Annotated in this window: 41 protein-coding genes (1 of these 41 cut by a window edge); 19 read left to right on the top strand and 22 right to left on the bottom strand. The window is 69.4% G+C overall.

What is annotated here, in order from left to right; all coding sequences use genetic code 11:
• Positions 1 to 294 precede the first annotated feature (294 nt).
• The 3 genes from CSC66_RS11290 (at position 295) to CSC66_RS11280 (ending at position 2,333) form a co-directional block, all read left to right on the top strand.
• A complete protein-coding gene (locus tag CSC66_RS11290; RefSeq protein ID WP_162377491.1) occupies positions 295 to 1,200 on the top strand; it encodes a hypothetical protein in 906 nt (301 codons plus the stop codon).
• Positions 1,201 to 1,314: 114 nt separating this feature from the next.
• Positions 1,315 to 1,704, top strand: a complete 390-nt coding sequence (locus tag CSC66_RS11285; RefSeq protein ID WP_162377490.1) for a hypothetical protein — start codon at positions 1,315 to 1,317, stop codon at positions 1,702 to 1,704.
• Positions 1,705 to 1,727: 23 nt separating this feature from the next.
• On the top strand, positions 1,728 to 2,333 hold the full coding sequence (locus CSC66_RS11280) for a hypothetical protein (protein WP_162377489.1): 606 nt from the start codon (positions 1,728 to 1,730) through the stop codon (positions 2,331 to 2,333).
• A 40-nt stretch (positions 2,334 to 2,373) separates the two neighbouring features.
• Here the strand turns inward: CSC66_RS11280 and CSC66_RS11275 are convergent, their stop codons facing one another.
• From CSC66_RS11275 to purB, 10 genes are all read right to left on the bottom strand, one after another.
• Positions 2,374 to 2,967, bottom strand: a complete 594-nt coding sequence (locus CSC66_RS11275) for an LOG family protein (RefSeq protein WP_162377488.1) — start codon at positions 2,965 to 2,967, stop codon at positions 2,374 to 2,376.
• Between the two features lie 86 nt (positions 2,968 to 3,053).
• Complete coding sequence (locus tag CSC66_RS11270) at positions 3,054 to 3,227, bottom strand: MFS transporter (RefSeq protein ID WP_162377487.1); 174 nt, start codon at positions 3,225 to 3,227, stop codon at positions 3,054 to 3,056.
• Positions 3,228 to 3,346: 119 nt separating this feature from the next.
• Positions 3,347 to 4,801, bottom strand: coding sequence for a dihydrolipoyl dehydrogenase (lpdA, locus tag CSC66_RS11265; RefSeq protein WP_162377486.1), 1,455 nt, complete (start codon positions 4,799 to 4,801; stop codon positions 3,347 to 3,349).
• A gap of 144 nt (positions 4,802 to 4,945) precedes the next feature.
• Positions 4,946 to 6,193, bottom strand: a complete 1,248-nt coding sequence (gene sucB, locus CSC66_RS11260; protein WP_162377485.1) for a dihydrolipoyllysine-residue succinyltransferase — start codon at positions 6,191 to 6,193, stop codon at positions 4,946 to 4,948.
• A 70-nt stretch (positions 6,194 to 6,263) separates the two neighbouring features.
• The gene (locus tag CSC66_RS11255) at positions 6,264 to 9,095 is read right to left on the bottom strand and encodes a 2-oxoglutarate dehydrogenase E1 component (RefSeq protein ID WP_162377484.1); all 2,832 of its coding nucleotides are present in this window, start codon (positions 9,093 to 9,095) and stop codon (positions 6,264 to 6,266) included.
• Between the two features lie 468 nt (positions 9,096 to 9,563).
• Complete coding sequence (locus CSC66_RS11250; RefSeq protein WP_162377483.1) at positions 9,564 to 10,463, bottom strand: GNAT family N-acetyltransferase; 900 nt, start codon at positions 10,461 to 10,463, stop codon at positions 9,564 to 9,566.
• Positions 10,460 to 11,713 (bottom strand): cupin domain-containing protein, encoded by a 1,254-nt coding sequence (locus tag CSC66_RS11245; RefSeq protein ID WP_162377482.1) that lies wholly within the window; start codon positions 11,711 to 11,713, stop codon positions 10,460 to 10,462. The genes CSC66_RS11250 and CSC66_RS11245 overlap by 4 nt, the downstream gene beginning before the upstream one ends.
• A complete protein-coding gene (locus CSC66_RS11240) occupies positions 11,710 to 12,108 on the bottom strand; it encodes a VOC family protein (protein ID WP_162377481.1) in 399 nt (132 codons plus the stop codon). Before CSC66_RS11240 ends, CSC66_RS11245 begins: the two co-directional genes overlap by 4 nt.
• A gap of 25 nt (positions 12,109 to 12,133) precedes the next feature.
• The gene (bla, locus tag CSC66_RS11235) at positions 12,134 to 13,039 is read right to left on the bottom strand and encodes a subclass B3 metallo-beta-lactamase (protein WP_162377480.1); all 906 of its coding nucleotides are present in this window, start codon (positions 13,037 to 13,039) and stop codon (positions 12,134 to 12,136) included.
• Positions 13,040 to 13,242: 203 nt separating this feature from the next.
• A complete protein-coding gene (gene purB, locus CSC66_RS11230) occupies positions 13,243 to 14,613 on the bottom strand; it encodes an adenylosuccinate lyase (RefSeq protein WP_162377479.1) in 1,371 nt (456 codons plus the stop codon).
• Positions 14,614 to 15,620: 1,007 nt separating this feature from the next.
• Here purB and CSC66_RS11225 point away from each other — a divergent pair.
• A complete protein-coding gene (locus CSC66_RS11225; protein ID WP_238394375.1) occupies positions 15,621 to 17,003 on the top strand; it encodes a class II fumarate hydratase in 1,383 nt (460 codons plus the stop codon).
• A gap of 759 nt (positions 17,004 to 17,762) precedes the next feature.
• On the opposite strand, the gene CSC66_RS11220 is transcribed toward CSC66_RS11225, so the two are convergent.
• Genes CSC66_RS11220 through CSC66_RS11190 form a run of 7 tightly spaced genes read right to left on the bottom strand, consistent with a single transcriptional unit; the run spans position 17,763 to position 22,574 of the window.
• Positions 17,763 to 18,485, bottom strand: coding sequence for a YggN family protein (locus tag CSC66_RS11220; RefSeq protein WP_162377477.1), 723 nt, complete (start codon positions 18,483 to 18,485; stop codon positions 17,763 to 17,765).
• Between the two features lie 11 nt (positions 18,486 to 18,496).
• Positions 18,497 to 19,165, bottom strand: coding sequence for a YggN family protein (locus CSC66_RS11215; RefSeq protein ID WP_162377476.1), 669 nt, complete (start codon positions 19,163 to 19,165; stop codon positions 18,497 to 18,499).
• 20 nt (positions 19,166 to 19,185) lie between these two features.
• On the bottom strand, positions 19,186 to 20,016 hold the full coding sequence (locus CSC66_RS11210; protein ID WP_162377475.1) for a DUF4097 family beta strand repeat-containing protein: 831 nt from the start codon (positions 20,014 to 20,016) through the stop codon (positions 19,186 to 19,188).
• A gap of 35 nt (positions 20,017 to 20,051) precedes the next feature.
• Complete coding sequence (locus tag CSC66_RS11205; protein WP_162377474.1) at positions 20,052 to 21,056, bottom strand: ABC transporter permease; 1,005 nt, start codon at positions 21,054 to 21,056, stop codon at positions 20,052 to 20,054.
• The gene (locus CSC66_RS11200) at positions 21,053 to 21,961 is read right to left on the bottom strand and encodes an ABC transporter ATP-binding protein (RefSeq protein ID WP_162377473.1); all 909 of its coding nucleotides are present in this window, start codon (positions 21,959 to 21,961) and stop codon (positions 21,053 to 21,055) included. Before CSC66_RS11200 ends, CSC66_RS11205 begins: the two co-directional genes overlap by 4 nt.
• Complete coding sequence (locus CSC66_RS11195) at positions 21,961 to 22,323, bottom strand: GntR family transcriptional regulator (protein WP_162377472.1); 363 nt, start codon at positions 22,321 to 22,323, stop codon at positions 21,961 to 21,963. The genes CSC66_RS11200 and CSC66_RS11195 overlap by 1 nt, the downstream gene beginning before the upstream one ends.
• A gap of 2 nt (positions 22,324 to 22,325) precedes the next feature.
• The gene (locus CSC66_RS11190; RefSeq protein WP_162377369.1) at positions 22,326 to 22,574 is read right to left on the bottom strand and encodes a hypothetical protein; all 249 of its coding nucleotides are present in this window, start codon (positions 22,572 to 22,574) and stop codon (positions 22,326 to 22,328) included.
• 144 nt (positions 22,575 to 22,718) lie between these two features.
• Between CSC66_RS11190 and CSC66_RS11185 the strand changes: the two genes are divergently transcribed.
• From CSC66_RS11185 to recJ, 12 genes are all read left to right on the top strand, one after another.
• Positions 22,719 to 23,261, top strand: a complete 543-nt coding sequence (locus tag CSC66_RS11185; RefSeq protein ID WP_162377471.1) for a glutathione peroxidase — start codon at positions 22,719 to 22,721, stop codon at positions 23,259 to 23,261.
• Positions 23,262 to 23,349: 88 nt separating this feature from the next.
• Complete coding sequence (locus CSC66_RS11180; RefSeq protein ID WP_162377470.1) at positions 23,350 to 24,282, top strand: FKBP-type peptidyl-prolyl cis-trans isomerase; 933 nt, start codon at positions 23,350 to 23,352, stop codon at positions 24,280 to 24,282.
• Positions 24,283 to 24,305: 23 nt separating this feature from the next.
• Positions 24,306 to 25,673, top strand: a complete 1,368-nt coding sequence (locus CSC66_RS11175; protein WP_162377469.1) for a UDP-glucose dehydrogenase family protein — start codon at positions 24,306 to 24,308, stop codon at positions 25,671 to 25,673.
• Entirely contained in the window at positions 25,670 to 25,921 is a 252-nt protein-coding gene (locus CSC66_RS11170) for a SlyX family protein (RefSeq protein ID WP_162377468.1), read from the top strand. Before CSC66_RS11175 ends, CSC66_RS11170 begins: the two co-directional genes overlap by 4 nt.
• Positions 25,922 to 25,981: 60 nt before the next feature.
• Positions 25,982 to 26,602, top strand: a complete 621-nt coding sequence (locus tag CSC66_RS11165; protein ID WP_162377467.1) for a DUF2058 family protein — start codon at positions 25,982 to 25,984, stop codon at positions 26,600 to 26,602.
• Between the two features lie 94 nt (positions 26,603 to 26,696).
• Positions 26,697 to 27,425, top strand: a complete 729-nt coding sequence (gene dapB / locus CSC66_RS11160; protein WP_162377466.1) for a 4-hydroxy-tetrahydrodipicolinate reductase — start codon at positions 26,697 to 26,699, stop codon at positions 27,423 to 27,425.
• Positions 27,426 to 27,610: 185 nt separating this feature from the next.
• Positions 27,611 to 28,780: a glutamine-hydrolyzing carbamoyl-phosphate synthase small subunit gene (gene carA, locus CSC66_RS11155; RefSeq protein ID WP_162377465.1), complete on the top strand. Its 1,170-nt coding sequence runs from the start codon at positions 27,611 to 27,613 to the stop codon at positions 28,778 to 28,780.
• A 51-nt stretch (positions 28,781 to 28,831) separates the two neighbouring features.
• Positions 28,832 to 30,739 (top strand): S9 family peptidase, encoded by a 1,908-nt coding sequence (locus tag CSC66_RS11150; protein WP_162377464.1) that lies wholly within the window; start codon positions 28,832 to 28,834, stop codon positions 30,737 to 30,739.
• Positions 30,740 to 30,767: 28 nt separating this feature from the next.
• Positions 30,768 to 34,010, top strand: a complete 3,243-nt coding sequence (gene carB, locus CSC66_RS11145; RefSeq protein ID WP_162377463.1) for a carbamoyl-phosphate synthase large subunit — start codon at positions 30,768 to 30,770, stop codon at positions 34,008 to 34,010.
• Positions 34,007 to 34,483, top strand: coding sequence for a transcription elongation factor GreA (gene greA / locus CSC66_RS11140; RefSeq protein WP_162377462.1), 477 nt, complete (start codon positions 34,007 to 34,009; stop codon positions 34,481 to 34,483). The genes carB and greA overlap by 4 nt, the downstream gene beginning before the upstream one ends.
• Positions 34,483 to 35,466 carry a phosphoglycerate mutase gene (locus CSC66_RS11135; protein ID WP_162377461.1) on the top strand — a complete coding sequence of 328 codons (984 nt, stop codon included), beginning with the start codon at positions 34,483 to 34,485 and terminating at the stop codon, positions 35,464 to 35,466. Before greA ends, CSC66_RS11135 begins: the two co-directional genes overlap by 1 nt.
• Before the next feature lies 1 nt (position 35,467).
• Positions 35,468 to 37,189, top strand: a complete 1,722-nt coding sequence (gene recJ / locus CSC66_RS11130) for a single-stranded-DNA-specific exonuclease RecJ (protein ID WP_162377460.1) — start codon at positions 35,468 to 35,470, stop codon at positions 37,187 to 37,189.
• Positions 37,190 to 37,208: 19 nt separating this feature from the next.
• Here recJ and CSC66_RS11125 read toward each other — a convergent pair whose 3' ends face one another.
• Entirely contained in the window at positions 37,209 to 38,405 is a 1,197-nt protein-coding gene (locus CSC66_RS11125) for an acyltransferase family protein (RefSeq protein ID WP_162377459.1), read from the bottom strand.
• 153 nt (positions 38,406 to 38,558) lie between these two features.
• Here CSC66_RS11125 and CSC66_RS11120 point away from each other — a divergent pair, with 153 nt between their 5' ends.
• Positions 38,559 to 39,443 carry a LytTR family DNA-binding domain-containing protein gene (locus CSC66_RS11120; protein ID WP_162377458.1) on the top strand — a complete coding sequence of 295 codons (885 nt, stop codon included), beginning with the start codon at positions 38,559 to 38,561 and terminating at the stop codon, positions 39,441 to 39,443.
• A gap of 18 nt (positions 39,444 to 39,461) precedes the next feature.
• On the opposite strand, the gene CSC66_RS11115 is transcribed toward CSC66_RS11120, so the two are convergent.
• Both CSC66_RS11115 and CSC66_RS11110 read right to left on the bottom strand, forming a co-directional pair.
• Positions 39,462 to 39,902 carry a carboxymuconolactone decarboxylase family protein gene (locus tag CSC66_RS11115; protein WP_162377457.1) on the bottom strand — a complete coding sequence of 147 codons (441 nt, stop codon included), beginning with the start codon at positions 39,900 to 39,902 and terminating at the stop codon, positions 39,462 to 39,464.
• Positions 39,903 to 39,937: 35 nt separating this feature from the next.
• Complete coding sequence (locus tag CSC66_RS11110) at positions 39,938 to 40,852, bottom strand: RNA polymerase sigma-70 factor (RefSeq protein ID WP_162377456.1); 915 nt, start codon at positions 40,850 to 40,852, stop codon at positions 39,938 to 39,940.
• Positions 40,853 to 40,948: 96 nt separating this feature from the next.
• On the opposite strand from CSC66_RS11110, the gene CSC66_RS11105 reads away from it, so the two are divergent.
• Positions 40,949 to 42,505, top strand: a complete 1,557-nt coding sequence (locus CSC66_RS11105; protein ID WP_162377455.1) for a fumarate hydratase — start codon at positions 40,949 to 40,951, stop codon at positions 42,503 to 42,505.
• A gap of 73 nt (positions 42,506 to 42,578) precedes the next feature.
• Positions 42,579 to 43,214 carry a glutathione S-transferase family protein gene (locus CSC66_RS11100; protein WP_162377454.1) on the top strand — a complete coding sequence of 212 codons (636 nt, stop codon included), beginning with the start codon at positions 42,579 to 42,581 and terminating at the stop codon, positions 43,212 to 43,214.
• Between the two features lie 128 nt (positions 43,215 to 43,342).
• On the opposite strand, the gene arsC is transcribed toward CSC66_RS11100, so the two are convergent.
• Together arsC and CSC66_RS11090 are read right to left on the bottom strand one after the other, a co-directional pair.
• The gene (gene arsC, locus CSC66_RS11095; protein WP_162377453.1) at positions 43,343 to 43,696 is read right to left on the bottom strand and encodes an arsenate reductase (glutaredoxin); all 354 of its coding nucleotides are present in this window, start codon (positions 43,694 to 43,696) and stop codon (positions 43,343 to 43,345) included.
• Positions 43,696 to 44,674: the 3' portion of a phospholipase A gene (locus CSC66_RS11090; protein WP_425501058.1), read on the bottom strand. Its footprint extends 215 nt past the window's final position; only the last 979 of its 1,194 coding nucleotides appear in the window; the start codon falls outside the window, past its right edge; its stop codon occupies positions 43,696 to 43,698. Before CSC66_RS11090 ends, arsC begins: the two co-directional genes overlap by 1 nt.

The following is a 44,674-nucleotide window of genomic DNA, read 5'->3' as shown; positions in this document are numbered from 1 at the left end:
ACAGGCCGCACTCCAGCCTTGGCTACCGGACACCCAAGCAGTTCAAGGAAGATCAGCAGCAAGAGCAGCAACCGACCCACCGAGCCATCGTCAACTAACCGGTGGTCCTAAAAAACCCGGCAGGTCAGCCCCTTCAATCTCCATCTCTCGAGGCGGTCTAAACGCCGCTTCCGGCCGTCGCACATTCCATTGATCGGCCAAAGGTTTCTCCGTTGACGCCGTTTCAGACCGCCTCCAGACTCCGTGTTATGCCCCTGGTCGGGGTAACTGGTAGCTAGGCATCACGAGAAGACTATGGGCGACTCCGAGCCAAAAACCGGCGAACTCTTCACTAGGCAGTACATCGCCAGGGGTGTCCCTACTCAAGACAGCGTCCTGCTGCGGAACAGGCTGGATGCTTATTTGCAAGCTAACCACTACGCTGAATATGCAAAGTTGGCTTCCTACCTTCGTCAAGAAGGCGGACTGATCATTAGTACGTTCTATTCGGAAAAGTACAACTCGACGTACTACAACTTCAGTCAGTTTTTCACAGAGTCGCGCATCGAGTTTGTACTTTCGTCTATTACCCTTGTATGGCGTTATTTCAAGGTTAACGATCGACAGCCCGTGACAAATCCGGACAGGAGCTTTGGCTACATCTTTCCCAAGGCCACCGCTTGGCGAGACTTTGTCAACCGTGCGCTACGGGAAGAGAACGTTGGATACATCGCCGACCATGAGTGTGGCATTCACTTCTTCGTTGACGAAGAATTCGAACGCAATCGAGCATCAGCACTCGCATGTCTTGCCAATCCAAGGCATGCCGGCGTGCGTGTCGCTTTCGAACAGTCTCACGCGTACCTGGACTCGAATCCAGCAGATACTAAAGCTGCCGTGAGGTCATCCTTTGAAAGTCTTGAAATTCTTGCTCGCCTCATTGATCCCGCGAGCAAAAACCTCAACCGTTGGATGGTTGAGAATAAAATCAAACCGCTAGCTCTTAGTGCTGCAATAAACGCCACAGAAGGCATGATGCTGGATAAGGCTATGGATGGGATTGCTCAACTCGTAGACGGGATACATTCATTTCGTCATGGCCAAGGCACGCCTGACCCAGTTTCCCCTTCATTGGCCACGGCTGTATATGTCGTAGCGTCGACAGCCGCTGCACTTCGGCTTCTGGCGCCACTTGACCTAGCATCAATAGGTGATGCCTAACCGCTCGTTCAAGTCGAACCTGCTTCACAGATCGGCAGGCGTTATCGGGCGCGCACGCCGGGTTCTCGGCGCCTGCTTATGGGGTGTCAAAAACATATGGAGTTGGGCAGACTGATGAACATCGATGCGATTCTGTACGAAACGCTTTTGGAGTTGGCCAAAGCTAAGAAACTTGCCTCCTATAGCGAAGTGGCTCCATTGATCGGACTCGACATGGCGCAACCGCAGGACCGGGACGAGATCGCACGGAAGCTTGGCGACATCGTGTTCTTTGAGCACGATAACGACAGGCCAATGCTGACCGCCCTTGTTGTTCATCAAGGTGGAGATAACAATCCTGGCGAGGGCTTCTTTTCCGCCGCGGAGAAAATTGGGCTCTTTAAGGCCACCCGGGATCCAATAAAGCGCCTAATATTTTGGCAAAGCCAGGTTGCGCTCGTTCACAGTCACTGGGCGTCTGCTAGCCATTCATTCAAGTCGAACCCGCTTCGCGGGTCGGCCTAATTCAAGCGTTATATCTCACGCGCATGTCGACAGAAATCTGGAAACTCTCCAAGTTTGAAGTTGCTGAGAGGCAACTGCTTCAGGCAATCCGATTGTTCTTCTATCGCGGCGACGAGATTTCCATTCACACCTTGGCTGAGGCAGCGGCGCAGGTTTTGTACGACACAAAAGAACAACATGGCGGTGGCATCAGCATATTTCGTGACAGTGATAGGATTCGACCAGAGCGCAAGAAGGAGTGGCTTCAGCATGTCTTCCGTTCTAGGAACTTCTTTAAGCATGGGGACAAAGACGCGGGTGAACTCCATGAGTTCAAGGCAGTGTTCAATCATTTCTCACTGCTCGACGCGGTAAATCTTTACTCAAGCGCAAAAAGGGCGTGGGTTCCGGAGACTTTGGTGTTCTTCTCGTGGTTTGCGCTAGCGTACCCGAGCATTTTGAATGATGATGATCCGGTCATGAGGTCCTTGGTGGAGAGCGCCGTCCGCGGTCCCGACCTCATCGATACCCAAGACTTTTCAACCTGGGCCGCCTGCTTGGAGGAACTGCGGTCAGGCCACCGCTCTTTTCAAGGTCTTGTTTTAACTGCAGGATTGCCCGGTAAGTGCTCGACATCCGCACGGTTTTGAGTAGCGGCGCAATCACGAGTCGCCGCAACGCCGAGAGCCGCTACCGCAGCGACTTCCGTCGCTTCTCGTCCATCCACTTGCTCGCCTGCGCCGGCTCGTACGCCTTCATCCAGGCCAGCATCGCCTCGAGGTCGTCGCCGTGCCACAGGTCGGCGCGCTGGTCCGGGTGCAGGAAGCGCTCCTCGACCATGCGGTCGATCATGCCGATCAGGGGCGCGTAGAAGCCGTCGACGTCGAGGAAGGCGCAGGGCTTGTCGCCGATGCCGAGCTGGCGCCAGGTCAGCATCTCGAACATCTCGTCCAGGGTGCCGAAGCCGCCTGGCAGGGCGATGAAGCCGTCGGACAGGTCGAACATGCGCATCTTGCGCTCGTGCATGGAGCCGACGACCTGCAGTTCGGTCAGGCCGCGGTGCGCGACCTCCCAGTCGGCCAGCTGCTGCGGGATCACGCCGACCACCTCGCCGCCGGCCTCGAGCACGGCGTTGGCGACGATGCCCATCAGGCCGACGTTGCCGCCGCCGTAGACCAGGCGGATGCCGTCGCGGGCCAGGCGGTCGCCCAGGGCGATGGCGCGTTCGGTGTAGGCCGGCTTGCTGCCGGCGTTGGAGCCGCAATAGACGCAGATCGAGCGCATGGATCAGGTTCCGTCGGGAAGATGGGGAGGTGGCGGCAGGGCGCGATGCGCGGGGTGCCAGTGCGGTCCCATGGCGCCCGGCCCGCTCAGTCGCGGCTGCGGTCGCGGCGCCAGTAGACCAGCGCGCCCAGCACGATGAAGGCCACGCCCACGCCACTGAAGGCCGGCCGGCCGCCGGCGAAGGCGCCGATCACGAACAGCACGCCGGCGGCGGCATACAGGCCGGCGGTGACGCGGGGCGGAAGTCCCTTGGAATCCATGCGTTGCTCCTGGTCGAGTCTTTGCGTGTCTGCGGAAAGCGCGAAGCCGGGCAATGCCCGGCTCCGGTGCCGCATGCAGATGTCCGCTGCGCGGGCATCTGCATCCACAGGGCGAACCTTCAGTTCGCCTTATGGATCGCGCGCTTGTCCACCGCCATCGCCGCGTCGTGGATCGCTTCCGACAGCGACGGGTGGGCGTGGCAGATCCGCGCCAGGTCGTCGGCCGAGCCGCTGAACTCCATGGTCAGCACGCCCTCGTGGACCAGCTCGGACACGTTCGGGCCGACCAGGTGCAGGCCGAGCACGCGGTCGGTCTCGGCATGCGCGATCACCTTGGCGAAGCCGACCGGCTCGGCCATCGCCACGGCGCGGCCGACGGCGGCGAACGGGAAGGTGCCGGTCTTGTAGGGCACGCCCTCGGCCTTGAGCTGCTGCTCGGTCTTGCCGACCCAGGCGATTTCCGGGCCGGTGTAGATGACCCACGGGATGGTGTCGAAGTTGACGTGGCCCGGCAGGCCGGCGATCAGCTCGGCCACGGCGATGCCTTCCTCGAAGCCCTTGTGCGCCAGCATCGGCCCGCGCACGCAGTCGCCGACCGCCCAGACGCCGTCGACGCCCGTGTGGCAGTGCTCGTCGACCACGACCTGGCCGCGCTCGTTGAGCTGCACGCCGGTGCCTTCGGCCAGCAGGCCCTTGGTCGCGGCGCGGCGGCCGACGGCCACCAGCAGCTTGTCCACGACCAGGCTCTGCTCGGCGCCCTTGTCGTCGGTGTAGGTGACGGCGACTTCCTTCTTCTTGCCCTTGGCCTTGACCTCGGCCTTGGAGACCTTGGCGCCCAGGCGGATGTCCAGGCCCTGCTTCTTGAACTCGCGCGCGGCCAGCTTGGCCACCTCGGCGTCGGCGGCGGCCAGGAACTCCGGCATCGCCTCGAGGATGGTGACCTCGGCGCCCAGGCGCTTCCACACGCTGCCCAGTTCCAGGCCGATCACGCCGGCGCCGATCACGGCCAGGCGCTTGGGGGTCTCGGTGAAGTCCAGCGCGCCGACGTTGTCGACGATGGCCTCGCCGTCGAACTTGGCGAACGGCAGCTCGATCGAATCCGAACCGGCGGCGATGATGACGTTGGTGCCCTTGAGTTCGACCTCGGTGCCGTCGTGCTGCTTGACCTTGACGACGTTGCCGGGCTGCCCCGCGTTTACGTGGAGCGTGCCGAAGCCGTAGTACGCGGTGACCTTGTTGGCCTTGAACAGCTGGGCGATGCCGCCGGTGAACTGCTTCACGATGCCGTCCTTGCGGGCGACCATCTTCGCCACGTCGATCGACGCATCCTTGAAGCCGATGCCGTGCTGCTCGAACTTGTGCAGCATGTTCTCGTACTGGTGCGAGGAATCGAGCAGCGCCTTGGACGGGATGCAGCCCACGCGCAGGCAGGTGCCGCCCAGCGCCGGCTTGCCGTCCTTGCCCAGCGCCGCGTCGATGCAGGCGGTCTTCAGGCCCAGCTGCGCGGCGCGGATCGCGGCGTGGTAGCCGGCCGGGCCGGCACCGATGACGACGACGTCGAATTGTTCAGCCATTTCCAGTTCCTTTGCCTTTGCTGCCCGTCGCGGGTCGTGGCCCGGGGGCGGAAGAGTGCAGGGCGGCGAGCTGGATCGCGCTTGGCTTCCGCCGGCCCTGGCGAAAACGGCGCCGCCCTTCCGGGGAAGGGCGGCGCGGGGGTCTTACAGCCCGAACAGGATCCGGTTCGGGTTCTCGAGCTGGTTCTTGATGTCCACCAGGAACTGCACCGCGTCCTTGCCGTCGATGATGCGGTGGTCGTAGGACAGGGCGATGTACATCATCGGCGCGATCACGACCTGGCCGTTCTCGGCGATCGGGCGCTCCTTGATGGTGTGCATGCCCAGGATCGCGCTCTGCGGCGGGTTGACGATCGGGGTCGACATCAGCGAGCCGAAGGTGCCGCCGTTGGTGATGGTGAAGGTGCCGCCCTGCAGGTCGTCCAGGCCGAGCTTGCCGTCGCGCGCCTTCTTGGCGTAATCGGCGATGCCCTGCTCGATGTCGGCGAAGCCCAGGCGCTCGACATTGCGCAGCACCGGCGTCACCAGGCCCTTGTCGGTGGACACGGCGATCGAGATGTCGGCGTAGCCGTGGTAGATGATGTCGTCGCCGTCGACCGAGGCGTTGATCACCGGGAAGCGCTGCAACGCGTTGGCCGCGGCCTTCACGAAGAAGCTCATGAAGCCCAGCTTGATGCCGTGGGCCTTCTGGAAGTCCTCGCCCAGCTCCTTGCGCGCGGCCGACACCTTGGCCAGGTTGACCTCGTTGAACGAGGTCAGCATCGCGATGGAGTCCTTGGACTGCATCAGCCGCTCGGCGATCCGCTTGCGGATGCGGGTCATCGGCACGCGCTCTTCCGGACGCGCGCCCGCGGCCTTGCCGGCGCCGCCGCTCTTGGCGTATTTGACGATGTCTTCCTTGGTCACCGCGCCGCGACGGCCGGTGCCCTCGACCTGCGACGGATCGATGCCTTCCTTGCTGGCGGTGAAGCGCGCGCCCGGCGGCAGGTCGCCGCCCGCGCCCGTGGACGACGACGCGGCGGCCGGGGCCGGCTTGGTCGAGGCGGGCGCGGCGGCTTCGGCCTTGGCCGCGCCGGCCTTGGCCTGCACTTCCTCGGCGCCGGCGGCCGGCTTGTCGTCCTTCTTCGCCTCGGCTGGCGCTGCGGCGGCGGTGGCGCCTTCCTCGATGATCGCCAGGACCTGCGAGCTGGTGACGGTGTCGCCTTCCTGGAACTTGATTTCCTTCAGCACGCCGTCGACCGGCGAGGGGACTTCCAGGACGACCTTGTCGGTCTCCAGGTCCACCAGGTTCTCGTCGCGCTTGACCGCGTCGCCGGCCTTCTTGTGCCAGCTGGCGATGGTGGCGTCGGAGACGGATTCGGGAAGGACCGGAACTTTGACTTCGGTGGCCATGGGGCGTCCTTGGGGCGTATGTCGGTAGGGCGGAAGTATCGGGGGGTGCCGGTTGCGGCGTGGTGACGCGCTATTCGGCGGCGAGCTGGTTGCCGGGCGGGTTGACCAGCGCGTCGGCGACCAGCTTGAGCTGCTCTTCGACGTGGTCGGCGAAGTGGCCCACCGCCGGCGACGGCGAGCGCGTGCGCCCGGCGTAGCTCAGGGCCTGGCCCTTGGCCAGGCAGGCCTGCAGGTGGTGCTTGATCTGGTACCAGGCGCCCTGGTTCTGCGGCTCCTCCTGGCACCAGACCACCTCGGTGGCCTTGGCGTAGGTCTGCAGGACCGTGGACAGCGCCTCGCGCGGGAACGGGTACAGCTGCTCGACGCGGACGATGGCGACGTTGTCCTGGCCGCGCTTGAGCTGGTCCTCGAGCAGGTCGTAGTAGACCTTGCCCGAGCACACGACCACGCGCTTGACCTTCTTCGGGTCGGCGCTGCTGTCCGGGATCAGGTGCTGGAACTCGCCGCTGGCCAGCTCGTCCAGGGTCGACACGGCCAGCTTGTGGCGCAGCAGCGACTTCGGCGACATGACGATGAGCGGCTTGCGCGTGCTCATCTTCATCTGGCGGCGGAGCATGTGGAAGCACTGGGCCGGGGTGGTCGGCACGCACACCAGCATGTTCTCCAGCGCGCACAGCTGCAGGAAGCGCTCCAGGCGCGCGGAGCTGTGCTCGGGGCCCTGGCCTTCGTAGCCGTGCGGCAGCAGCAGGGTCAGGCCGGAGATGCGGCCCCACTTGGCCTCGCCGGAGGCGATGAACTGGTCGATCACCACCTGGGCGCCGTTGGCGAAGTCGCCGAACTGGCCTTCCCAGATGTCCAGGGTGTTCGGGTCGGTGGTGGAGAAGCCGTACTCGAACGCCATCACCGCCTCCTCGCTGAGCAGCGAGTCGATGATGGTGGCCTGCTCGGGGGTCTCCACCAGCTGGCGCAGCGGCAGGTAGTAGCTGTCGGTCTTCTGGTCGTGCAGCACCGCGTGGCGGTGGAAGAACGTGCCGCGGCCGGCGTCCTGGCCGACCAGGCGCAGGCCGTAGCCTTCCGAGAGCAGGGTGGCGTAGGCCAGGTTCTCGGCGAAGCCCCAGTCGCCGCCGATCTCGCCGGCCGACATCTTCAGGCGGTCTTCGTAGATCTTGGCCACGCGCGGGTGGAGCGAGACGCCCTGCGGGATCGTGTTGATGATCTTGGCCAGCTGGGTCAGCGTGGCCTTCTTCACCCTGGTGTCGACCGCGTCGGACAGCGTGCCGGAGAGGTACTTGGACCAGTCGATGGTCAGCTCGTAGTCCTCCGGCTTGGAGGCGGCCAGCTCGGTGGTGACCTCGCCGGCGTCGAGCTTGTTGCGGTACTCGTCCACCAGCGCCTTGCCGGCGTCGGCGGCGATCACGCCGGCCTTCTCCAGCTGCGCGGCGTACATCTCGCGGGTGGTCGGGTGCTTGCGGATGGTCTGGTACATCAGCGGCTGGGTCGCCGCCGGCTCGTCGGCCTCGTTGTGGCCGTGGCGGCGGTAGCAGACCAGGTCGATGACCACGTCCTTCCTGAACTGCTGGCGGAACTCGTAGGCCAGCTTGGCCACGAACACCACCGCTTCGGGGTCGTCGCCGTTCACGTGGAACACCGGTGCGCCGACCATCTTGGCCACGTCGGTGCAGTACAGGGTCGAGCGCGCGTCTTCCTTGTTGCTGGTGGTGAAGCCGACCTGGTTGTTGATCACCACGTGCACGGTGCCGCCGACGGCGAAGCCGCGCGCCTGCGACATCTGGAACAGTTCCATCACCACGCCCTGGCCGGCGAAGGCCGCGTCGCCGTGGATCAGCACCGGCAGGACCTGGCGGCGCTCGTCGTCGCCGCGGCGCTCCTGGCGCGAACGCACCGAGCCGGCGACCACCGGGTCGACGATCTCCAGATGCGAGGGGTTGAAGGCCAGGGCCAGGTGCACCGGCGCGCCCGGGGTGGCGATGTCGGCCGAGAAGCCCATGTGGTACTTCACGTCGCCGGCATGGGCGCGCTCGTCGTGCTCGAACTTGCCCTCGAACTCGTCGAACAGCTTGCGCGGGTTCTTGCCCAGGGTGTTGATCAGGACGTTGAGGCGGCCGCGGTGGGCCATGCCGATGACGATGTCCTTGACCTTGTCCACGCCGGACTGGCGGATCACCGTGTCCAGCAGCGGGATCAGCGAGTCGCCGCCTTCCAGCGAGAAGCGCTTCTGGCCGACGTACTTGGTGTGCAGGTAGCGTTCCAGGCCCTCGGCCGCGGTCAGCCGCTCCAGCACGCGCTGGCGGGTCTCGGCGCTGAGGTTGTAGTCGCCGCCGGCCAGCTCCAGGCGCTGGTACAGCCACTGGCGCTGCTCGACCTCGGGGATGTGCATGAACTCGGCGCCGATGGAGCCGGTGTAGGTCGCCTTCAGGCGCGCGAGCAGGTCGCGCAGCTTCATCCGCGGCTGGCCGGCCAGGCCGCCGGTGCTGAATTCGCTGTCCAGGTCGCGCTCGGACAGGTCGTGGAAGGGCAGGCCCAGGTCCGGCGGGTTCATCGGCGGGGTCAGGGCGAGCGGGTCGACCTTGGCGCCCAGGTGGCCGCGCGAGCGGTAGGCGGTGATCAGGCGGCCGACGTTGCGCTCGCGTTCGTCGCCGACGGCCGGCGCGGTCGCATAGCCGTTGTTGGCGGCGTGGCGGGCGGCGTCGGCGACGTGGGCGATGACCGCCGAGTGCGGGACGTCACCGGCCTCGCGGCCCTTGAACCCGTCGAAGTAGGCTTTCCACTTCGGGTCTACGCTGTCGGGGGAGACCAGGTACTGCTCGTACAGGTCCTCGATGAAGGCGGCATTGCTGCCGAGCTGCGATGACTGCGCAAACTGCTTGAGTAGGTTGTCCACGATGGAGTCGCGTCTGGGTGGGGGATGGGCCGCAACCGGCCCAGGCCCGGCGTTGCGGGCGTGATAGCCGCAAAAGTATACCCCCCATCGCCCGTTCAGGGACCTAGACGAAGGCCGGATTTCCCGGTCCGGGGGTCACGGGGGTGCGGCGGTTCACACTGTCGCGGGCCAGGCGTGGGAGGACATTCCCGGTAGGCGACGGCCAGCGATGCGAGTCGGCGGCGGCGTGCGCCTGGTGTCGGGCAGGGCGGATGAAGTCGGGTGTGGCGCCTGCGGGCGGGCCGGACGGGGGAGCCGGGAGGGGGTCGTTTGCCGGGTGGCGTCGGGTCGCCGATGAATCGGCTCCTACAAAAAGCTGCTGGAACCGGCGACGCAAGTGGTAGGAGCCCATCCTCATGGGCGACCCGACGCCGCCCCGATGGCGACGGCCACGCACGCCGACGTCGGGTCGCCCATGAAGATGGGCTCCTACAGGACGCGGTACTCGGTGCAGGGGCGGGAGCGTTCCCAGATCCGGTCGAACTCCAGTTGCAGGCGGCGCGCGAGCGGGCCGTCCTCGACCCCGCCCTCGCCATCGAAGCGATGGCCCAGCGGCCGGAACAGCGCGCCGCCCGTGTCGTTGAAGGCGAAGGCCGACGGATAGCGCGCATCGACCGGGTCCTTGACCTCGCGGAAGGCGAACACGCTGGGCAGGCGCTGGGCCAGCGGCAGGATCGGCGCGCCCGACCGCTGCGGGGTCGCCGCATCCTGCAGCAGGATCCGCAGCCGCCGCTCGCCGGGGCGGACGGCGAAGCGGCGCAGCGCGTCCAGCACGTCCTTGCGGTCCAGCAGCCCCGGGTCCATCGCCCGGCTGTACAGCGCCAGCTCGCGGCGCGCGTGGGTGGCCAGGGCGATCAGCACCGCGGCGGCGGCGTCGGCGTCCTCGACCGGGCTGGCGCCCGGCAGCCGCCGGCGCATCAGGCGATGGCCGATCCCGGCCTCTTCGAACACCGGACCGGAAGGCACGAACCCGGCGCGTGCGTAGAACGGCAGCGCATGCAGCTGCGCGTGCAGGGTGACCTCGGTCCAGCCGCGCCGCCGCGCCTCCTCGAGCAGCCCGGCCAGCATCGCCTCGCCGATCCCGCGCCCGCGCTCGCTCGCCAGCACCGCCATCCGGCCGATCCGCCGGTCCGGGGTCAGGCGCGCGGTGCCCAGCAGGCGGCCGTCGGCATCCAGCGCCATGACATGGAAGCTGAGCGGGTCGAGTGCGTCGCGCTCCAGCGCGGCCGGCACCTGCTGTTCGTCGATGAACACGGTGGTGCGCAACGCATGCAGGCGTGCGTGGTCCTGGGCGTACTCGGCCGCGACGATGGAAACCGCGGCGCTCATGCGTCGCCGTCCTCGCCGTCCTCGTCCGGGTCGTCGGCCAGCAGTCCGTAGTGGCCGGCCTGGTAGAGCGCGTAGGCGGCGTCGCGGCCGTCCTGCGAAAGCGATTCCCAGGCCGGGCCATCCAGCACGGTGGCATCGGCCAGCAGGATCGCATCCTCGACCGGCACGACCAGCGCGCGGCCGCTGCAGTACAGGCTGGCGCCGTCGTCGTGGCGCCGGCGCCAGGCCAGGCGCGAGGCCGGGTGGCGTTGCAGCGCCGCGCCGTGGGCCAGGTCCCATTCCAGTTCGATGCGCGGGCGCGGCTCGCCGCCGGGGATGACCTCGCCGGCGGCGCGGTAGGTGGTGATGAAGCGGCCGAACCAGTCGCCCAGCCGGTCCGGGTCGTTCATCCGGATGGCATTCAGCGCCTCGACCACGCGGTTCATGGCCGCGGTGTCGATCTCGTTGGGATCGGCCGGCACGGCCAGGTCCTCGTCGTGGTAGCGGATCGCCTCGTCGGCATCGACCAGCACCTCGTCGAGCCAGTCGCCGATCAGCTCCGAGGAGGAGGGCGCGCGCATGCCGACCGAGAAGGTCAGGCACGGGTCCTCGGCCACGCCGTGGTGCGGCACCAGCGGCGGCAGGTAGAGCATGTCGCCCGGGCCCAGCACCCAGTCGTGGGTGGGTTCGAAGTGGCGCAGCAGTTTGATCGCCACGTCCTCCTGGAAACCCAGGTCCGGGGCAGGCTGGCCCATCGCCACGCGGGCGTCGATCTGCCAGCGGCGATGGCCGTAAGCCTGCAGCAGGAACACGTCGTAGTGGTCCACGTGCGCGCCGACCGAGCCGCCGGTGGCGGCGAAGCTGACCATCACGTCGTCGATGCGCCAGCGCGGCAGGAAGCGGAACTGCTCCAGCAGCGCGGCCACGTCCGGATCCCATTTGTCGACGTCCTGGACCAGCAGGGTCCAGTCGTGGTCGGGCAGGCCGGGGAAGTCGTCCTCGGCGAACGGGCCGGTGCGCACGTCCCAGCGGCCGCTGCCGCGGTCGTGGCTGATCAGCCTCGCCAGCACGCCGTCCTCGCAGGCCAGGCCGGCCAGGTCGTCGGGCATGAGCGGGGTCTGGAAGCCGGGGAAGGCGTTGCGGACCAGCAGCGGGCGCTTGTGCCAGTAGTCGCGCAGGAACACCGCCGGGTCCATGCCCAGCGGCGGCAGGGCGGCGGCGTCGACCTCGAACGGCAGGGCGGCGGGGGAAGTCTTCTTGCGGGAGCTCATGAGGCGATCTCGTCGTAACCGCGGCCGAGGAACTGGAGCAGGCACCAGCCGTGGCCGAACGGGTCGGCCAGCTGCATGATGCGGCCCCACGCGGCTTCGCGTACCTCGCCTTCGGCGCGGGCGCCGGCGGCCAGCGCGCGGGCCAGGGCCGCGTCCAGGTCTTCGACCACGATGTCCAGGTGGAGCGGCGTCCAGTGCCGCCGGTAGTCGCGCGCCGAACCGGCCGCGCCTTCGCTGCCGGCATCCTTGCGCAGCAGGTAGAACGGTACGGGTGCGCCGGTCATCTCGAGCACGGCGTCGCCGAAGCGGCGCGCGGCGGCCAGGCCGAACGCATCGCGGTAGAACGCCTCGGCGCGGGCCAGGTCGTCGACGTCGATGTTGATCAGCAGTTGCACGTCGGATCGCGTCGTGTGGGGCGGTTCAGCGTGCCGGCGGCGCGGCGGCTTCGTCGGCCAGGCGCTTGTCGAGGCGCGCGCGGGCCTGGGCGGCGTAGGCGCGGCAGGCGCCGTCGCCCGCCAGCGGCTGGCTGGCGCCGGGGCCCAGTCGCGACCACAGTGCGCTGGCGCCCGGATGCGGGGTGACCAGGATATCGCAGGGCAGGGCGGCGACCGCGTCCAGGGTGCGGCGGAATCCGGCGACGTAGCCGGCGTTGGCCGGGTCGGTGAAGCGCCACTGGTCGTCCGAGATCGCGGTGAGGCTGTCGACGTAGGCGATGTCGCGGCACGAGCCGGCCTCGCAGGAGCGCCAGGTCCAGCTGGTGCTCCCCGGCGCATGGCCGGGCGTGGCGTGGGCGGTGAGCCGCAGCGGGCCCAGCGCCAGCACCTCGCCGTCGGCGATGCGGCGTACGCCGGCGACCGGCGCCATGGGGTCCAGCTGCCCGTACTGCGGGTCGCCGCGATCGCTGCCGCCGCGTTCGAGCACGACCGCGGCCGGCTCGAGCGCGACCACGGTCGCACCGGTGGCCGCCTGCAGCGCGGCGATGCCGCCGGCGTGGTCGAAATGCTCGTGCGAGCCGACGATGTACTTCACGTCCTCAAGCTTGAAGCCGGCGGCGCGGATGTTGTCCTCGATCAGCGCCGCACCCCTGGCGGTGCCGCCGTCGAGCAGCACGTGACCCTGCGGCGAGGTCACCAGCAGGGCGGTGATGCCGCAGGTGCCGACATACCAGGTGTTGCCGAAGACATGGACGGGCGGCGAGGGGTCGTCCCAGCCGGCGTCGGCGGGGCAGGCGGCGGCCGGCGTTGCGGGGGCGGCGCTGGCGCTGGAGGTTGCCAGTGACAGGGCCAGCAGGGTCGCCAGCGCGCCGGCGGTTTCGAGCAGTCGCATGGATCGTTCCGCTGCGTTCGGGCTGGCCACTCTAGCAGCCGCGCGGCACGCGGCCGGTCTTCCACGCGGCGCGGTGTGCCCACGATGCCGCGTAGAGCGGGGCTTGCCCCGCTGCTTTCCGGACGTCTCGCGATAAAGCCAGGAGCAGCGGGGCGAGCCCCGCTCTACGATCGGCCGGCGATCGTACCGGGATGCCTGGAGCGTCAGATATCCCGCGCCAGCCGCTCGGCCAGGCCGGTATAGCCGGCCGGGGTGAGCGCGGCCAGGCGCGCGCGCGCGTCCTCGGGCAGGTCGAGCGAAGCGACGAAGCGACGCATGGCCTCGGCGTCGATCCCGTCCTGGCCACGGGTCAGCGCCTTGAGCTGTTCGTAGGGATTGGGCAGGCCGTGGCGGCGCATCACCGTCTGCACCGCTTCGGCCAGCACTTCCCAGGCCGCATCCAGGTCGGCATCCAGGCGCTGCGGGTTCACCTGCAGCTTGCCCAGGCCCTTGCCCAGCGAATCCAGCGCGACCTGGGTGTGGCCGAAGGCGGTGCCCAGCGCGCGCAGCACGGTCGAATCGGTGAGGTCGCGCTGCCAGCGGCTGATCGGCAGCTTGGCCGAGAAGTGCTCGAACAGGGCGTTGGCGATGCCGAAGTTGCCTTCCGCGTTCTCGAAGTCGATCGGGTTGACCTTGTGCGGCATGGTCGAGGAGCCGACTTCGCCTTCCTTGAGCTTCTGCCTGAAGTAGCCCAGCGAGATGTAGCCCCACACGTCGCGGGCCAGGTCGACCAGCACGGTGTTGGCACGGCGGATCGCATCGCCCAGCTCGCCGACGTTGTCGTGCGGCTCGATCTGGGTGGTGTACGGATTGAACGGCAGGCCCAGCCCCTCGACGAAGCGCTGCGCGAACGCCGGCCAGTCCACGTCCGGGTAGCTGGCGACGTGGGCGTTGTAGTTGCCCACCGCGCCGTTGATCTTGCCGGTCAGCTCGACCGCGGCGATCTGCCGGCGCTGGCGCTCGAGGCGGGCGACGACATTGGCCACTTCCTTGCCCAGCGTGGTCGGCGAGGCGGTCTGGCCGTGGGTGCGCGAGAGCATCGGCTGGGCGGCCTGGGCATGGGCGAGCGCGCGCAGCGAGGCGGCGATGCCGTCCAGCGCCGGCAGCAGCACGGTGTCGCGCGCCTCGCGCAGCATCAGCGCATAGGACAGGTTGTTGATGTCCTCGCTGGTGCAGGCGAAGTGGACGAATTCCAGCGCCGGCCCCAGCTCGGCGTCGTCCTTCAGCCGCTCCTTGATCAGGTACTCGACCGCCTTGACGTCGTGGTTGGTGGTGCGCTCGATCTCCTTGACCCGCGCCGCATCGGCGAGCGAGAGACCGTCGGCCAGCGCCCGCAGGCGCTGCACGGCGGCGCCGGAGAACGGCGCCAGCTCGACGATGCCCGGCTCGGCGGCCAGCGCCAGCAACCACTCCACCTCGACCTTCACCCGCGCCTTGATCAGGCCGTACTCGGAGAAGATCGGGCGCAGCGCGTCGACCTTGGAGGCGTAGCGGCCGTCGAGCGGGGACAGGGCGAGCAGGGCGGAATCCGACATGGGAGGGGAGGGCTGGCTGGGAAGACGGGCCGCATAGTTTAGGCCCTGCCGCTCCGGAGCGTGGTTTGCGGCTGCGGTCGGGGGCCTCCTGCCGCGCCGCCGGGCGTTACCGGGGCAAGGCCCAAGAGCCCAGGAGCCAAGGGCCGGGGGCCGGGGGCATGCGGCTCCGGAAGGGGCCGCCGTGACCCGGGGGTATGGCGCCTCCCTCGGGCGGACGTCCTGTCCGTACTCGGGTCGTGGCACATCCATGTGCCACTGGCGCCATACCCCCGGGCCACGACGTCCTCGGGCGGCGGCGGGTTCGCTGCTTCGATCGGAGAGCGGCTTCTCGCTTCGCCTGCGGCGAAGGCATGGGAGTGGCGGGCTGGTCTTTGTGGGAGCACAGCTTGCTGGCGACACGGGCGCCGGGTCTCTGTGGGTGCTGTCCATGCCGACTGCGTCGGGTCGCGGGCGCCTTTCCACGGATGCATGTCCGGTCTCCCCGGCTCCTGCAGGAATCGCGGGCCGGCACGTGTGCCCGCGGCGCCGCTTGAGGGCAAGCACGGCTCCACGACCGAAGCGACGACCGTAAAGCACCCCGAAGACGCGTCGGGCCGGGTGTGTCGTGGCAGCGGCCATGGATGGCCGCGGTAGCGAGTGCGTACAGGGACGTACGCCCGAGCGGCCACGACACACCCGGCCCGGCGCGGCTCAGCCCGAAGTCGACCACCGTGATGAGCTGCGGGTGCGGTTGCGGTCGTGTTGGCAGTTGTTGTCGCCGTTGGTGTTGTGCCTGTTCTTGGAGTTGCCCTTGCAGCATGTTTCCGTCGAACGCAACCACGCAGCGCCCGCAGACGCTGGCGTATCCTCCCGGTTCCAGCCAGCCGCCGGTCCTGCCGGCCGCCCGCCGTAGTCCATCCTCACTGGAGACGGTCATGAGCAAGACATCCACCCGCTCGCGCGCCAAGGCGCCGGCATCTTCGAAAGCGCTGGCCGCCGCCGCGCGCACCCGCACCGAACACGATTCCATGGGCGAGTTGCAGGTTCCCGCCGATGCCCTGTGGGGCGCGCAGACCCAGCGCGCCGTGCAGAACTTTCCGATCTCCGGGCGGCCGATGCCGCGCGGCTTCATCCGCGCGCTCGGCCTGGTCAAGGCGGCCGCCGCCGAGGTCAATGCCGGCCTGGGCCTGCTGCCGAAGAACGTCGCCGGCGCGGTGCGCGCGGCCGCGCTCGAGGTGGCCGCCGGCAACTGGGACGCGCATTTCCCGGTCGACATCTACCAGACCGGGTCGGGCACTTCGTCCAACATGAATGCCAACGAGGTGATCGCCGCGCTGGCCAATGCGTCGGGCAAGGCCGGCAAGGGCCAGGTCCACCCCAACGACCACGTCAACCTGGGCCAGAGCTCCAACGACGTGATCCCCACCGCGATCCGCGTGTCGGCGCAGCTGGGCGTGGTCGAGGAGCTGCTGCCGGCGATCGCGCACCTGCGCAAGACCATCGACCGGCGCGGCCGCGAGCTGCGCCGCGTGGTCAAGACCGGACGCACCCACCTGATGGATGCGATGCCGCTGACCTTCGAGCAGGAGTTCGGTGCCTGGTCGGCGCAGCTCAGGTCGGCGCAGGGGCGTCTGGAAGACAGCCTCGGGCGCCTGCGCCGGCTGCCGCTGGGCGGCACCGCGATCGGCAGCGGCATCAACGCCGATCCGCGCTTCGGCGCGCGCACGGCCAAGGCGATTTCCGCGTTGGCCGGTACCAGGTTCGAGAGCGCCGACGACAAGTTCGAGGGGCTGGCCGCGCAGGACGACGCGGTCGAGCTGTCCGGCCAGCTCAACGCGCTGGCGGTGGCGCTGATCAAGATCGCGAACGATCTTCGCTGGATGAACGCCGGGCCGCTGGCGGGGCTGGGCGAGATCGAGCTGCCGGCGCTGCAGCCGGGCAGTTCGATCATGCCGGGCAAGGTCAACCCGGTGATCCCGGAGGCGACGGTGATGGCCGCCGCGCAGGTGATCGGCCACCACACCGCCATTACCGTGGCCGGCCAGACCGGCAACTTCCAGCTCAACGTGACCCTGCCGCTGATCGCGGCCAACCTGCTCGAATCGATCCAGCTGCTGGCCAACGTGTCGCGGCTGCTGGCCGATTCGGCGATCGCCGGACTGAAGGTGCGGCCGGAGCGGGTGAAGGAAGCGCTGGACCGCAATCCGATCCTGGTCACCGCGCTCAACCCGGTGATCGGCTACGAGAAGGGCGCGGCGATCGCCAAGCAGGCCTACCGGGAAGGCCGTCCGGTGCTGGAGGTGGCAATGGAAGTCACCGGCCTGCCGGCGAAGACGCTGGCGCCGTTGCTGGACCCGGCGGTGCTGGCCAAGGGCGGCATCCACGGCAAGCCGGGCGGTGGCGGCGGCTGAGCGGTTTGCGGCGTTGGACCGCGATCGAGCGGGGTCGGGTTGAGCTCCGGCGTATAGGCCTCGGGCTGGCAGGGGTGCAGCAGCTTCCGGTTGGCGGGGCGTAGCAGCTTCGGGCTGAGCCGCGGTGGATCGGCCTCGGGCCGGCAGGGCGTAGCAGGTTCCGGCTGGCAGGGCGCGGCAGCTTCGGGCTGAGCCGTGACGGACCGTGGGGTCGTGGCCGCTCGACCGCACATCCCTGTGCGGACTCGCTACCGCGGACATCCCTGTCCGCTGCCACGACCCCCACGGTCCGCCACGTCTTGCATGCGCTTTGGGGGTAGTGGCTTCGGTTGTTTCCGTCCGGCCATGCCGGGCCCGGCTGCTGCTTCTGGAAGTCCGATCAACGACCTGCCCCTAAAGCGCCGAGGACGCCGTGTCCCGGGGATCGGGGGCAAGTGGCACAGGGATGTGCCACGGCCGCGAGTGCGGACAGGACGTCCGCCCGAGCGGTGCACCCGATCCCCGGGGCACGGCGGCCCCGTCCGGAGCCAGCGACCTGCGGCTGCCTTTGGTTCCGGCTCCCGCTCTGGCTCTGGCTCAGGGGTTGGCTTTGCCCAAGAGCAGCGCAACGCGGCGCAAAGCAGCGGAACCACGCGAGGACCCGAAGACCCCGGACTTTCAGCCCAGGGGTCCCCGCCAGCCATGTCATCCAGCCGTGTCATGGCCGGACCCCACCGGCGGCGCGCACGTGGCGTGTCCGGCCGGGGGGAGGTAAAGCGATCAGTCCTGCGGGCGGGCGGCTGCCGCGTCGGCCTCGGCGGCGGCATCGGTGGCGTGCCCGGAGTCCGTATCGCGTTCGGTATGCACGCTGGCGTTCGCGCCGGCCTGGTTGAAGTCGTAATCGCCGTCGTGGCGGCAGTCGTCGATGTCGGTCTGGTCCATGGTCGCGTAGGGCTGGAAGGCGGGCAGGGCTGCGGCGAGTGCCTGCTGCGAGGCCAGCAGCGGCGGCAGGGCGTCGCAGATCTTCATGGCGTCGGCCTCGATCTGCTTGCCGCGCGCCTCCATCTCCTTGCTGAACTCCTCGCTGTCGCCGTTGAACACGCTCTTGAGCGCGCCGGTGGCCGCTTCCAGGCCCAGGTCCGCACCCTGCATGCCGACCGCGATGCCGGCCTGCGCGACGGCGACCAGGTTGGCGCGATGGGCCAGCAGCAGCTTGCGTTGCGCCTCGTCCACCGCCACCGGCTTGCCGCCGACGATGAAGTCGCCCTGCGGGCTGATCTCGGCCTTGGGCTCGCCGGATTCCTCGCCCACGCGGATGTTCTCGCTGGCCAGCTCGCGGCTGGCCTCGGCCATGGCCTCCTGGATCTTGCGGCCCAGGGCGGTATTGGCCGGCGCGGCGGTGCCGGCCTGGCCGCCGGCATCGGTGGACGGCGCCGGGTCGTTGTTGCCGCAGGCGGCCAGCGGCAGCAGGGCGAACAGGGTCAGGGCATGGAGCTTGCGCATGGTCGGTTCCTTCAGTTCAGTGCGAATTCCCGGCGGACATCGGTCTCGCAGCCCTTGACGTCGTCCGCCTCCAGGGTGGCGTAGGGCCGGAACTGCGGCAGGCTCTGCGCCAGGAGCTGTTGCGAGGCGTGCAGCGCCGGCAGGCCCTGGCAGATCTGGATGATGCCCGGCTCGATCGACGCCTTGATGGTCTTCTCCAGGTTGCGCTCGAGGCTGCCGGTCATGGCGCTGAGCATCAGGCTGAAGATCCCGCGGTCGACCGCGTCGATGGCCATCTGCGCGCTGCGTTCGCCGATGTCGATCCCGGCCAGGGCGATGTCCAGCACCTGGCGGCGGTAGGCGAGCAGTGCCTCGCGCTGGCGCGCATCGATGGCCACGGCCTTGCCGTCGACCAGGAAGTCGCCGCGCGGGGTGATTTCCGCGCGCGGCAGCGAAGCGTCGGCATGGGCGCGCTTGCCGGACTTGCCGAAATGGAGGCCGTCGCCCAGCTCCAGGTTGCCCGTTTCCAGTTCGGCGCGGGCGGCGGCCAGCTCGCTGCGGACTTCCTTGCGCGCCTCGGCCAGCTCGGCGCTGATCTCGCGGCTGATTTCGCTTTCGCTGGCGTCGGCGGCATGCGCGCCCAGCGGCAGCACGGCAGCCAGCAGCAGGGGCAGGAGGAGGCGGCGCGGATGGAGGTTCATGATGGCTCTCCGTCAGGGTTTCAGTCGCGGCGCGGCAGGTCGACCGCGCCGGTGATGTCGCTGTGGTCGACGCCGCCGCTGCCGATCGAGCCGACCGACAGGCTGGCGGCGCCGCGCACGTTCGCGCCGCCCGAGCCCACCGAGCCGATCCGGACCGCGCCGCCGACCTTGTTCAACTCGGCGTCGCCGGATCCGATCGAGCCGACGCGGACGTCGCCCCGCGCGCCGTCCAGCTCGAAGTCGCCGGAACCAATGCTGCCGACCTCCACCGCGCCGCCGATGGCGCGCGCCTTGATGTCGCCCGAGCCGATCGACAGGACATTGAGCGAGCCGGCGCCGTCGACCTCGATGTCGCCGGAACCGACCTTCGCGGTCACCGCCCCGCGAATATTGCGCAGCACGGCGTCGCCGGAGCCGACGTCGGCGCTGGCCGCCGCGGCGCCGTCGATCGAGCCGTCCCCCGAGCCGACCACCAGTTGCACCAGCACGTCGGCCGGCACGGTGCCCGACAGCTCCATCCAGGCGTAGTTCTCGCCGAACAGGCTCGACAGCCCGGGATCCTTCTCGCGGCGCAGGCGTACCACCAGGGTGTCGCCCTTGCGCTCCTGGGTCACGGTCAGGTCCGCCAGCCACTGCGGCTTGCTGGCGCAGGCGCGGCCCCGCACGGCGTGGCTCGGGCCCTCGGTGGCGCGCAGGTCGATGTCGAACTGGTTGGTCTCGACCCGGATCTTCCTGATCCCGGCCACGTCCAGCTGCAGCTGGCGCGGCGCGGTGTGGGTGCAGTTGTCGCCGGCCAGGGCCAGGGACGGGGCGAGCAGCAGCGGAAGCAGCAGGGTCAGGACGGGACGCATCGCGATACCTCGGCAAGTTCGGGGCGGCGGGAAGTTCAGCCTTCGTCGCGCCAGCGGCGCAGGCGGATGGCGGCGGCGATGAAGGCGACGCCGACCACCGCGCCGATCCACAGGTCGGCCGTGGCGAAGACGTGCCAGCTGCGGGTCAGGTCGATCGCGCCGGCCAGGTCGTCGGGCGTGCCGATGTGCGCCGACTCGCCGACCACGCCGCCCACCACCGGGTACCAGCCGCCGGGGATCACGCTCAGCAGGCCGCGGTAGACCACCGTGTACCAGACCTTGTCGTGGGCGATGTCCACGCCCGGCAGGATCGTCATCATGCTGATCACCACGCAGGCCAGCACCGGCACCAGCACCGCCCACAGGAACGGCTTGGAGCGCGCCCAGGCCGAGCAGAACATCAGCCAGCCCACGGTCGGCAGCGCCCAGACCATGTACACCGGCAGCGAGGCCAGCACGCCGCCGATGATGCGCATGGGATGCGACTGGGTGAACACCGCGTGCGCGGCGGGCACGCCGTTGACGGTGATGGTCAGCGCCGAGATCACCCACAGCGCCACGCCGATCAGCAGGCCCACGCCGATCGCCCACAGCGGCGCCAGCACCAGCGCCCAGGCGGCCTTGGAGAGGACCATCTGCGAATCGGACACCGGCAGCGACTTCCAGAACAGCACGCTGCGGTCGCGGCGGTCGTCGTACAGGGAGCCCAGCGCGTAGAAGAACACCACGAAGGCGAGCACCACGCAGGCCAGCACCACGCCGCCGAGCAGCATGCCGTCGCCCATCGCGCCGAGCGCCTGGCCGATCTGGTGGGCGTCGGTGTCGTCGTCGAACACGAAGCCGCTGCTGCCCATGCTGCGGCGCGCGGCGATGCTGCCGATCACCGCCAGGATCAGGTTCAGGCCGACGATAATCGCGCCGGTGATCAGCGGCGCCCAGAAGAAACCGCCACGGTTTTCCCAGTATTCGCGCTGCAGCAGCCACTTGAACCTGGCCGTGCCGTGGGCGGGGGAGGCGGTCGATGCGGTCAGGGCGTTCATGCGTAGGTCCCCTTCATGATGGCGACGAACAGGTCGGCGAGGCCGGGGTTGCGGGTCTCGCCCAGGGTCGACAGCTGCGCCCTCGGCACGCCGTCGTAGAGCAGCACGGTCTTGCCGAAGGGCAGGGCGCGCTCGTCGATGGGCCTGAGCGCACGCGCCGCTTCCAGCGCGTCGCTGCCCACCAGCACCTCGGTGTAGCGTTCGGCCACGTCCTCCATCGGCGAGGACAGCACCATCCGGCCATCGCGGATGAACAGCACGTCGGTGAGGATGTGTTCGATCTCCTCGACCTGGTGGGTGGTGACCAGGATGGTCTTGTTCTCGTCGAAGTAGTCCTCCAGCAGGCGCTGGTAGAACTGCTTGCGGTAGAGGATGTCCAGGCCCAGGGTCGGCTCGTCGAGCACCAGCAGGCGGGCGTCGATGGCCATGACCAGCGCCAGGTGCAGCTGCACGATCATGCCCTTGGACATCTCGCGCACCCGCAGCTTGGGGTGCAGCTGGGTGTTGGCGAGGAAGCGCTCGCACTTGGCCCGGTCGAACCGCGGATGCACGCCGGCGACGAAGTCGATCGCCTCGCGAACCCGGATCCAGCGCGGCAGCACCGCCACGTCGGCGATGAAGCAGACGTCGTTCATCAGCTCGTCGCGCTGGGTCCGCGGGTCCTTGCCCAGCACGCTCAGCTGGCCCTCGAACGGGGTCAGGCCGAGGATCGCCTTCAGTGCGGTGGTCTTGCCGGCGCCGTTGGGGCCGATCAGGCCGACGATGCGGCCGGCGCCGATCTCGAAGTCGGCGCCGGAGACGGCCACCTTGTTCTTGTAGGCCTTGCGCAGGCCGCGGGCGGTGACGACCGCGCCGGTGGCGGTGCTGGCGCCGGGGTCGGCGATGTGGGAATCGGCAGCGTTCATCAGTGGTTCCCCTGGGGGTTGAGCAGGTCTTGGAGGGACAGGCCCAGGCGCTGGATGCGCTCGGCCACGGCCGGCCATTCGTCCTTCAGGAAGCGCTCGCGTTCGCTGCTGCGCAGCTGCCGGGAAGCCTCTTCGGTAACGAACATGCCCAGGCCGCGCCGCTTCTCGACCAGGCCCTCGTCGGCCAGCTCCTGGTAGGCGCGGGAGACGGTGATCGGGTTGAGCTGGTACTCGGCGGCCACCTGGCGGACCGAGGGCAGGGCCTCGCCCGGTTTCAGGATCCCGTCGAGCATCATGGCGATCACGCGGTCCTTCAGTTGGCGGTAGATGGGAGCGCCGTCGCTCCACTGGATGTCACTCATGGTCAACCCCGTGAGCGCAGCGACTGCGCAAAGGAGAAATAGGGCATGGTCGACGAGGCCCGCAGCCTGCGCGCCGGCCGCTCCGCGGCCGCGTCCAGGCCGGCGTCGCCGCGTTCCGCGGCAGCCTCGGCAAGTCCATAATCACCACGGCGTCCATCGTGGTCGGGCAGCCACCGGGTCGCTCCCACGACCGCGACGGTCACGGCCACGGCCATGAACCAGGAGCGGTAGGCGGACAGGGTGCTTTTCATGCGGGTGTCCTGCGTTGGGTGACTGGTGTTGTATTCAACTATAACACCTAAACACAGGGTGTCAACCCTCCACCCACCCAACCAATGGCCTATCCACGGGTATTTCTTCGTAAGGAGCCGTTCGTGACATTCAAGTCATTGTTTATGAAAGGGTTGCTTGTGCTCGCGACCGTGCCGGCGGTAGCCGCGGCGCCGGCCCTGCTGGACCTGGAGTACCGTCCGCTGGCCGGCAAGACCGCGGTGAACCTGAACGAGCAGCAGGGCGGCAAGGTCCTGCTGGTGGTCAACACCGCGAGCAAGTGCGGGTACACCCCCCAGTACGAAGGGCTGGAAGCGCTGCAACAGCGCTACGGCGCCCGCGGTTTCGCCGTGCTCGGTTTCCCGTCCAACGACTTCCGCGGACAGGAACCCGGCAGCGAGGAGCAGATCCAGGAGTTCTGCACGCTCACCTATGGGGTGAAGTTCCCGATGTACGAGAAGGTGCACGTCACCGGGCCGGAGACCACCGAGCTCTACCGGCGCCTGCAGGCGGCCACCGGCGTGGCGCCGGGGTGGAACTTCCACAAGTACCTGGTCTCGCGCGACGGACGCGTGGTCGGCAACTGGCCCAGCAAGGTCAAGCCGGACGATCCGGCGCTGGTCGCGGCGATCGAGCGCGAGCTGAAGGCGCCGGCGCCGAAGCGCTGATGCATCAACCCAGGTCGCCGGCGCGTGCGACAATGCGCGTCCGCCGGCATGGCCGGGCGGAACGAACCACCCTTCAGGGAACCAACGAATGAACAACCGCATGCGCGGCGCCCTGGCGTCGCTGGTGATGGGAGCGAGCATGATGGCAGGAGCCGCCGTGGCACAGGACAAGACGACCCTGGCCACCGACAAGGAGAAGGTGAGCTACGCGATCGGCCTCGACGTGGCCCGCTCGTTCCAGCCCATCGCCCAGGACGTCGATTTCGGCGCGATGCAGCGCGCGCTCGAGAACGCGCTGGCCGGCGGCAAGCCGCTGCAGTCCGAGGAGCAGGCGCAGGCCACCAGCACCGCGCTGCAGACCGCCGTCGCCGTGCGCTCGGGCCAGCGGGTGCCGGGCGTGCCGCCGGGCGGCGAGCCGCCGGCACCGTCGAAGGAACAGGTCGGCCTGCTGGTCGGCGACCGCATGGTCGGCCCCTCGCTGCTGCCGCTGAAGGACGAGATCGACGTCGCCGTGCTGATGCAGGCGGTGCGCACAAGCCTGGGCAAGGCCGGCTCGCCGCTGATGACCGAGCAGGAGGCGATGTCGACCCTGCAGGCGTTCATGGCGCGCCAGCAGGGCGCCGCGGGCGAGAAGAACCGCAGCGAAGGCGCCGCGTTCCTGGCCGCCAACCGCTCGCAGAAGGGCGTGCTTACCACGCCGTCGGGGCTGCAGTACATGGTCCTGCGCGAAGGCAGCGGCGCCCGGCCGCTGGCCAGCGACACCGTGCGCGTCAACTACGAAGGCAAGCTGCTGGACGGCACCATGTTCGACAGCTCCTATGAGCGCGGCGAGCCGGTCGAGTTCCCGCTCAACCGCGTCATCGCCGGTTGGACCGAGGGCGTGGCGCTGATGCCGGTCGGCGCCAAGTACCGTTTCTGGATTCCGTCCGACCTGGCCTACGGCCCCGGCGGCAGCCCGCCGCGGATCGGCCCGAACGCGACGCTGACCTTCGACGTCGAACTGCTCGGCATCGTCCCGTAAGGGGCCGCGGCGGGAGCACGCACGTGCGCGTTTCGATTTTCGGTACCGGTTACGTCGGCCTGGTCACGGGAGCGTGCCTGGCCGAGGTCGGCCATGACGTGGTCTGCGTCGACGTGGACGCAGCCAAGATCGAAGGGCTGAGGAACGGCCAGGTGCCGATCTACGAGCCGGGGCTGGAACCGATGGTCCGGGCCAGCCACGCCGCCGGCCGCCTGCATTTCACCACCGACGCGGCCGCCGCGATCGCCCATGGCGAGATCGTGTTCATCGCGGTGGGCACGCCGCCGGACGAAGACGGCAGCGCCGACCTGCAGTACGTGCTGGCGGTGGCCCGGACCATCGGCCGGCACATCGACCGGCCGCTGGTCGTGGTGGACAAGTCGACCGTGCCGGTAGGTACCGCCGACCGGGTGCGCGGGGCGATCGCGGCCGAACTGGAGGCGCGCGGCGTCGAGGTGGCATTCGACGTGGTGTCCAACCCCGAGTTCCTGAAAGAGGGGGATGCGGTCGCCGACTGCATGCGTCCGGACCGCATCGTCATCGGCGCCGACAATCCCGCCGCGGTTGCGCGGATGCGGCGCCTGTACGCCGCCTTCAGCCGCAACCACGACCGTTTCGTGGTGATGGACGTGCGTTCGGCCGAGCTGACCAAGTACGCCGCCAATGCGATGCTGGCGACCAAGATCAGTTTCATGAACGAGATCGCCAACATCGCCGAACGCGTCGGTGCCGACATCGAGGCGGTGCGCCAGGGGATCGGCTCCGATCCGCGGATCGGCCGGCATTTCATCTATGCCGGCGCCGGTTACGGCGGGTCGTGCTTCCCCAAGGACGTGCAGGCGCTGGCGCGCACGGCCCGCCAGAACGGTTACGCGGCGGAACTGCTCGAAGCCGTGGAGTCGGTCAATTTCCGGCAGAAGGGCCGCCTGTTCGAGCTGGTCCAGCAGCACTACGACCGCGGCGAGGACGAAGGCGTGCGCGGCAAGGTCTTCGCGGTGTGGGGGCTGGCCTTCAAGCCCAACACCGACGACATGCGCGAGGCGTCCAGCCGCCGCCTGCTGGAGCAGCTCTGGGAGGCCGGCGCGAGCGTCCGCGCCTACGACCCCGAGGCGACCGGGGAGGCGCGGCGGATCTTCGGCGAGCGCGACGACCTGGTGCTGTGCACGTCGGCCGCATCGGCGCTCGAAGGGGCCGACGCATTGGCCGTGGTGACCGAGTGGAAGGAATTCCGCAGCCCGGATTTCTCCCGCCTGCACGCGGCGCTGGGCGACGCGGTGGTGTTCGACGGGCGCAACCTGTACGAGCCGGAGGAGGTGGAGGCCGCCGGCCTGGCCTACTACGGCATCGGGCGCGGCCGTTCGGTACGGGCGGCAACCAGGAGCGTGGCATGAGTCCGGCACAGGAACAGATTCCCGGCCTGGGGCCGGCCAGCGGCCTGGAGCAGCGCCTGGTCGAGCTGGAAACGCGGCTGGCCTTCCAGGAGCACGCCCTGGCCGAGCTGGGCGACGCGCTGGCCGAGGCGCGGCTGGAGCGTGCCCGCAGCGACGAACTGCTGCAGGCGGTCCTGGCCGACCTGCGCGGGCTGCGTGGCGCGCTGTACGCCGACGCCGGCAGCGAACCGCCGCCGCCCCACTACTGACAGCCCACCTACCTGGCTTGCGGCCCTCACGCCGCTGGCCGACAGCTCCGACGATCGACGATGACCGACAGCCTGCGCGACCAGTTGCTCAACCTCGGCTTCAAGCCCGCGCCTGCGCCCGAGCGCAAGCCCGGCGGCAAGCCGCCGCATGCCAAGTCCGTGGCGGGGCAGGGCAAGCCTGGCGGCACCCGCGGCGAGAGGCGGGACGGCGCAGCGTCGCGCGGCCCGCGCAAACCCGGCGCCCACGGCGGCTCGGCGGAGATGGATCTGGGCAAGGCCTTCGCGTTGCGTGCGCAGAAGGAAAAGCAGGAACGCATCGAAGCCGAGCAGCGCAGGCAGGAGGAGGCACGCCAGCGTCGCGAGGCCCGCGCCAGGCTGGAAGCGCTGCTGCAGGACAAGGGCCTGAACGATCCGGCCGCCGAGATCGCACGCCATTTCGAGTACGGCGGCAAGATCAAGCGCATCTACGTCAACGAAGCGCAGCTGAAGGCGCTCAACGCCGGCGAGCTGGGCGTGGTCCAGCTCAACGGCCGCTACCTGCTGGTCGAGGCGGCGGTGCTGGCCGAGGCGGAGGCCGTCTTCCCCGCCGCGCTGGCGTTGAAGGTCGACCCCTCCGCACCTGCCGGCGACGATCCGTACGCCGATCCGCGCTACCAGGTGCCGGACGACCTGGTTTGGTAACCCTGCGGCTGCGGCCGCCGCGTCGGCGATTCCGCGTGGATCGCCCGCGTCCGACTTGCCGCGCGGGCGCGCGGGCGGCTAGCCTCGTCGGACTATGAATACCAAGCCTCTGCGGGTTCTCATCCACGGCGCGTCCGGGCGCATGGGCCAGGCGCTGCTCCGGCTGGCGGCCGGAGCGCCGGAAACCTGGCAGGTGGTGGCCGCGGTAACCGGGCGGTCGCCGGCGCAGCGGGTAGTGGACGGGGTCCCGTTTTTCGCCGGGGGCGAGCTGGCCGGCGTGCCGGAGTTCGACGTGGCGGTCGATTTCAGCCTGCCCGAGGGCTTCGATCCGGTGCTGGCGCTGTGCGTGGCGCGCCGGCGGGCACTGGTGTCGGGGACGACCGGCCTGGCGGCCGATCAACGCGCGGCGCTGGAATCGGCGGCCGCGACGATTCCGGTGTTGTGGGCGTCCAACTTCAGCGTCGGGGTCGCCGTGCTCGACGAGCTGGTGGAGCGCGCGGCGCGTGCACTGCCGGGCTGGGACTGCGACATCGTCGAATCGCACCACGTCCACAAGAAGGATGCGCCGTCCGGCACCGCACTCACCCTGGGCGAATCGGCCGGGCGCGGCGGGGCGCAGGCGCGCTATGCCAGCCTGCGCGCCGGCGACATCGTCGGCGAACACGTGGTCCAGTTCGCCGGGCAGGGTGAGCGCATCGAACTGGTCCATCGCGCCACCAGCCGCGACATCTTCGCCCGTGGCGCGCTGCAGGCCGCGACCCGGCTGGCCGGACGCGATCCCGGCCTGCATACGATGCGCGGACTGCTGTTCGGCCTGGACTGAACGCGTCCGGCTGTCGTATTCAGCGACGCCGCGGCGGCGTTTCCTTTTGCGGCCTTCGCCGGTACAATTCTCGCTCGCCTGTTACCCCCGCCCCGGACCGGAGAGAAACCGAGTCCGCGGTTTCTTGCAGCCCGGCTCCGACGCGCCCGGCCGCGACAGGGCTCCCCCACACCAAGGCGAACGACGTGACCCAACCCGCAATCCTCGTCCTCGAAGACGGCACCGTGTTCGAGGGCGAATCCGTAGGCGCCAGCGGCCTGTCGGTCGGCGAAGTGGTGTTCAACACCGCCATGACCGGTTACCAGGAGATCGTCACCGATCCCTCCTACGCCCGCCAGCTGGTCACCCTCACGTATCCCCACATCGGCAACACCGGTTGCACCGACCAGGACGACGAGGCTGCCAAGGTCTGGTCGGCCGGCCTGATCGTGCGCGACGTGCCGCGCCGCCCGAGCAGCTGGCGCAGCCAGGCCTCGCTGCAGGACTGGCTGGCGGCGCGCGGCGTGGTCGCCATCGCCGGCATCGATACCCGCAAGCTGACCCGGATCCTGCGCGAGCGCGGTGCCCAGAACGGCGCGCTGATGGCCGGCACGATCGACGTCGAGCAGGCGCTCGAGGCGGCGCGCAAGTTCCCCGGCCTGAAGGGCATGGACCTGGCCAAGGTGGTCAGCACCACCGAGCCGTATCGCTGGACCGAGGGACAACTGGACCTCGACAGCGGCGGGTTCGTCGCCCTGGGCAGCAAGCGCATTGGAAAGTCCGCACATGGAAGTGCGGGCTCTTGCGAGGGACTCGCATACAAGGTCGTGGCCTACGACTTCGGGGTGAAGACCAACATCCTGCGCATGCTCGCCGAGCGCGGCTGCGAGGTCACCGTGGTGCCGGCGCAGACGCCCGCCGCGGAGGTGCTGGCGATGTCGCCGCACGGGGTGTTCATGTCCAACGGGCCGGGCGACCCCGAGCCGTGCGACTACGCGATCGCCGCGATCCGCGAGTTCACGGCGAAGAAGGTGCCGCTGTTCGGCATCTGCCTGGGCCACCAGCTGCTGGCGCTGGCCGCCGGCGCGAAGACGCTGAAGATGGGCCATGGCCACCATGGCGCCAACCATCCGGTGATCGACCTCGACACCGGGCGGGTGATGATCACCTCGCAGAACCACGGCTTCGCGGTCGACGAGTCGACCCTGCCGGGCAACGTGCGCGTCACCCACCGCTCGCTGTTCGACGGCACCAACCAGGGCATCGAGCTGACCGACGCCCCGGCCTTCAGCTTCCAGGGGCATCCGGAAGCCTCGCCCGGCCCGCACGACGTGGCGCCGCTGTTCGACCGTTTCGTGGCGTCGATGGCGGCTTGAGCCCGCCTTCGCGCCGTCTTGCTGGAATCCACACGCGACAGGAGTAAGGGAATGCGACTGCTGAAAGGGATGCTGCTGGTGGTGATGCTGGTGCTGGGCTTCGACGCCGCGGCGCGCGAAGTGCCGATCGCGGATTTCTTCAAGGATCCGGAGTTCACCGCGATCAGCCTTTCGCCGGATGGCAAGCACATGGCGGTGACGGTGCCGCAGGAAGACCGGACCGTGCTGGCCGTTCTGCGGGTCGCGGACAAGGGCGTCGTCGGCAAGTGGGACTTCGGCCCCGACCGCCATTTCCGCGAGGTCTACTGGGTCAACAACGAACGCCTGCTGTTCAACGTCAGCTTCAAGACCGGCCGTTTCGACTTCGAGACGTCCAAGGGCGACATGTACGCGTCGAACATCGACGGTACCCAGCGCATCGACATTCCCAATGGCGCTTACTACAACATCGTCAGCCTGACGCCCGAAGACCCGCGCACCATCCTGGTGGAGCGGTCGGTGGAGACGTCCTACCTGTCCAAGCTCGACGTCTACAACGGCCGCCTGGTGACCGTGGCGACCGCACCCGTGGAGCAGGGACGCTTCCTCGTCGACCACGAGCGCAACCCGCGCTACGTGTGGGGCGAGATGAACGACGGCACCAACGTCACCTATCGCCGCGACGGCGACAAGTGGACCCAGGTGCACCGCAGCGAACGCAATGGCGCGACCTACCGGCCGCTGGGTTTCGCCGGCGACAACCGCCACGTCTACATGGCCAAGGGCATCGAGGGCAAGCCCGAGGCGATCGTGCTGCTCGACAGCGAGACGCGGGAGGAGCGGCAGCTTTCCAACAATGGCACGGTCAGCCCGTCTGGCCTGGTCTGGAGCAGCGACCGCAAGACCCTGCTCGGGGTGCGGTACGAGGACGGCATCCCCTACTGGGACTGGGTCGCAGGCGACCATCCCGAGACCCTGGCCTATGCCGGCCTGGTCAAGGCCTTCCCCGGCAAGGCGGTGAGCTTCCTGCGTCCTTCCGACGATGGCCGCTACCTCGCCTTGCGCGCCTACTCGGACCGCATGCCGTCGGAGGCCTACCTGTTCGACCGCACCAGCGGCAAGGCCGAATTCCTCGCCGGCAGCATGGAGTGGATCAAGCCCGCTGAGATGTCCGAAATGAAGCCGATCAGCTTCAAGGCGCGCGACGGCCTGCCGCTGCACGGCTACATCACCATCCCCGCCGGCAGCAACGGCAAGAACCTGCCGCTGATCATCAACCCGCACGGCGGTCCGCACGGTCCGCGCGACGAATGGGGCTTCAACCCGGAGGTCCAGCTCCTGGCCAATCGCGGCTACGCCGTGCTGCAGGTCAACTACCGGGGCTCGGGCGGCTACGGCAACGCCTTCGAGGGCCTGGGCTACCGCAAGTGGGGCACGGTCATGCAGGACGACCTCACCGACGCGGTGAAGTGGGCCGTCGCCCAGGGCATCGCCGACCCGAACCGGGTCTGCATCTACGGCGCGTCCTACGGCGGCTACGCGGCGCTGATGAGCGCGGTGCGCGAGCCGGACCTGTACCGCTGCACGGTGGGCTACGTCGGCGTCTACGACCTGGATGCCCAGCGCAGCTCGGACATCGGCGACCACGAAGCCGGCCGCAACTACCTGAAGGACGTGTATCCGCCGACCAAGGCCGAGCGGGTCGCCCAGTCGCCGGCCTATGGCGTGGACAAGCTGAAGATCCCGGTGATGCTGGTCCACGGTGCCAAGGACGTGCGCGTGCCGATCAAGAACATGAACTTCCTGATCGACCAGATGGAGAAGGTCGGCAAGCAGCCGGAGGTGGTGGTGGTCGAGCCGAAGGAGGCGCACGGCTTCCGCGACCTGCAAAACAACGTGAACCTCTACACGAAGATGCTGGCCTTCTTCGACAAGTACATCGGCCCCGGCGCGAAGACCGCCGCGGCCGGCAGCCCCTGATCCCCCCGGGGAACGAGCAGAGAACGAGATGCCCAAGCGCAGCGACATCCAGACCATCCTCATCATCGGCGCCGGCCCGATCGTCATCGGCCAGGCCTGCGAGTTCGACTATTCGGGCGCGCAGGCCTGCAAGGCGCTGCGCGAGGAGGGCTACCGCGTGGTGCTGGTCAACAGCAACCCGGCCACGATTATGACCGACCCGGACACCGCCGACGCGGTGTACATCGAGCCGATCAACTGGCAGACGGTCGAGAAGATCATCGCCAAGGAGAAGCCCGACGCGCTGCTGCCGACCATGGGCGGGCAGACCGCGCTCAACTGCGCGCTCGACCTGGCCGACCACGGCGTCCTGGAGAAGTACGGGGTCGAGCTGATCGGCGCCTCGCGCGAGGCCATCCGCATGGCCGAGGACCGCGAGCTGTTCCGGGTGGCGATGGGCGAGATCGGCCTGGAGTGCCCGAAGGCCGAGGTCGCGCACACGCTGGAGGAGGCGCTCGACATCCAGACCCGCGTCGGCTATCCGACCATCATCCGCCCCAGCTTCACCCTGGGCGGCAGCGGCGGCGGCATCGCCTACAACCGCGAGGAGCTGATCGAGATCGTCAACCGCGGCCTGGAGCTGTCGCCGACCACCGAGGTGCTGGTGGAGGAATCGGTGCTGGGCTGGAAGGAGTTCGAGATGGAGGTGGTCCGCGACAAGGCGGACAACTGCATCATCGTCTGCTCGATCGAGAACCTGGACCCGATGGGCGTGCACACCGGCGACTCGATCACCGTCGCCCCGGCGCAGACCCTGACCGACAAGGAGTACCAGCGCCTGCGCGACGCCTCCATCGCGGTGCTGCGCAAGATCGGCGTGGACACGGGCGGGTCGAACGTGCAGTTCGGCATCAACGCGCAGACCGGCCGGGTGGTGGTGATCGAGATGAACCCGCGCGTGTCGCGCTCCTCGGCGCTGGCCTCCAAGGCGACGGGCTTCCCGATCGCCAAGGTCGCCGCCAAGCTGGCCGTCGGCTACACCCTGGACGAGCTGAAGAACGAGATCACCGGCGGCAAGACCCCGGCCTCGTTCGAGCCGGCGATCGACTACGTGGTCACCAAGATCCCGCGCTTCGCGTTCGAGAAGTTCCCGCAGGCCGATGCCCGCCTGACCACCCAGATGAAGTCGGTGGGCGAGGTGATGGCGATGGGCCGCACCTTCCGCGAATCGGTGCAGAAGGCCCTGCGCGGGCTGGAGACCGGCAAGGTCGGCTTCGATCCCACCGGCCTGGACCTGGCGGACGAGGACGACCTGGCCACCCTGCGCCGCGAGCTCAAGGCGCCGGGCCCGGAGCGCCTGTTCTACGTCGCCGATGCGTTCCGCGCCGGCATGAGCGTGGAGGACATCCACGCGCTGTCGTTCATCGACCCCTGGTTCCTCGACCAGATCGAGGAGATCATCCAGGAAGAGAAGGCGCTGGCGGCCGAAGGCCTGGACTCGCTCGACGCCGCGCGCCTGCGCAAGCTCAAGCGCGACGGCTTCTCCGATGCGCGCCTGGCCCAGCTGGCCGGCACCAACGAAGCCGGCATCCGCGCCCTGCGCCGCGCGCACAAGGTCAAGCCGGTCTACAAGCGGGTGGACTCCTGCGCCGCCGAGTTCGCCACCAGCACCGCCTACCTCTACTCGACCTACGAGGACGAGTGCGAGGCCGAGCCGACCGGGCGCGACAAGATCATGATCCTGGGCGGCGGCCCCAACCGCATCGGCCAGGGCATCGAGTTCGACTACTGCTGCGTCCACGCGGCCCTCGCCCTGCGCGAGGACGGCTACGAGACGATCATGGTCAACTGCAACCCGGAGACCGTGTCCACCGACTACGACACCTCCGACCGCCTGTACTTCGAGCCACTCACCCTCGAGGACGTGCTGGAAATCGTCGAGCTCGAGCAGCCCAAGGGCGTGATCGTGCAGTACGGCGGGCAGACCCCGCTGAAGCTGGCGCGCGCATTGGAAGCCAATGGCGTGCCGGTGATCGGCACCTCGCCGGACTCGATCGACCTGGCCGAGGACCGCGAGCGGTTCCAGCAGCTTGTGGACAAGCTGGGCCTGAAGCAGCCGCCCAACCGCATCGCCCGCAACGCCGAGGAAGCGCTGGTCCTGGCCCGCGAGATCGGCTATCCGCTGGTGGTGCGCCCGAGCTACGTGCTGGGCGGCCGCGCGATGGAGATCGTCTATGGCGAGTCGGACCTGGCCCGCTACGTGCGCGATGCGGTCAAGGTATCCAACGATTCGCCGGTGCTGCTGGACCGGTTCCTGGACAACGCGGTGGAGGTCGACGTCGACCTGATCGCCGACTCCACCGGCGCCACCCTGATCGGCGGGGTGATGGAGCACATCGAGGAGGCAGGCGTGCACTCCGGCGACTCCTCGTGCTCGCTGCCGCCGTACTCGCTCACCGCGGCCACCCAGGACGAGCTGCGTCGCCAGGTGATCGAACTGGCCAAGGCGCTGAACGTGGTCGGCCTGATGAACACCCAGTTCGCGATCCAGCCCAACGAGGACGGCAGCGACACCGTCTACCTGCTGGAAGTGAACCCGCGCGCCTCGCGCACCGTGCCGTTCGTGTCCAAGGCCACCGGCGTGGCCCTGGCCAAGATCGCCGCGCGCTGCATGGCCGGCCGCTCGCTGGCCGAGCAGGACGCGACCCGGGAGGTCGTGCCGGACTACTATTCGGTGAAGGAAGCGATCTTCCCGTTCGCCAAGTTCCAGGGCGTCGATCCGATCCTCGGCCCGGAGATGCGCTCCACCGGCGAGGTGATGGGCGTGGGCCGCAGCTTCGGCGCCGCCATGGCGCGCGCGCAGGAGGCCGGCGGGATCAAGGCGCCGGCCCCGGGCAAGGCCTTCGTCTCGGTCCGCGACCCGGACAAGAAGCGGGTGTTGCCGGTGGCCCAGGCCCTGGTCGAGCGCGGCTTCAGCCTGGTCGCCACCCGCGGCACCGCGGCCTGGCTGCAGCAGAACGGGCTGGAGTGCGCGGTGGTGAACAAGGTCGCCGAAGGGCGCCCGCACATCGTCGACTCGATCAAGAACGGCGAGATCGCCTACATCGTCAACACCACCGAGGGGCGTGCGGCGATCGCCGACTCGTTCTCGATCCGGCGCGAGGCGCTGCAGCAGCGCGTCACCTACTCGACCACCATCGCCGGCGCCAAGGCGCTGGTGCATTCGCTTGAATTCCGCGGGACCGGCCCGGTGTGGTCGCTGCAGGAGCTGCACAAGGAGCTGCAATCGTGAGAGCCCCGATGACGTTGAAGGGCGCCCAGCGCCTGCGCGACGAACTCGACCACCTGAAGTCGGTGAAGCGCCCGGAGGTGATCGCCGCGATCGCCGAGGCGCGTGGCCACGGCGACCTCAAGGAGAACGCCGAGTACCACGCTGCGCGCGAACAGCAGGGCTTCATCGAAGGACGGATCAAGCAGCTGGAGAGCGAGCTCTCGCACGCCGACCTGATCGACGTGGCCAAGCTCAACGCCGGCAGCAAGGTCGTGTTCGGTGCCACGGTGACCCTGGCCGACGTGGAGACGGACGAGGAAGTCCGCTACCAGATCGTCGGCGACCTGGAAGCCGACATCAAGCAGGGCCTGATCGCGATCTCCTCGCCGGTGGCGCGCGCGCTGATCGGCAAGGAAGAGGGCGACGCGATCGCGATCGACGCGCCCGGCGGCCGGCGCGAGTACGAGATCGCCGGCGTCGCCTACCTCGGCTGATGGCGACCATCACCCTGCTGCTGCCGGAACGGACGCGCCTGCCGGGTCCGTTGCCGGCGGCGATCGGCCGGGTGCTGGGGCGCGCGGATCGCGCCGAGGGCGAACGGGGCTCGCAGGCGCAGCTTCGCCGCCATTTCAGGCTGGTGCCCGACCACTGGCCGGTCGCCGCGCTGACCCGCCGGGTCGATGCCGGCGACAACTTCGACGGCAGCGGCGGCAATGTCGCCGATGCGTGGCTGCGCGCCGACCCGGCGCACGTGGCGCCCGACCTCAATGGCGCGCGCCTGCTGGGCTGGGGCGAGGGCCTGGGCCTGGAAGCGGACGACGTGCGCGCGCTGTTGCCGGCGTTGCGGCCGCTGTTCGGCGACGCCGGTTTCCAGCTCGACGCGCCGCATCCGGCGCGCTGGTACCTGCGCCTGCCCGAAGGCACGCGCCTGCCGGCGCTGCCCGGGCCGGAGGAGGCGGTGGGCGACGACCTGTTCGCCGCGCTGCCGCAGGGCGGCGATGCGGCGGCCCGGCGCTGGCGGGCGTTGATCACCGAGGTGCAGGTGGTGCTGCACCAGCATCCGCGCAACCGCGAGCGGGCCGCGCAGGGCAAGCCGGCGATCAACGCGCTGTGGTTCTGGGGCGCGGGCCGGTTGCCGGCATCGGTGCAGTCCCGCTATCTCCACGTGCGCAGCCCGGACCCGCTGCTGCAGGGCCTGGCGCAGATGGCCGGCGCGGCCACCAGCGCCCCGGCGGCGGCCGATGGCGGCGCCGCCGGCGACAGCCTGGTCGACATGCGCCGGCTGCGCAGCATGGACATGCTCGCCGCGCAGGCGCTGCCGCCGCTGCTCCAGGCCATGGCCCGACGCGAGTTCGATGCGCTGCAGCTGGATTTCGAGGACGGCGCGTGCTTCCGCCTCCAGCACGGCCAGCGCCGCTGGCAGTTCTGGCGCCGTCCGCTGGCCATCCTGGCCGACGCCCCGGGCACCACGGCCTGAGATGGCGATGGCGCGGATCGTCCGCCGCCCCCTGGTCGACGTGCAGGCCGGATGGCCCGATTCGATCCCCGCGCTGCTGCGCCGGGTCTACGCCGCGCGTGGCGCGGCGACGCCGGAGCTCGCGCAACCGCGGCTGGCAGGGCTGCTGCCACCGGACCGGCTGCGCGGCCTGGAGTCGGCCACCGCGCTGTTGGCCGACGCGATGGCCGCCGACCGCCACATCGTCGTGGTCGGCGACTTCGACTGCGACGGCGCCACCGCCTGCGCCACCGGCGTGCGCGGGCTGCGCCTGCTTGGCGCGCGGCGCGTCTCGCATGCGGTGCCCAACCGCATGGTCCACGGCTACGGCCTGTCGCCGGCGCTGGTCGACGAGCTGGCCGCGTTGCGCCCGGACCTGTTGCTGACGGTCGACCACGGCATCGCCTGCCATGCGGGCATCGAGGCGGCGCGCGCGCGCGGCTGGCGGGTCGTCGTCACCGACCACCACCTGCCGGGACCGCGCCTGCCCGCGGCCGATGCCATCGTCAATCCGAACCTGCCCGGCGACGAGTTCCCGAGCAAGGCGCTGGCCGGCGTCGGCGTGGTCTTCTACCTGCTGCTGGCGCTCCGCCGGCATCTGCGCGGAGCGGGCGCGTTCGGCGCGGGCGAGCCCGACCTGTCGACGTTGCTGGACCTGGTCGCGGTCGGCACCGTTGCCGACCTGGTCCCCCTGGACGCCAACAACCGCACCCTGGTGGCCGCCGGACTGCGCCGGCTGCGTGCCGGCCGCGGCTGCGCCGGGCTGCGCGCGCTGGTCGAAGCCTGCGGGCGTGACGCGGCGCGGTTGACGGCGGCCGACATCGGCTTTGCGATCGGTCCCCGGCTCAACGCGGCCGGGCGGCTCGAAGACATGGCCCTGGGCATCGAATGCCTGCTCACCGACGACCCCGCGCGCGCGCGCGAACTGGCGCAGCGGCTGGACGGGATCAATGCCGAGCGCCGCGCCGTGCAGCAGGCCATGACCGACGATGCGGAAGCCGCGCTGTCGCGCGTGCTGCCGGGCGCGGTGGGCGCGCCGCTGGCGCCGTGCCTGTTCGATCCGGAGTGGCATCCGGGCGTGATCGGCCTGGTCGCCTCGAAGATGAAGGAACGCCTGCACCGGCCCGTGCTCGCGTTCGCGCCGGCCGAACCGGGCAGCGCGGTGCTGCGCGGCTCGGCGCGCTCGATCCCCGGTTTCCACATCCGCGACGCGCTGGCGGCGGTGGACAGTGCCCACCCGGGCCTGATCGAGCGCTTCGGCGGCCACGCCATGGCGGCCGGGCTGACCCTGGCGCAATCGCAGCTGGCCGCGTTCGAACAGGCCTGGCAGGCGCATGCGGCCGGCGTACTCGACGACGGCCTGTTGCAGGCCGAGTTGCTCAGCGACGGCGAATTGCTGCCGCGCGAGTTCGACCGTTTCCACGCCGAGGCGCTGCGCGATGGCGGGCCGTGGGGACAGGGCTTTCCCGAGCCGCTGTTCGACGGCGGGTTCGACGTGCTGGACTGGAAGGTGGTGGGCGAGCGCCACCTCCGGCTGACCCTGCGCCACCCCGACCGGCGCGAGCCGCTGGCGGCGATCCAGTTCGGCGGCTGGCAGGGCCAGCCGCCTTCGCCGCAGGCGCACCTGGCCTACCGCCTGGCGCCGGATGACTACCGTGGCGGACAGGCGATCCAGCTGGTGGTGGAGCACCGCGCGACGGCCTGAGCCGCCGGCCGGCACGGCGTCAGCCGACCGCCTCGCGCTCCCGGCCATCGCGCGCCGGCGAGGTCACAGCGGTGCGCTTCAGGCCGAACAGCGGCCGCACCCAGCCGAGCCTGCGCACCAGCTCATAGCCGGCCAGGCACAGCAGCAGGGTCGCCAGCACCAGCAGCGGTCCTTCCAGCCACGCCGGCAGGTCGAGCGGCCGCAGGTACACGGCCAGCAGCACGATCACCGTCTGGTGGAGGATGTAGACCGGGAACACCGCCTCGGCCAGCCAGCGCCGCGCCGGGCTGTCGCCGGGCGCATTGCGGCGGAAGAAGCCCAGGATGGCCACGATCGCGCCCCACTGCTGCACGGCCCACAGCAGTCGCTGCAGCTGGCGCAGCGACTCCGGCGGCGTGCCCCCGTCGCGGTACTGGCCGAAATACCAGGCGATGAACAGCCAGCTGGCGAGTGTCGCCACCAGCGCCGGCCAGCGCGCCCGTTCGATCCGGTCCCAGAGCGGGCCGGGCCGGGCGATGGCGAAGCCGAGCAGGAACAGCGGCAGGTACTGGGCGTGGTTGTACCAGTCGTCGACCAGCGCGTGGGTCGATTCGAAGCGGCCCACCAGCAGCAGGCGCGCGACGGCCAGCCACGCCAGTGGCCACAGCAGCCCGGCCGGATGCGCCAGCAGGCCGCGCACCCGTTCCACCGCGCCGGCGCTGGCGCGCGGGGCCAGCCGCAGCAGCACCCACAGCACCACCGTGTAGCACCAGAGGTAGGCGACGAACCACAGGTGGTTCCAGGTCGGCAGGTCCAGGCAGTCGTCGTCGCGGCAGAACGAGCCGTCGCCGGCCAGGTAGCGCGCCCAGAACGCCAGGTAGCCGTCGTGGTACCCGCCGGGCAGCTTCTCCACCACCTCGAAATACGACTGCGGCGGCACGATCACCAGCATGCCGAACACCAGCGGCAGCAGCAGCCGCCAGGACCGTGGGCCGATGAACCGCCCGCCCTCGCGCGCACAGCGGTCCCAGAGGAAGGCGGTGGCCGCGCCGGAGACCAGGAACAGCAGCGACAGCCGCCACGGCGAGGACAGCAGCATGAACGGCTCCAGCGCATGGCTGGCGTGGGGGCTGTTCACGTGCCAGTCCCAGGTCACGTAATACATGCCGACGTGGTAGAGAACCAGCACGCCGAAGGCGCAGATGCGGATCCAGTCGAGGTCGTAGCGGCGTTCCATGGCGGTCTTCGGTATCGCGGAAGCGCCACGGTGCGCCCGCGCCGGCGGCGGCGCGCGCGCCGGGTGACCGGTCGCGGGGCATCGGGGACGAACCGCGGGCGGCAGTGACGGGCGGGGTGGGGCCGGCCGCGCGCGCTCCGTAGAATGCGCGGCATGTCCGCGACCCGTCCCACGCCCTACGAACGCTACCTGCCCTGGCGCCGCTGGGTCGAGGTCGGCTTCTGGATCGGCATGACCGTGGTCAACGCGGTCGCCAACAGCTACACGGTCATCATCGACATCCGCAAGAACGACCTGCCGTACGCGACCTGGGAACCGGTGGTGTGGGAATGGTCGAGCGGGCTGATGTGGCTGGCCCTGGCCTGGCCGATCGTCTGGTTCAGCCGGCGCTACCCGGTCCACTGGGACAACTGGCGCCGGCAGCTGCCGCGGCACCTGTTGGCCAGCGTGGTGGTATCGGTCGTCCATGTGGTGGGCATGGTCGGCCTGCGCACCGTGGCCTACGCCAGCCAGGGCGTCGACTACGACTTCGGCCACTGGCCGCGCGAGCTGTTCTACGAATACGTTAAGGACGTGCGCACCTACGCCTCCATGGTGGTGCTGATCAGCTTCTACCGGCTGCTGCTGCGGCGCCTGCAGGGCGAGGCGAGCCTGCTGTCCGAACCGGACGAAGGCCCGCCGGTCGAGCCCCTGGACCGGCCCGAACGCTTCCTGGTGCGCAAGCTGGGCCGCGAGTTCCTGGTCGCCGCCGGCGACATCGAGTGGCTGCAGGCGTCGGGCAACTACGCGAACCTGCGGGTGCGAGGCCACGATTACCCGCTGCGCAGCACCATCGCCGGGATCGAGGCGCGGCTGGACCCGCGCGCGTTCGCCCGGGTCCATCGCAGCTACATCGTCAACCTCGGCCAGGTGGCCTCGATCGAACCGCTCGATGCGGGCGAGGCGCGCCTGCACCTGCGCGACGGCACGGTGATCCCTTGCAGCAGGCGCTACCGGCAGGCGCTGCGCGGGCGCATCGATGGCAGCGACGGCGCCTGAGCGCCGCCGCCGCGAGGCTCAGGCAAGTTCAGGCTGCATGCCCACGCCCAGGCGGTTCCAGGCGTTGATGGTCGCCACGGCCATGCTCAGCTCGGCGATGGCGGCATCGTCGAAGTGTTCGCGCAGGGCCTCGTAGGTCGCATCGGCCGGCGCGCCCGCGGGCAGGGTGGTCAGCTGTTCGGCCCAGGCCAGGGCGGCGCGCTCGCGGGCGTCGAAGAAGCGGCTGTCGCGCCAGCCAGCGAGCGTATCCAGCTTGCGCGGCTCGACCCCGGCCTTGCGCAGCGCGCCGCCATGCATGTCCATGCAGTAGGCGCAGCCATTGATCTGCGACACCCGCAGGAACACCAGTTCGAGGAACACCTTGCCCAGCGCGCCGTCGTGCACGGCGGTGCTGGCGGCGTACAGGCCCTTGAAGGCGGCGGGAACGTGCTTGGGATAATCGACGCGGTGGAATTTCATCGGTGCGGTCCATGGCGGCCGACTGGCCGCCTTCATCACCAGGACGCACCGGCGGCTGCGTTCGTGACACCCAGCTTGTCGGGATTGGCGACGGTGAACAGTTCGGTGATGCGCTCGCCGTCGGTGACCGCGACCATGACCGCCGCCAGCACGCCGCCGCGGTAGCGCAGGATCGCAGGCTCGCCGTTGACCCGTCCGATCCGCCATTCGATCGCCGGATCCTGGCGGCGGTAGGCGGCCCAGAACAGGCGCGCGATGCGCTCGCCGCCCAGCAGCGGACGGATCACCGCCACCGCCTTGCCGCCGCCATCGGACACCAGTCGCGCATCGGCATGCAGCAGGCTTTCCAGCGCCGCGCGGTCGCCCCCGCGCGCCGCGTGCATGAACTTCTCCAGCAGCACGCGATGGCGCCGCGGGCTGACTTCGAACCGGGCCCGCGCCGCGGCCAGCCGCTGGCGCGCGCGATGGACCATCTGCCTGCAGTTGGCCTCGCCCTGGCCCAGCAGCGCGGCGATCTGGGCATAGTCGTAGTCGAACGCCTCCTTCAGCAGGAAGGCGGCGCGTTCCTCCGTGCCCAGCCGCTCGAGCACGGCCAGGAACGCCAGCGAGACCTGTTCGGCGGTCTCGGCCGCGCGTGCCGGTCCGGGCGCATGGTCGGCGATGTCGCCGGCCGGGCCGTCGTCCTCCTCGATCCGCGCAGGCTCGGGCAGCCAGGGGCCGACGTAGTGCTCGCGGCGCGCGCGCAGCGCGCGCAGGCGGTCGATGCCCAGGCGCGTGGTGGCGGTCACCAGCCAGGCCAGCGGGTCGACGATGGCCGACTGGTCGGCCTGGTGCCAGCGCAACCAGGCGTCCTGGACCACGTCCTCGGCATCGGCGCGGCTGCCCAGCAGACGGTAGGCCAGCGCCAGCAGGCGCGGGCGGTGGGTGTGGAAGGTGTCGGCGGTGTCCATGGACCCAGGACGGAACGGCGTGTGCCGGCGTGACAGTCGGGCGGACCGACACTTTGCCCTAAAATGGGCCGGTTTCCCGCCCGCCATGAGCCAGCCGTGACCGCTTCCGCTTCCGCCCCCGCGTCTTCGTCCCCGGTATCGATCCGCCAGGACGACCTGATCCAGTCCGTCGCCGACGCGCTGCAGTACATCAGCTACTACCACCCGGTCGACTACATCCGGAACCTGGCCGCGGCCTACGAGCGCGAGGAATCGCCCGCCGCCAAGGACGCGATGGCGCAGATCCTGATCAACTCGCGCATGTGCGCCGAAGGCCATCGCCCGATCTGCCAGGACACCGGCATCGTCACCGTGTTCCTGGAAGTCGGCATGAACGTGCGCTGGGACGACGCGACCATGGGCGTGGAGGACATGGTCAACGAGGGCGTGCGCCGCGCCTACAACCACCCCGACAACAAGCTGCGCGCCAGCGTGCTCGCCGATCCGGCGGGCAGGCGCGCCAACACGAAGGACAATACCCCGGCGGTGGTCAACGTGAAGATCGTCCCGGGCAACACCGTGGACGTGATCGTCGCGGCCAAGGGCGGCGGTTCGGAGGCCAAGTCCAAGTTCGCCATGCTCAACCCGTCCGACTCGATCGTGGACTGGGTGCTCAAGACGGTGCCGACCATGGGCGCCGGCTGGTGCCCGCCGGGCATGCTCGGCATCGGCATCGGCGGCACCGCCGAGAAGGCGATGCTGCTGGCCAAGGAATCGCTGATGGAGCCGATCGACATCGTCGACCTGAAGGCCCGCGGCGCCTCCAACCGGGCCGAGGAGCTGCGGCTGGAACTGTACGAGAAGGTCAACGCGCTGGGCATCGGCGCGCAGGGCCTGGGCGGCCTGACCACGGTGCTGGACATCAAGGTCAAGGATTACCCGACCCATGCGGCCAACCTGCCGGTGGCGATGATCCCCAACTGCGCGGCCACCCGCCACGCGCACTTCACCCTCGACGGCAGCGGCCCGGTCGCACTCGACCCGCCGTCGCTGGAAGACTGGCCGACCCTGACCTACGCCCCGCACAACGCGCGTCGGGTCGACCTGGACACGATCACCCGCGAGGAAGTGGCCACGTTCAAACCTGGCGAGGTGCTGCTGCTCAACGGCAAGCTGCTGACCGGCCGCGACGCCGCGCACAAGCGCATGATCGACATGCTCAACAAGGGCGAGAAGCTGCCGGTCGACTTCACCAACCGCTTCATCTACTACGTCGGCCCGGTCGATCCGGTGCGCGACGAAGTGGTTGGCCCGGCCGGCCCGACCACCGCCACGCGCATGGACAAGTTCACCCGGCAGATGCTGGAACAGACCGGCCTGTTGGGCATGGTCGGCAAGTCCGAGCGCGGCGACGCGGCGATCGATGCGATCCGCGACAACCAGGCCGTGTACCTGATGGCCGTGGGCGGTTCGGCCTACCTGGTGTCCAAGGCGATCAAGGCCAGCAAGGTGCTGGCGTTCGAGGACCTGGGCATGGAGGCGATCTACGAATTCGAGGTCAAGGACATGCCGGTGACCGTGGCCGTCGATTCGACCGGCGAATCGGTGCACAAGACCGGGCCGAAGGAGTGGCAGGCGCGGATCGCCGGCATTCCGGTCGTGGTCGAGGCCTGAGCCATCGCATGATCCCCGAAGCCGGCCCCGTGCCGGCTTCGTCCTTTTCCGCCTTCCCACTGGAGTCCCGCCGATGTCCGTCGTCCTCTACGGTTCACCCAGCACCGCCTCGCTCGTCGTCCACTGGCTGCTGATCGAGCTGGGCGTCGACCACGAACTGCGCATGCTCGACTTCGACCGGCACGAGCAGAAGTCGCCGGAGTACCTTGCGATCAATCCGCAGGGCAGGGTGCCGGCGTTGCTCCTCGACGGGCAGGTGCTGACCGAATCGGCGGCGATCGCCATGCACCTGGCCGACCTGCATCCCCAGGCGGGGCTGGCGCCGGCCATCGCCACGCCGGCGCGCGCCGCGTACTACCGCTGGATGTTCTTCTGCGCCTACACGCTGATGCCGGCGTATCGCAGCTGGTTCTACGCGGACGAACCGGCGGGCGAGGCCAACGCCGACGAGGTCAAGGCGCGCGCGCGCCAGCGGATCGAGGCGGCCTGGCAGCAGGTGGCCGACCATCTCGAAGCCCACGGCCCGTACCTGATCGGCGTGCAGGTATCGGCGGCGGACTTCGTCCTGACCATGCTGATGCGCTGGTCGCGGAACATGCCGCGCCCGACCGACCGCTGGCCGGTTCTGGAGGCGTTCGCGCGGCGGATGAAGGACCGCCCGTCCTTCGCCGAGGTCTACCGGCGCGAAGGCCTCACCGACTGGACCTGAGCCCAGCGGCACGGCCCGTTTCGCGGCGGGTGCGGGGCGCCCCGGACAGCGGAGGGGCTTGCGCGGCGTCCGCCTGCGCGCAGGTCGATTCCGTTCCAGCCCGCGCCGTGGCGGGCGACGCGCGCACGTCAGTCCAGGAGTGGCAGCACCGTTTCCGGCGGGCGGCACAGGCGGGTGCCGCGCGGGGTAACCACCACGGGCCGGTTGATCAGGCGCGGGTTGTCGAGCATGGCCGCCAGCAGGGCCTCGTCGTCGGCATCGGCAAGCCCTTGCTCGGCGTAGGCCGGTTCCTTTTCCCGCACCAGTCCGCGCAGTCCCAGGCCGCTTTCCCCGGCGACCCGGAGCAGGGCTGCGCGATCGGGCGGCTCCGCAAGGTAGTCGACCACGTCCGGCTCGACCCCGCGATCGCGAAGAAGCTGCAGCACGGCGCGCGAGTTCGAGCACCGCGGGTTGTGCCAGACCACGACGCGGGCCGCGTCCATCAGAACCACTCCAGCAGGGCGAAGCCCACGCCCACGTAGGTGGCGCGGTGGTTGTAGTCGATCATGCTCTCGCCGTAGCCGTCGAACACCTGCACGTGACCGCGCAGCAGGTTGGTGATCGGGAAGCCGTAGTCCAGCTGCAGCGAGCCGTGCGAGCGGTCGCCGCCGCGCAGCGAGTGGCGCGCGGTCAGCGACAGCTCGTGGCCATTGCGGTTGTAGACCAGCAGCGCGTCGCCGCGGCCGACGTAGTCCTCGATGTCCGCGTTGTTGTCGTCGGCCGCGTCCTCCTCGATGCGGTACCAGGGCCGCACCACGAAGGCCCAGTTCTCGCGGTCCAGGCCGACGTTGAGGATCACCCGGTTCCAGCTGCGCGAGAGCGGGTCGCTGCGGCCGTTGGACTGGTGGTTGAAGCTGATTCCGGTCATGCGCCCGTTCCAGCCGAGCAGGCTGTAGTTGTTGCGGAACAGCAGCATGATCTCCGGCTCGTAGTTGGTCTCGCGGAACGGCCGCGAGATTTCCGAGTTGTAGACCTGCCAGCGCGAGCTCTGGGTGTAGCCGGCCCAGACGTCGCCGTTGTCGCCGAACACGTTTTCGGCCAGCTTGGTCTTGAAGCTGATCTGGAACTTGGCCTCGACGCTGTCCAGCTCCTCCGGCGAGGTCACGGTGTTGTTGGGGTTGGGCGAACTGGGCATGTCGTTGACGTCGCTGGTCCAGAACGCGGGCAGCAGGTACACCGGCTTGTAGGCGCGGAACTGGAAGATGCCGAGCTTGGAGTCCTTGGCCAGTTCCCAGCGGCTGTCGAGCAGCGACCCGCGGCCGGCGTTGGCGATCGCGTCCAGGGCGGCGGGGTCCTGCGCCAGGTCGTGGCGGCCGAACAGCTCCCCGGTGCGGTGGCGCGCACGCTGGCCCGCGGTGGCGTCCGGCGGCAGGGCTGCCGCGCGCTGTTCGGCGCGCTGTTGCTTCACCTGTTCCTCGGCG

Origin of the sequence: Pseudoxanthomonas kaohsiungensis (assembly GCF_010211765.1) — a bacterium.
GTDB classification, from domain to species: domain Bacteria; phylum Pseudomonadota; class Gammaproteobacteria; order Xanthomonadales; family Xanthomonadaceae; genus Pseudoxanthomonas; species Pseudoxanthomonas kaohsiungensis.
The sequence above is the reverse complement of the archived record's forward strand: the minus strand, read 5'-3'. Positions and strand labels throughout refer to the sequence as shown.

Bases quoted from the DNA above. Each gene is read 5' to 3' on its own strand.
- CSC66_RS11195 (WP_162377472.1), bottom strand. From the start codon at position 22,323: ATGAGTGACATCCAGTGGAGCGACGGCGCTCCCATCTACCGCCAACTG.
- CSC66_RS11220 (WP_162377477.1), bottom strand. From the start codon at position 18,485: ATGCGCAAGCTCCATGCCCTGACCCTGTTCGCCCTGCTGCCGCTGGCC.
- CSC66_RS11210 (WP_162377475.1), bottom strand. From the start codon at position 20,016: ATGCGTCCCGTCCTGACCCTGCTGCTTCCGCTGCTGCTCGCCCCGTCC.
- CSC66_RS11185 (WP_162377471.1), top strand. From the start codon at position 22,719: ATGAAAGGGTTGCTTGTGCTCGCGACCGTGCCGGCGGTAGCCGCGGCG.
- CSC66_RS11205 (WP_162377474.1), bottom strand. From the start codon at position 21,056: ATGAACGCCCTGACCGCATCGACCGCCTCCCCCGCCCACGGCACGGCC.
- CSC66_RS11285 (WP_162377490.1), top strand. From the start codon at position 1,315: ATGAACATCGATGCGATTCTGTACGAAACGCTTTTGGAGTTGGCCAAA.
- carB (WP_162377463.1), top strand. From the start codon at position 30,768: ATGCCCAAGCGCAGCGACATCCAGACCATCCTCATCATCGGCGCCGGC.
- CSC66_RS11110 (WP_162377456.1), bottom strand. From the start codon at position 40,852: ATGGACACCGCCGACACCTTCCACACCCACCGCCCGCGCCTGCTGGCG.
- lpdA (WP_162377486.1), bottom strand. From the start codon at position 4,801: ATGGCTGAACAATTCGACGTCGTCGTCATCGGTGCCGGCCCGGCCGGC.
- CSC66_RS11245 (WP_162377482.1), bottom strand. From the start codon at position 11,713: ATGAGCTCCCGCAAGAAGACTTCCCCCGCCGCCCTGCCGTTCGAGGTC.
- CSC66_RS11190 (WP_162377369.1), bottom strand. From the start codon at position 22,574: ATGAAAAGCACCCTGTCCGCCTACCGCTCCTGGTTCATGGCCGTGGCC.
- CSC66_RS11290 (WP_162377491.1), top strand. From the start codon at position 295: ATGGGCGACTCCGAGCCAAAAACCGGCGAACTCTTCACTAGGCAGTAC.
- CSC66_RS11115 (WP_162377457.1), bottom strand. From the start codon at position 39,902: ATGAAATTCCACCGCGTCGATTATCCCAAGCACGTTCCCGCCGCCTTC.
- CSC66_RS11100 (WP_162377454.1), top strand. From the start codon at position 42,579: ATGTCCGTCGTCCTCTACGGTTCACCCAGCACCGCCTCGCTCGTCGTC.
- CSC66_RS11270 (WP_162377487.1), bottom strand. From the start codon at position 3,227: ATGGATTCCAAGGGACTTCCGCCCCGCGTCACCGCCGGCCTGTATGCC.
- CSC66_RS11250 (WP_162377483.1), bottom strand. From the start codon at position 10,463: ATGAGCGCCGCGGTTTCCATCGTCGCGGCCGAGTACGCCCAGGACCAC.
- purB (WP_162377479.1), bottom strand. From the start codon at position 14,613: ATGTCGGATTCCGCCCTGCTCGCCCTGTCCCCGCTCGACGGCCGCTAC.
- CSC66_RS11170 (WP_162377468.1), top strand. From the start codon at position 25,670: ATGAGTCCGGCACAGGAACAGATTCCCGGCCTGGGGCCGGCCAGCGGC.
- bla (WP_162377480.1), bottom strand. From the start codon at position 13,039: ATGCGACTGCTCGAAACCGCCGGCGCGCTGGCGACCCTGCTGGCCCTG.
- recJ (WP_162377460.1), top strand. From the start codon at position 35,468: ATGGCGATGGCGCGGATCGTCCGCCGCCCCCTGGTCGACGTGCAGGCC.
- CSC66_RS11200 (WP_162377473.1), bottom strand. From the start codon at position 21,961: ATGAACGCTGCCGATTCCCACATCGCCGACCCCGGCGCCAGCACCGCC.
- CSC66_RS11150 (WP_162377464.1), top strand. From the start codon at position 28,832: ATGCGACTGCTGAAAGGGATGCTGCTGGTGGTGATGCTGGTGCTGGGC.
- CSC66_RS11225 (WP_238394375.1), top strand. From the start codon at position 15,621: ATGGGCGAGTTGCAGGTTCCCGCCGATGCCCTGTGGGGCGCGCAGACC.
- CSC66_RS11165 (WP_162377467.1), top strand. From the start codon at position 25,982: ATGACCGACAGCCTGCGCGACCAGTTGCTCAACCTCGGCTTCAAGCCC.
- CSC66_RS11135 (WP_162377461.1), top strand. From the start codon at position 34,483: ATGGCGACCATCACCCTGCTGCTGCCGGAACGGACGCGCCTGCCGGGT.
- CSC66_RS11280 (WP_162377489.1), top strand. From the start codon at position 1,728: ATGTCGACAGAAATCTGGAAACTCTCCAAGTTTGAAGTTGCTGAGAGG.
- CSC66_RS11120 (WP_162377458.1), top strand. From the start codon at position 38,559: ATGTCCGCGACCCGTCCCACGCCCTACGAACGCTACCTGCCCTGGCGC.
- dapB (WP_162377466.1), top strand. From the start codon at position 26,697: ATGAATACCAAGCCTCTGCGGGTTCTCATCCACGGCGCGTCCGGGCGC.
- CSC66_RS11275 (WP_162377488.1), bottom strand. From the start codon at position 2,967: ATGCGCTCGATCTGCGTCTATTGCGGCTCCAACGCCGGCAGCAAGCCG.
- CSC66_RS11125 (WP_162377459.1), bottom strand. From the start codon at position 38,405: ATGGAACGCCGCTACGACCTCGACTGGATCCGCATCTGCGCCTTCGGC.
- CSC66_RS11215 (WP_162377476.1), bottom strand. From the start codon at position 19,165: ATGAACCTCCATCCGCGCCGCCTCCTCCTGCCCCTGCTGCTGGCTGCC.
- sucB (WP_162377485.1), bottom strand. From the start codon at position 6,193: ATGGCCACCGAAGTCAAAGTTCCGGTCCTTCCCGAATCCGTCTCCGAC.
- arsC (WP_162377453.1), bottom strand. From the start codon at position 43,696: ATGGACGCGGCCCGCGTCGTGGTCTGGCACAACCCGCGGTGCTCGAAC.
- CSC66_RS11180 (WP_162377470.1), top strand. From the start codon at position 23,350: ATGAACAACCGCATGCGCGGCGCCCTGGCGTCGCTGGTGATGGGAGCG.